Source organism: Halorubrum salinum (genome assembly GCF_024494575.1).
GTDB lineage: Archaea > Halobacteriota > Halobacteria > Halobacteriales > Haloferacaceae > Halorubrum > Halorubrum salinum.
The window spans coordinates 222,620-279,383 of the sequence record NZ_JANHDO010000001.1; the positions used below are offsets into that span (position 1 = coordinate 222,620).

55 protein-coding genes, 1 tRNA gene and 3 pseudogenes (1 of these 59 only partly in view) are annotated in these 56,764 nt (G+C 65.6%); 27 read left to right on the top strand and 32 right to left on the bottom strand.

Annotated features, from left to right (window positions below):
• Positions 1-138 precede the first annotated feature (138 nt).
• Positions 139-1,050, bottom strand: a complete 912-nt coding sequence (locus NO930_RS01130) for an acyltransferase (RefSeq protein WP_137782784.1) — start codon at positions 1,048-1,050, stop codon at positions 139-141.
• 245 nt (positions 1,051-1,295) lie between these two features.
• Between NO930_RS01130 and NO930_RS01135 the strand changes: the two genes are divergently transcribed.
• Both NO930_RS01135 and NO930_RS01140 read left to right on the top strand, forming a co-directional pair.
• On the top strand, positions 1,296-2,369 hold the full coding sequence (locus tag NO930_RS01135) for an aldo/keto reductase (protein ID WP_137782783.1): 1,074 nt from the start codon (positions 1,296-1,298) through the stop codon (positions 2,367-2,369).
• Between the two features lie 468 nt (positions 2,370-2,837).
• Positions 2,838-3,260, top strand: coding sequence for an arsenate-mycothiol transferase ArsC (locus NO930_RS01140; RefSeq protein ID WP_256402217.1), 423 nt, complete (start codon positions 2,838-2,840; stop codon positions 3,258-3,260).
• A 364-nt stretch (positions 3,261-3,624) separates the two neighbouring features.
• Here the strand turns inward: NO930_RS01140 and NO930_RS01145 are convergent, their stop codons facing one another.
• Positions 3,625-4,020 carry an ArsR/SmtB family transcription factor gene (locus NO930_RS01145; RefSeq protein ID WP_256402218.1) on the bottom strand — a complete coding sequence of 132 codons (396 nt, stop codon included), beginning with the start codon at positions 4,018-4,020 and terminating at the stop codon, positions 3,625-3,627.
• A 329-nt stretch (positions 4,021-4,349) separates the two neighbouring features.
• On the opposite strand from NO930_RS01145, the gene arsD reads away from it, so the two are divergent.
• From arsD to NO930_RS01175, 6 genes are all read left to right on the top strand, one after another.
• The gene (arsD, locus tag NO930_RS01150) at positions 4,350-4,679 is read left to right on the top strand and encodes an arsenite efflux transporter metallochaperone ArsD (RefSeq protein WP_256402219.1); all 330 of its coding nucleotides are present in this window, start codon (positions 4,350-4,352) and stop codon (positions 4,677-4,679) included.
• A 3-nt stretch (positions 4,680-4,682) separates the two neighbouring features.
• Entirely contained in the window at positions 4,683-6,623 is a 1,941-nt protein-coding gene (arsA, locus tag NO930_RS01155) for an arsenical pump-driving ATPase (RefSeq protein WP_256402220.1), read from the top strand.
• Entirely contained in the window at positions 6,620-7,036 is a 417-nt protein-coding gene (gene hcsL / locus NO930_RS01160; RefSeq protein WP_256402221.1) for a halo-CC-star protein HcsL, read from the top strand. The genes arsA and hcsL overlap by 4 nt, the downstream gene beginning before the upstream one ends.
• A complete protein-coding gene (hcsS, locus tag NO930_RS01165; RefSeq protein ID WP_256402222.1) occupies positions 7,027-7,251 on the top strand; it encodes a halo-CC-star protein HcsS in 225 nt (74 codons plus the stop codon). Before hcsL ends, hcsS begins: the two co-directional genes overlap by 10 nt.
• Positions 7,252-7,474: 223 nt before the next feature.
• Positions 7,475-7,999, top strand: a complete 525-nt coding sequence (locus tag NO930_RS01170) for a DUF7437 domain-containing protein (protein WP_256402223.1) — start codon at positions 7,475-7,477, stop codon at positions 7,997-7,999.
• Positions 7,996-8,481, top strand: a complete 486-nt coding sequence (locus tag NO930_RS01175; RefSeq protein ID WP_486607456.1) for a PIN domain-containing protein — start codon at positions 7,996-7,998, stop codon at positions 8,479-8,481. Before NO930_RS01170 ends, NO930_RS01175 begins: the two co-directional genes overlap by 4 nt.
• A 289-nt stretch (positions 8,482-8,770) precedes the next feature.
• Here the strand turns inward: NO930_RS01175 and NO930_RS14135 are convergent, their stop codons facing one another.
• From NO930_RS14135 to NO930_RS01190, 3 genes and pseudogenes are all read right to left on the bottom strand, one after another.
• Entirely contained in the window at positions 8,771-9,508 is a 738-nt protein-coding gene (locus tag NO930_RS14135; RefSeq protein WP_256402225.1) for an HU family DNA-binding protein, read from the bottom strand.
• A gap of 111 nt (positions 9,509-9,619) precedes the next feature.
• A pseudogene (locus NO930_RS01185) lies at positions 9,620-9,739 on the bottom strand (IS5/IS1182 family transposase); the annotation flags it as partial.
• Positions 9,740-10,010: 271 nt separating this feature from the next.
• Positions 10,011-11,138, bottom strand: coding sequence for an outer membrane protein assembly factor BamB family protein (locus NO930_RS01190; RefSeq protein ID WP_256402226.1), 1,128 nt, complete (start codon positions 11,136-11,138; stop codon positions 10,011-10,013).
• A 307-nt stretch (positions 11,139-11,445) separates the two neighbouring features.
• On the opposite strand from NO930_RS01190, the gene NO930_RS01195 reads away from it, so the two are divergent.
• Entirely contained in the window at positions 11,446-11,652 is a 207-nt protein-coding gene (locus NO930_RS01195; RefSeq protein WP_137783000.1) for a hypothetical protein, read from the top strand.
• Between the two features lie 12 nt (positions 11,653-11,664).
• On the opposite strand, the gene NO930_RS01200 is transcribed toward NO930_RS01195, so the two are convergent.
• From NO930_RS01200 to NO930_RS01210, 3 genes are all read right to left on the bottom strand, one after another.
• Positions 11,665-11,868, bottom strand: a complete 204-nt coding sequence (locus tag NO930_RS01200; RefSeq protein WP_394348264.1) for an ATP-binding protein — start codon at positions 11,866-11,868, stop codon at positions 11,665-11,667.
• A 76-nt stretch (positions 11,869-11,944) separates the two neighbouring features.
• Positions 11,945-12,760: a CPBP family intramembrane glutamic endopeptidase gene (locus NO930_RS01205; RefSeq protein WP_256402227.1), complete on the bottom strand. Its 816-nt coding sequence runs from the start codon at positions 12,758-12,760 to the stop codon at positions 11,945-11,947.
• Entirely contained in the window at positions 12,757-13,740 is a 984-nt protein-coding gene (locus NO930_RS01210; protein ID WP_137783003.1) for a DUF7544 domain-containing protein, read from the bottom strand. The genes NO930_RS01205 and NO930_RS01210 overlap by 4 nt, the downstream gene beginning before the upstream one ends.
• 97 nt (positions 13,741-13,837) lie before the next feature.
• Between NO930_RS01210 and NO930_RS01215 the strand changes: the two genes are divergently transcribed.
• Together NO930_RS01215 and NO930_RS01220 are read left to right on the top strand one after the other, a co-directional pair.
• A complete protein-coding gene (locus NO930_RS01215; protein WP_256402228.1) occupies positions 13,838-14,266 on the top strand; it encodes a universal stress protein in 429 nt (142 codons plus the stop codon).
• Between the two features lie 82 nt (positions 14,267-14,348).
• Positions 14,349-16,529: a heavy metal translocating P-type ATPase gene (locus tag NO930_RS01220; protein ID WP_256402229.1), complete on the top strand. Its 2,181-nt coding sequence runs from the start codon at positions 14,349-14,351 to the stop codon at positions 16,527-16,529.
• Between the two features lie 191 nt (positions 16,530-16,720).
• On the opposite strand, the gene NO930_RS01225 is transcribed toward NO930_RS01220, so the two are convergent.
• A complete protein-coding gene (locus tag NO930_RS01225) occupies positions 16,721-17,092 on the bottom strand; it encodes an SHOCT domain-containing protein (protein WP_256402230.1) in 372 nt (123 codons plus the stop codon).
• Positions 17,093-17,273: 181 nt separating this feature from the next.
• Here NO930_RS01225 and NO930_RS01230 point away from each other — a divergent pair.
• A pseudogene (locus tag NO930_RS01230) lies at positions 17,274-18,236 on the top strand (permease); the annotation flags it as partial.
• Positions 18,237-18,266: 30 nt separating this feature from the next.
• Here NO930_RS01230 and NO930_RS01235 read toward each other — a convergent pair.
• The 7 genes from NO930_RS01235 to NO930_RS01265 all read right to left on the bottom strand — a co-directional run bounded on the left by NO930_RS01235 (position 18,267) and on the right by NO930_RS01265 (position 23,082).
• A complete protein-coding gene (locus NO930_RS01235; RefSeq protein ID WP_137783019.1) occupies positions 18,267-18,779 on the bottom strand; it encodes a TspO/MBR family protein in 513 nt (170 codons plus the stop codon).
• Between the two features lie 284 nt (positions 18,780-19,063).
• The gene (locus tag NO930_RS01240) at positions 19,064-19,231 is read right to left on the bottom strand and encodes a DUF1059 domain-containing protein (RefSeq protein WP_137783018.1); all 168 of its coding nucleotides are present in this window, start codon (positions 19,229-19,231) and stop codon (positions 19,064-19,066) included.
• Positions 19,232-19,606: 375 nt separating this feature from the next.
• Positions 19,607-19,882: a hypothetical protein gene (locus tag NO930_RS01245; RefSeq protein ID WP_137783017.1), complete on the bottom strand. Its 276-nt coding sequence runs from the start codon at positions 19,880-19,882 to the stop codon at positions 19,607-19,609.
• Between the two features lie 510 nt (positions 19,883-20,392).
• Positions 20,393-21,343: a DUF7260 family protein gene (locus tag NO930_RS01250; RefSeq protein ID WP_256402231.1), complete on the bottom strand. Its 951-nt coding sequence runs from the start codon at positions 21,341-21,343 to the stop codon at positions 20,393-20,395.
• A gap of 85 nt (positions 21,344-21,428) precedes the next feature.
• Positions 21,429-22,271, bottom strand: coding sequence for an eIF2B alpha/beta/delta subunit family protein (locus NO930_RS01255; protein WP_137783015.1), 843 nt, complete (start codon positions 22,269-22,271; stop codon positions 21,429-21,431).
• 96 nt (positions 22,272-22,367) lie between these two features.
• Positions 22,368-22,913: a DUF1684 domain-containing protein gene (locus tag NO930_RS01260; RefSeq protein ID WP_137783014.1), complete on the bottom strand. Its 546-nt coding sequence runs from the start codon at positions 22,911-22,913 to the stop codon at positions 22,368-22,370.
• Positions 22,914-23,007: 94 nt separating this feature from the next.
• Positions 23,008-23,082 (bottom strand) — tRNA-Arg (locus tag NO930_RS01265).
• A gap of 106 nt (positions 23,083-23,188) precedes the next feature.
• Here NO930_RS01265 and NO930_RS01270 point away from each other — a divergent pair.
• Both NO930_RS01270 and NO930_RS01275 read left to right on the top strand, forming a co-directional pair.
• Entirely contained in the window at positions 23,189-23,809 is a 621-nt protein-coding gene (locus tag NO930_RS01270) for an AAA family ATPase (protein WP_137783013.1), read from the top strand.
• Positions 23,806-24,258 (top strand): RNA-binding domain-containing protein, encoded by a 453-nt coding sequence (locus tag NO930_RS01275; protein WP_137783012.1) that lies wholly within the window; start codon positions 23,806-23,808, stop codon positions 24,256-24,258. Before NO930_RS01270 ends, NO930_RS01275 begins: the two co-directional genes overlap by 4 nt.
• Positions 24,259-24,292: 34 nt before the next feature.
• Here the strand turns inward: NO930_RS01275 and NO930_RS01280 are convergent, their stop codons facing one another.
• The 3 genes from NO930_RS01280 to NO930_RS01290 form a co-directional block, all read right to left on the bottom strand.
• Entirely contained in the window at positions 24,293-24,883 is a 591-nt protein-coding gene (locus NO930_RS01280) for a DUF7978 family protein (protein WP_137783011.1), read from the bottom strand.
• A gap of 148 nt (positions 24,884-25,031) precedes the next feature.
• On the bottom strand, positions 25,032-25,952 hold the full coding sequence (locus NO930_RS01285) for a DMT family transporter (protein WP_137783010.1): 921 nt from the start codon (positions 25,950-25,952) through the stop codon (positions 25,032-25,034).
• Between the two features lie 59 nt (positions 25,953-26,011).
• The gene (locus NO930_RS01290; RefSeq protein ID WP_137783009.1) at positions 26,012-26,695 is read right to left on the bottom strand and encodes an ArsR/SmtB family transcription factor; all 684 of its coding nucleotides are present in this window, start codon (positions 26,693-26,695) and stop codon (positions 26,012-26,014) included.
• Positions 26,696-26,830: 135 nt separating this feature from the next.
• Between NO930_RS01290 and gpmI the strand changes: the two genes are divergently transcribed.
• The 8 genes from gpmI to NO930_RS01330 all read left to right on the top strand — a co-directional run bounded on the left by gpmI (position 26,831) and on the right by NO930_RS01330 (position 35,344).
• Complete coding sequence (gpmI, locus tag NO930_RS01295) at positions 26,831-28,444, top strand: 2,3-bisphosphoglycerate-independent phosphoglycerate mutase (RefSeq protein ID WP_256402232.1); 1,614 nt, start codon at positions 26,831-26,833, stop codon at positions 28,442-28,444.
• 50 nt (positions 28,445-28,494) lie between these two features.
• Positions 28,495-29,397: a YqcI/YcgG family protein gene (locus NO930_RS01300; protein WP_137784160.1), complete on the top strand. Its 903-nt coding sequence runs from the start codon at positions 28,495-28,497 to the stop codon at positions 29,395-29,397.
• On the top strand, positions 29,390-29,947 hold the full coding sequence (locus NO930_RS01305) for a cysteine hydrolase family protein (protein WP_256402233.1): 558 nt from the start codon (positions 29,390-29,392) through the stop codon (positions 29,945-29,947). Before NO930_RS01300 ends, NO930_RS01305 begins: the two co-directional genes overlap by 8 nt.
• A gap of 65 nt (positions 29,948-30,012) precedes the next feature.
• Positions 30,013-31,002, top strand: coding sequence for a lipoyl synthase (lipA, locus tag NO930_RS01310; protein ID WP_256402234.1), 990 nt, complete (start codon positions 30,013-30,015; stop codon positions 31,000-31,002).
• 140 nt (positions 31,003-31,142) lie between these two features.
• On the top strand, positions 31,143-32,264 hold the full coding sequence (locus tag NO930_RS01315; RefSeq protein WP_256402236.1) for a branched-chain amino acid ABC transporter permease: 1,122 nt from the start codon (positions 31,143-31,145) through the stop codon (positions 32,262-32,264).
• Complete coding sequence (locus tag NO930_RS01320) at positions 32,261-33,580, top strand: branched-chain amino acid ABC transporter permease (RefSeq protein ID WP_137783101.1); 1,320 nt, start codon at positions 32,261-32,263, stop codon at positions 33,578-33,580. The genes NO930_RS01315 and NO930_RS01320 overlap by 4 nt, the downstream gene beginning before the upstream one ends.
• Complete coding sequence (locus NO930_RS01325) at positions 33,573-34,499, top strand: ABC transporter ATP-binding protein (protein ID WP_137783100.1); 927 nt, start codon at positions 33,573-33,575, stop codon at positions 34,497-34,499. The genes NO930_RS01320 and NO930_RS01325 overlap by 8 nt, the downstream gene beginning before the upstream one ends.
• Positions 34,496-35,344, top strand: a complete 849-nt coding sequence (locus tag NO930_RS01330) for an ABC transporter ATP-binding protein (protein WP_241996848.1) — start codon at positions 34,496-34,498, stop codon at positions 35,342-35,344. The genes NO930_RS01325 and NO930_RS01330 overlap by 4 nt, the downstream gene beginning before the upstream one ends.
• An 82-nt stretch (positions 35,345-35,426) precedes the next feature.
• On the opposite strand, the gene NO930_RS01335 is transcribed toward NO930_RS01330, so the two are convergent.
• Together NO930_RS01335 and NO930_RS01340 are read right to left on the bottom strand one after the other, a co-directional pair.
• Positions 35,427-36,800 carry an ABC transporter substrate-binding protein gene (locus tag NO930_RS01335; RefSeq protein ID WP_256402237.1) on the bottom strand — a complete coding sequence of 458 codons (1,374 nt, stop codon included), beginning with the start codon at positions 36,798-36,800 and terminating at the stop codon, positions 35,427-35,429.
• Positions 36,801-36,945: 145 nt separating this feature from the next.
• Positions 36,946-38,574 carry a gamma-glutamyltransferase family protein gene (locus NO930_RS01340; protein WP_137783098.1) on the bottom strand — a complete coding sequence of 543 codons (1,629 nt, stop codon included), beginning with the start codon at positions 38,572-38,574 and terminating at the stop codon, positions 36,946-36,948.
• 109 nt (positions 38,575-38,683) lie between these two features.
• Here NO930_RS01340 and NO930_RS01345 point away from each other — a divergent pair, with 109 nt between their 5' ends.
• From NO930_RS01345 to pepF, 3 genes are all read left to right on the top strand, one after another.
• Complete coding sequence (locus NO930_RS01345; protein ID WP_425601434.1) at positions 38,684-39,910, top strand: mechanosensitive ion channel family protein; 1,227 nt, start codon at positions 38,684-38,686, stop codon at positions 39,908-39,910.
• Between the two features lie 177 nt (positions 39,911-40,087).
• A complete protein-coding gene (rimI, locus tag NO930_RS01350) occupies positions 40,088-40,561 on the top strand; it encodes a ribosomal protein S18-alanine N-acetyltransferase (RefSeq protein ID WP_256402238.1) in 474 nt (157 codons plus the stop codon).
• A gap of 72 nt (positions 40,562-40,633) precedes the next feature.
• Complete coding sequence (gene pepF / locus NO930_RS01355; protein WP_256402240.1) at positions 40,634-42,433, top strand: oligoendopeptidase F; 1,800 nt, start codon at positions 40,634-40,636, stop codon at positions 42,431-42,433.
• Positions 42,434-42,465: 32 nt separating this feature from the next.
• Here the strand turns inward: pepF and NO930_RS01360 are convergent, their stop codons facing one another.
• Positions 42,466-42,855 (bottom strand): DUF2237 family protein, encoded by a 390-nt coding sequence (locus NO930_RS01360; RefSeq protein ID WP_137783767.1) that lies wholly within the window; start codon positions 42,853-42,855, stop codon positions 42,466-42,468.
• Positions 42,856-42,985: 130 nt separating this feature from the next.
• On the opposite strand from NO930_RS01360, the gene NO930_RS01365 reads away from it, so the two are divergent.
• Positions 42,986-44,149, top strand: a complete 1,164-nt coding sequence (locus NO930_RS01365) for an aminopeptidase (RefSeq protein WP_256402241.1) — start codon at positions 42,986-42,988, stop codon at positions 44,147-44,149.
• Between the two features lie 13 nt (positions 44,150-44,162).
• Here the strand turns inward: NO930_RS01365 and pheT are convergent, their stop codons facing one another.
• The 10 genes and pseudogenes from pheT to NO930_RS01415 all read right to left on the bottom strand — a co-directional run bounded on the left by pheT (position 44,163) and on the right by NO930_RS01415 (position 56,050).
• Positions 44,163-45,899, bottom strand: coding sequence for a phenylalanine--tRNA ligase subunit beta (gene pheT, locus NO930_RS01370; protein ID WP_256402242.1), 1,737 nt, complete (start codon positions 45,897-45,899; stop codon positions 44,163-44,165).
• On the bottom strand, positions 45,899-47,407 hold the full coding sequence (pheS, locus tag NO930_RS01375) for a phenylalanine--tRNA ligase subunit alpha (RefSeq protein ID WP_256402243.1): 1,509 nt from the start codon (positions 47,405-47,407) through the stop codon (positions 45,899-45,901). Before pheS ends, pheT begins: the two co-directional genes overlap by 1 nt.
• 52 nt (positions 47,408-47,459) lie before the next feature.
• Positions 47,460-48,191, bottom strand: a complete 732-nt coding sequence (locus tag NO930_RS01380) for a peptidase (RefSeq protein ID WP_256402244.1) — start codon at positions 48,189-48,191, stop codon at positions 47,460-47,462.
• Positions 48,192-48,394: 203 nt separating this feature from the next.
• On the bottom strand, positions 48,395-49,045 hold the full coding sequence (locus tag NO930_RS01385) for a nucleotide-binding protein (protein WP_137784123.1): 651 nt from the start codon (positions 49,043-49,045) through the stop codon (positions 48,395-48,397).
• Complete coding sequence (locus NO930_RS01390; protein WP_137784124.1) at positions 49,042-49,797, bottom strand: DUF7857 domain-containing protein; 756 nt, start codon at positions 49,795-49,797, stop codon at positions 49,042-49,044. The genes NO930_RS01385 and NO930_RS01390 overlap by 4 nt, the downstream gene beginning before the upstream one ends.
• Positions 49,798-49,872: 75 nt before the next feature.
• Positions 49,873-50,682, bottom strand: a complete 810-nt coding sequence (locus NO930_RS01395) for a DUF7856 family protein (RefSeq protein WP_425601435.1) — start codon at positions 50,680-50,682, stop codon at positions 49,873-49,875.
• Positions 50,683-50,747: 65 nt separating this feature from the next.
• Positions 50,748-51,086 (bottom strand): DUF7855 family protein, encoded by a 339-nt coding sequence (locus NO930_RS01400; protein WP_137783809.1) that lies wholly within the window; start codon positions 51,084-51,086, stop codon positions 50,748-50,750.
• Between the two features lie 186 nt (positions 51,087-51,272).
• A pseudogene (locus NO930_RS01405) lies at positions 51,273-51,527 on the bottom strand (DUF7854 family protein); the annotation flags it as partial.
• The gene (locus NO930_RS01410) at positions 51,528-55,565 is read right to left on the bottom strand and encodes an LAGLIDADG family homing endonuclease (RefSeq protein WP_256402245.1); all 4,038 of its coding nucleotides are present in this window, start codon (positions 55,563-55,565) and stop codon (positions 51,528-51,530) included.
• Positions 55,566-55,687: 122 nt separating this feature from the next.
• Positions 55,688-56,050: a hypothetical protein gene (locus NO930_RS01415; RefSeq protein ID WP_137783518.1), complete on the bottom strand. Its 363-nt coding sequence runs from the start codon at positions 56,048-56,050 to the stop codon at positions 55,688-55,690.
• 203 nt (positions 56,051-56,253) lie between these two features.
• Here NO930_RS01415 and NO930_RS01420 point away from each other — a divergent pair, with 203 nt between their 5' ends.
• A protein-coding gene (locus NO930_RS01420) for a DEAD/DEAH box helicase (RefSeq protein WP_137783517.1) crosses the window boundary here: on the top strand, positions 56,254-56,764 show its beginning. It continues 1,829 nt past the right edge of the window; the window shows 511 of its 2,340 coding nt (coding positions 1-511); its start codon is at positions 56,254-56,256; its stop codon lies beyond the right edge, outside the window.

Sequence of the window (56,764 nt, forward strand, 5' to 3'; positions counted from 1 at the left end):
GTGTCTATCACCACGTTGCGGTACGCGCTACGAGCAGATAACGGTACTGGCGAGTGACACCACACACCACGGACAACGTCCTCACGGCGACGCCCGTGAGACGCGCACGGGTCCGGTTGAGACGCCGGCGTCTCCCACCTACTGTTTCGGCCCCGGCGGGCGCAACTCCCGCTGGAACTCGTCGAACACGTCGAGGTCGTCGGGCAGGTCGTACTCGATCTCGCGGTCGTCTTGGTTGTCGGGGAGCCGCCCGTCTTCCAGTTCCTCTGCGGTCTCTTCCCACCCCGGCTTCACCCGGACGCTGCGCGCCGGCGAGCCGACGACGACGTGGTGGTCGGGCACGTCGCCCTGCACCACAGAGCGCGCGCCGACGACGCTGTTCTCGCCGACCCGACAGCCCGCTCTGACCATCGCGTCGTAGGTGACGCGGGCGTCGTCCTCGACGATCGTGTGGAAGTTCCGAACCTCGGTCTGGTCGACGAGGTCGTGGTCGTGGCTGTAGAGGTGGACGCCGTCGGAGATCGACGCGCGGTCGCCGATCGTGAGCTTCCCGCGGTCGTCGAGGTGGACGTCGTCGTGGATCACGACGTTGTCGCCGACCTCGATGTTGTGGCCGTAGGTGACGGAGATCCCCTTGAAAAAGCGACAGCCGTCGCCGCACTCGGCGAACAGGTGGTTGCCGAGCATCTGCCGGAACCGGAGCGCGAACTCGACGTTGTCGGCCATCGGCGTCGCGTCGAACTGCCGCCAGAGCCACTGGAGGTACTTCGACTGCTGGAAGCGGCCCTCGTCTTTCTCGGCGTAGTACTCCGATTCGAGCGTCGCGTTACACGGATCGTACCCTTGCAGACGGACGCGTTCGGCCTTCGAGACCGACTCGCCGTCTCGCCACGCCTCCCACCGCTCGCGGTCGCCGTGGAGATCGATCAGCGTGTCTCGCACGACCTCGCAGGTGTCCTCGTCCGAGGAGAGCCGATCGTCCACCTCGTCGATGAACCCTCGGACCCCGGCCTCCGCACCGTCGGGCAGGGACACGTGTCGCTTTGTCATCGCCCGTCCTTCGTCGCCATCCCTCAAAGGGATTCGGTTGTGCGAAGGTGTGGTCGGGAGCGTCGTCGACGGCGTCTATCACCTCGTCACGGTCCGGCGTGACGCTCAGCGCCCCGGATGACGTCCAGCGCGCCGCCGACGAGGGAGCGCGACAAAAACAGACACCGCGATCGCGAGAGCAGTCGGCGTTACCGCCCCGTGGGAGCAACCGTACCCGCTAAGTGTCCCGATCCCGAAAGGCGGGTATGCAACACCGCGAACTCGGGAACTCCGGCGTCGAGGTCTCGGAGATCGGCTTCGGCGCGTGGGTCGTCGGCACCGACTGGTGGGGCGACCGCTCGGACGAGCAGGCGATCGGCATGGTCGAGGACGCGCTCGACGCCGGCGTCACCTACGTCGACACGGGCGACGTGTACGGTCACGGCGACAGCGAGGCGATCGTCGGCGAGGCGATCGACGGCCGCCGCGACGAGGTGACGCTCGCGACGAAGATCGGCTACGACTTCTATAACAACCCGCAGGCCGGTCACGGCGAACTCCCCAAGGAGCTCGACCGCGACTACCTCGAAACGGCGTTCGAGCGCTCGCTCGACCGACTCGACACGGATTACGTCGACCTGCTTCAGCTCCACAACGCGAACGTCGACGACGTCACTCCCGAGGTGCGCGACCTGCTGACCGAGTGGAAGGCCGACGGCCGCGTTCGCGCGCTCGGCTGGGCGCTCGGCCCCTCTATCGGCTGGCTCGCCGAAGGCGACGCCGCCGTCGAGTACGAGGAGTTCGACGCGGTCCAGACCGTGTTCAACCTCTTCGAGCAGCAGCCCGGTCGACACTTCGTCGAGGCGATCCGCGAGTCCGACTCGGACACCTCCGTCATCGCCCGCGTGCCGCACTCCTCGGGACTCCTCAACGAACAGGTCACGCCGGACACGGTCCTCGAAGACGGCGACCACCGCTCGCACCGCCCGAAGGAGTGGTACGAGACGGGCTGGGAGAAGGTGGAGGCGATCCGTTTCCTCGAAGACCCGGACCACGCCGAGGGGACCCGCACGATGGCGCAGGCGGCGATCCGCTGGCTGCTCGCACACGACGAGGTCGCCTCCGTCACCCCGACGTTCCGCGACGCCGACGACATCGCCGCGTGGAGCGCCGCGAGCGACGTCCCGACGCTCTCCGAGGCGGAGTACGACCGCGTCGACGACCTGTACGCGCGCAACTTCGACATCGACCGCGACGACGGGATGGACGTGCTCCGCACCTCCGTCGACGGTGAGGACATCGAGGCCGCCGGGCTCGACAAACGCGCCGCCTCGTACTGACTCGGTTCCACACTCGCTGTTTCACGCCCGTTCCGAACCCATCGGTTTCCCCTCGAAACCGCCTGACTGCATCGGTATGTCTCTGCTAGTGACCACTTTCACTTCGCTACCTGTGCAGACGGTGCGCGAGAAACCGATCTCAACACGAACTGCTCGGAAGTGGTGGCTCGGTCGAAACCCATCGTCACAAGGGGCTCAGTGGGGGTAACACGTCGTCATGGCCACCATGGACAAGTAACGGATTGACGGATATAAACTGCCCGTGATTCATTCCACTGCTTTGTTGAACAGGGGTGTTCCGACAGCTCGTTCAGGTGCTACCAATACTGTGCGCGAATCGGCTAACTCCCAGTCGGTTAGGCTGGGTTGGAGTGGCAGCTACAGCAGTAAACGAAGGCTATTGAGAATGCAGTATTGCTCCGTAGCGATCATAGAAACCACCATGTTTCAGCACCGTCTTCGAGAAGTATGAGTAATAATCAGGTGACGTTTGGATTCGTCTGTGTTCAGAACGCCGGGCGGAGTCAAATGTCTGCCGCCTTCGCAGAACGGGAGCGACAGCGTCGGAGATTAGAGGATGAGGTACAGATACTCACCGGCGGCACCCATCCCGCAGACGAAGTCCATCCGGAAGTCGTCGACGTGATGCAGGAACTCGACATCGACCTTTCGGATCACGTCCCGAAAGAGGTATCCACGGCTGCGTTAAACGAATGTGATGTCGTCCTGACGATGGGCTGTTCGACGTTAGAGCTGGACGCCGACGTCGAGGTTCGCGACTGGGCGCTCGATGACCCACACAATCAGGATATTGACCGCGTGCGAGAGATTCGCGACGAGATCGAGGGGCGCGTCATCGACCTTTTCGACGAGTTCGTTGGCGAGCAGTAACCTCGCCTAATTATCAGCGGTACCTGTAGACACGATCGTCTGCCGCTGGTAGAAGCACTCAGCACTTCTGGCCCCCTATAACTTCGACGTGAGATTCGTTCAGTCCCATCACAGGCCGGTTCGGGCTTCGCGTTGATGTCCGCTCGCACCGCTCAGTGAGTCATCGATATGCTGTTTTACAGCCCTCTCAATCGTCTCTAGCCGGCCGTAGCTTCGGGTTACAATTCAGTGGTACCTCGACCGTCAGAAAGCTGTTCGAATGCCGACTACTTAGGATCTACCCGATGACGGTCGTGACAATCGGAATCGCTGTCGGTGTACTGTTCAAAGCCGTCTTCCCCGGTCTATTCTGTACTGGGACTTTTCACAGCGATCGCGACCCGTCGAGCGCGACGAGTACGGCGCTTGCCCGCGGCGTGGCGCGATACATCCGCCACTTCCCCTCTTTCCGCCGCGTGACGAGGCCGGCGTCGGTAAGTTGTGAGAGGGCGTGACTGATTGCGCTGTCGCTCACGTCCAAGAGCGGCGAGAGTTCACAGACGCACAGCTCGTCGTCGTCGGCCGCGTGGAGCATCCGGACAATCTTGTACCGCGTCTCGTTGCCGAGCGCCGACAGCAGTTCGATATCGGTCTCCAGATCGGATCCGCCGATGCTCTCGTTCAGTTCTTCCAACTCCGCTAACCGGTCGGCGAGGTCTTCGTCTGTACAGGAGCCGCACTCGTCGGCGACGTACCGCTGTAAACGCTCGGTCGATGACATACAGACAATTGAATCGATGTGAGATTAAGCGTTGTGGACCTGCACGCATCCGTTATTAGCATGTGCTAGATGATTCATCATTTCTTCAAGTAGAATGTGTTTGGGTGAGGCGAATCTAAATAAACTGGGGAGTATCGTGGTCATATATCCACAGTAAATGCGATAAAACGCTATTTCGCATGTTTTCGATGAGATATCCGAGTAGGTGCGCTATCGATGGGTTTATAATTATCTGAATGTTTGTTCAACTGTATTGGTCGCGGGAGAAATAGATGGTAGTCTCTGTCGCGAACGATAGCTCAGACGATGGACGACGATTCGACCCAATCATGACCGAACTCATCCTGTACGAAGAAGCGATGTGTTGCTCAACCGGCGTCTGCGGTCCCGACCCCGACGACGAACTCGTCGAGGTCAGCGCGGCGCTCGACCAACTCGAAGACGCGTTCGATGATCTCGAGGTCAATCGGGCGAACATGCAGCACAACATCGAGCAGTTCCTCGAAACGCAGCGGATCTACGACCGCGTGCAGGAAGATGGCTCGTCGATTCTCCCGATCACGGTCGTCGACAACGAGATCGTCGCCGAGGGCGAGTACCTCTCGTACGACGAACTGACTGCGGCTATCGAGGAGAGCCCAACGCCACAGGAGGCCTAACGAATGGCACAATCACAGTCGACAGCGACAGGTGCGCGTGATGTCGTCGAACCGAGCGGCGACGAGACGGAATTCGTCTTCTTCAGCGGGAAGGGCGGCGTCGGAAAGAGCACCGTGAGCTGTGCGACCGCGACGTGGCTCGCTGACAACGACTACGAGACGTTGCTAGTGACCACCGACCCAGCGCCGAACCTCTCGGACATCTTCGGTCAAACCATCGGCCACGAGGTCACCGCGATCGACGGAGTCGAAAACCTCTCAGCGATCGAGATCGACCCGGACACCGCAGCCGAGGAGTACCGACAGGAAACGATCGAGCCCATGCGGGAACTACTCGGCGAGGAAGAGATCCAGACGGTCGAAGAGCAGCTCAATAGCCCTTGCGTCGAGGAGATCGCCGCCTTCGACAACTTCGTCGACTTCATGGACAGTCCTGAGTACGATGTCGTCGTCTTCGACACGGCACCGACAGGCCACACCATCCGGCTGATGGAGCTCCCCTCCGACTGGAACGCCGAACTCGAAAAGGGTGGGTCGACCTGTATCGGTCCGGCCGCCTCGATGGAAGACAAAAAGCAAGACTACGAGCGCGCCATCGACACCCTACAGGACAATGAGCGCACCTCGTTCGCGTTCGTCGGCAAGCCGGAGGACTCCTCGATCGACGAGATCGAACGTAGTGCGAGCGATCTCGGCGAACTCGGTATCGAGTCCCAGCTGTTGATCCTCAACGGCTACCTCCCCGAGTCGGTGTGCGACGATCCCTTCTTCGAGGGAAAACGCGCGGACGAACAGGCCGTCATCGAGCGGGCCCGCGAGGAGTTCGATGCGGACGCGACGGCGACGTATCCGCTTCAGCCCGGCGAGATAGCCGGGATCGACCTGCTCGCGGACGTGGGCGGTGTCCTCTACGACGGCGCGGAAGCGACCGTCGATGTCGGGGCCGCGACCGACGTGGACGCCGACGGCGCGGTCGACTTCGACTCGATGGCGGATGCCGACGCGGTCGTGGATCAACTGACGCCGGGTGACGAGACGCAGTACCTCTTTTTCACCGGCAAGGGTGGTGTCGGAAAGAGCACGCTCGCTTCGACGGCGGCGACGAAGTTGGCCGAGGCGGGCCACGAAACGCTCGTCGTCACGACCGACCCGGCCGCGCACTTAGAGGACATCTTCGGCGAGCCAGTGGGCCACGAGCCCACCCCGGTCGGTCAAGAGAACCTCGACGCGGCGCGTATCGACCAAGAGAAAGCGCTCGCGGAGTACCGCGAGCAGGTCCTCGACCACGTCACCGAAATGTACGAGGACAAAGAAGACACCCAGATCGACGTCGACGCTGCGATCGCAAACGTCGAAGAGGAACTGGAGTCTCCGTGTGCCGAAGAGATGGCCGCGCTCGAGAAGTTCGTGAGCTACTTCGACGAGGACGGCTATGATATCGTCGTCTTTGACACGGCTCCGACGGGCCACACCCTCCGACTGCTCGAACTACCTTCCGACTGGAAGGGGTTCATGGACCTCGGATCGCTGACGAAGGGCGCTGCCCCCGCGAAGGGCGACCAGTACGACGAGGTCATCGAGACTATGAAAGACCCCGAGCGGAGCACGTTCGCGTTCGTGATGTACCCCGAATACACGCCCATGATGGAGGCGTATCGGGCCGCCGCCGACCTCGAAGATCAGGTCGGCATCGAGACTTCGCTGGTCGTCGCTAACTACCTGCTTCCCGAAGAGTACGGCGACAACGCCTTCTTCGCGAACCGACGCGCCCAGCAGGCGCAGTATCTCGACGAGATCCGCGATCGGTTCGACGCGCCGCTGATGTTGGCACCGCTCCGGCGGGACGAACCGGTCGGGCTTGACGAACTCAGCGCCTTCGGCGAGGAGATTACCGGGCTCGCGGACGTTGCCGAGGCTGACGTACCGGAGGTGACTCCCTCGTGAGCGACGCACAGGATGTAGACGACGCGGCCGAGGGCAGCGTGGCCGTATCCGATGAGGAAGACGTAGAAGACAACGTCGAGGCGGCGCTCCGCGAGTTCCTCAACACGCTCGGTGAGTCTGAGACGTATCAGCGGTTCGTCGCGGCCGACGAGGCGCTACAGGACGATGACGACGCGATGGCACTGATCCGGGAGTACCAGCGAAAGCAACAACAGATGCAGCGCGGCGACTTCGACGGGTCGGTGATGGCCGAGCTGAAGCAGCTCCAGACGGAGATGTCGAACAACGAGACGATCCAGCGTCAGCAGGCCGCACAGACGGAGCTGGTCGAACTGCTCCAGCGGACGAACGACGCCATCAGCGACGAGATCGGCGAGGAGTTCGCGCGGTCCACCGGAGGTGGGTGCTGTTGAGCGCTTCCGGTCAGGACGCCAGCGAGTCCGAAGTGACGGACGACGAGGTCGTCGCGGCCGCCGAGGCGCTCGGTGAGGAGCTCGCGGCGGCGAAAGAGTCCTCCTCGGAGTTTGCATTCACCACGATGGTGATGCAGTGTAACGAGGCGATCGGAGACGAGACCAGAATCGACTACGGCAGCGTCTGCGGTGCCGACGACGACAGCTGCTGTTAGCGGAGATCGAGCAAGCAAGCCACCTCCGGCAGCCTCCCCGACTGGAGTTCGTCAAACAGCGTGATGGCATGATGCTGGTTATACTCTCTGTATCAGCATGGCTTCGAAAACCTCCCACCGTCTGAGAGTCTCAACAGGACCAGTGCTCATAGGTTGGTAAGAGTATGTGACAGTATCGTCTCAATAATCTTTATTGCGAGCTGCTCACAATCCGCTACTAACAATGGCAACCAGAGAAGCAAACTGGGACACTCCTCTCGGTACGGGTGGTGAAGTATTCGAACTCCTCGGAAACGCCCGCAAAGCATGGATCTATACGTATATCCACCATCATCCATCGACAACAATTCAAGATCTAGTTGAGGCCCTTGATCTTCCGCAGCGAACGGTCTACGATTATATCGACGATCTCGAAGGTGCGGACTTTATCCACCAGTCAAACGCCGGCCGCCCCGCAGAATACACGGCTCGTGACATCAAACTCCAGTTGACGGATGGTGACACCGAACGGCAGATCACACCTGAGTTAGTTGAAGCGGTTGCTCGACGAACGCGGGACGAAGATATCGATACGTACATCGATCGGCATGGCTTGGACGGGCTCGCCGTCGCGCTAGAATATACTCGTGAATACGTCGATGGATCCGTCACACATCAGATTATGGCGCGAGAGCAAGAGCTCTCACCGCTCGAAGCAGGCGTTATTCTGGACGCACTCCGGCCTGTCGTTGAGACTGACTCGGAATGATACATGAGGACACCGTCGTTTTCATCGACTCGTCCGTCCTCATCAGTTGTGGCCGGCGTGGGAGTACACGGTTTCAGGCGCTCGCTCGGGAAGCTCGCCAGCGTGATACCGTCTTTCGGATTTCGCCGCAGGTGTATGCAGAGGTGGCTGGAGATTCCTCTCTCGATGAGTACACAACTGGTGATTCTGCTGTTGAAAAAGCACTCCAAGAGGGATGGATGAAGGTCACAGAAAGCCCGTCCTATTCGGACTCGGATATCTCAACAGTGATGGATCAGGCACGGAGTTTCATCGCAAGTGCCAGCGATCGGTCGGAAGATATCGTCGAAAAAGCGGATACGGAACTTGTCGGGTTGGCGCTTGAACTGCTTCTTACTGATACTGCAGATCGAGTTATACGCGTAACGAACGACATTCCACTCGGCAAAGCAGCTGAATCGTTACTTCCACAGTATGGATTCGACAACGAACAAATCACGTGACTTCGTGGTGGCGAGTTCGCTGATGAACTCGGGGAAGATTTTGTCCCTGAATTTGACTAAATCGGTTGGCCCTGTTGAAACGCCATATATTAGATAAACCATCGTCTGAAACAACTGGTCACTGAAAACTGCGAATTGAGTATAAGTAACTTGCCAGTTCAGAGGAGCATCCCGATGCTCATGCGGAGCGAGTCTCAGAGACAGGAAATCAGTAGTTTCCCCGAGCCGTCGTTGTAGCTAAGTTGACGGCAGATAGATCGGTCTCAGGGGGTAACACGCCGCTGAATGTTCAGTTGACGGCCTTCGAGAGTTCGGCACCCGCCTTGAACTTGACCACCTTCTTCGCCGCGATCTGGATCTCCTTTCCGGTCTGAGGATTTCGCCCGGTCCGGGCAGACCGCTTCGAGATGCTGAACGTGCCGAACCCCTCATTTTCGTCCTCTTCCCCACCCACCGACAGCCGATCCCCCTTTTTCAGGGCCTTCGCCGTCGCGTTGATGAACGCCTCGAGCGCCCGCTTCGCGTCGTCCTTCGATATCCTCTCGTGCGAGCGTCCCGCTGCACTCGCGATGTACTCCGCGTCGATCACCACGTCAGCGTCCCGGCACTTGGCGCTGGCCTCGTCACCCTTGCCGGGGTTGAGATCGAGGGCGGCCGCGAACTCCGGGCAGGCGTCGAACGTCACCGGCGAGTCGTCTCCGGGCCCGTTCCGAGAGCTCGGATTTCGACCCGTCCGGGCGGAGCGCTTCGAGATACTGAACGACCCGAATCCGACCAGTACGGCGCTGTCGCCCTTCGCCAAGGCTCTCGTCGTCGCGTGAGTGAACCCGTCAAGCGCCCGCTTCGCGTCCGCCTTGCTCAGTCCGGATTCGCTCGCCATCGCCTCGATCAGTTCCGCTTTGTTCATCGCCGCGGTCTGACCAGTCATCGTTACCGCGCCCAGTCCGAGGAACGTCGAGAGGATTGCACCCCTCCGCAGTACGGTTCGCCGCGAGAGCTCTTTTTGAGACATGATACCTTTACTCACACCCTTCCGACGCTCTGTGACTATATAAGCATACTTAAAATTTCATATTAGTATTATCATACCGCCTCCTGTGTTTGGTTGAAACCAAACACGGACCGGGACGTTCGCAAAGATAACCCAGTCAGCGTAGCCACCATTTCCTTGCTGAAGTGCTGGCTGAGGCTTACCGACGATATATTTTTGACACCAATCGATGCATCCGTCGGTGAAGCGGGCGAGTTGGGTGGGCATACTCGACTCGTTCCCGCTTCAATCACTCATAATCCTCGGCAACAACGTCTTTCGCTAGCGTCTAAACACGGCCCGCGCCCTGTATTCAGCAAGACTGCTGAAACGGCTCTGTTGAAATCCTCAGCGAGTGATATGTTTTGATCCAGTCGCGGTCAATACATGGAGCTCACATATCTGGGAGGGTGCCAGTAAATTCACATCGTAACAGAAACCGAATGCGAGATACGGACGTTCAGCGGAGCAGTATCAGCGTTTCTTCTTAAACGGACCGTCACTCAGCGGTAAGTGCGTGGATAGCCCCGTCGGCAGTGCCAGCGTAGACGGTCCCGTCGATGACCACCACAGACGACACCAAACTACTCGCTGTCTCGAAGCGCCACCGTTCGGTGCCATCGCTCGGTGCAAGTGCGTAGACTGTACCGCCGTTCCCACCGAGGTACACGGCGTCAGTGGTCACAGCGGGTAGGGACCCGATGTCATCAGCCACTCCGAAAGACCACTGCTTGGTACCCTCGTCCGCAGTGAGCGCATACACGGTATCGTAACCCCTGATATAGACGGTCTCATTCAGTACCGCTGGCGGTCCCATGCCAACTGTCTCCATGGGATCTTCCGGCTCGAATGACCACTGTTCGGTCCCATCGGCGGCGTTCAGTGCCCAGTCTCGTTTACCGTGTTTGAGGTAGACGGTGCCGTCGGCCACCGCCGGCGTCGCGCTGTCCGCATAGTTGAGCTCGTGGGTCCACTGTTCAGTGCCGTCAACGGCGTCTATCGCATAGGCGCTGTTCCCACCGATGTACACGCTGCCGTCGACGACCGCCGGCGACGCGTACGCGTTGAACCCCATCTCGAAAGACCATCGCTCCGTGCCGTCGGTGGCGTCCAGCGCGTAGAGCTGCCCCTCGCCGTCCCCGACACCCCCGACGTAAACGGTGCCGTCGACGACCGCCGGAGCCGGAGCCACCTGTTTGCCGGTCTCGAAGCGCCAGCGTTCGGTCCCGTCGCTGGCAGCCAGCGCACAGAGCGTTCCGTCGCCACAGCCAACGTAGACGGTGTCGTCGACGACCGCCGGTGGCCAGCCGATCTGCCCGTCGACTTCGACGGACCACCGTTCAGTACCGTCGCTCGTAGCGAAAGCGGAGACCGACCTGTCGTTGCTCCCGACGTAAACGGAGTCCTCGACGACCGCAAGCGAATCCCCGATTCCACCCTGAGTCTGGACGGTCCACTGTTCGGTGACCGAGTCGGTCGGGCCGGTCGCGCCCAGTGGTCCCCCCGCCCGTGCCGGATTATACCGGAACATCGAGACACCGGTCGGAGCCGATCTCCCGGTTCCCGCCCCCTCATTACCGGTATCTGAACACCCAGTGAGGCTGGCTGCTCCAGCCACGCCGGTCATTCGGAGGTATCCGCGTCGCGATATGGGGATATTCACAAGTGTATATTATATATGATATAAATAAGCCCGGTGAAAAACGGCTCGATCGTCGACTCGTGGTCATATCCCGCACAGTCATCAGGAGATTTCGTTGAACTGGCAGAGCGCACAGTGGTCAACACGCACTCTTCATCGACCGGACGTTTCAGGCGAGAATCTATCTGAAAAATAGGGTTTCAACAGAGCCGTTTCAGAGTATCAGTGTGCGATGTATAGAGGCTGAGATCGGAATACAAATACCCTAATGGTTACAATTGGGTACATCTGAATGACTGAAAGTAGTAGTTCCAACCACATTCCCAGTCAACCGGTTATTGTTCAAGAGGATACCCATCAGAATGAGATTCCAGAGAATATCAACTCAGAGCTTTATTCGGCAGATAGCCCGGATAACTCATTTCACGAGTTCAAAATATCGCCCGGAGATGAACTTGTTGAGGCACTCCGTGACAACGGCTACACAGTAGAATTCTGAGACTGAGGTCTCTTAATCGCCGAGTTGGTCATCAGTGATCTCAAACCTGGCCCCGCCATTGGAGCCCTCGGTAGCGTGGATGTTCCAGTCGTGGGCCTCAACGACTTCGCTTACGATTGCTAGCCCCAATCCGGTCCCATCTGTCGTCGTTGAGTATCCGGATTCGAAGACATCTGTCTGCTCTTCGGCCGGAATACCACTGCCATCGTCTTCCACATAGGATGGTCCTGATCTACGCGTACATCGGGCTCGGCGACGATTCACGTGAGTTATCGCGTTCAACTACATCTGCCTAGAACAGTAGCATCGCGACCACGGACACTGCGACGAGAACGACGTGAAATGCGGCGTGCGCGACCATCGCGGTCTCCAACGACCGACGCCAGAACAGCCAGCCGAGCGCCACACCAACGATCGTGTTCAACAGGACGGTTCGGACGACCAGTGCGGGCGTGAGATCGAACGTCGACGCGAGCGCGGGTAGGTGACCGACGCCGAACGCGACCGCACTGGCAAAGATCGCGACCCACAGTACCGCCGTGGGTGGCTCTTCCGTCTGTTCACCGATCCGGTTTCGAACCCACCAGAGGACGAACGCGATCGGAGCCATGACGCCCCACCGGAGCAGAAGTTCTTCGGTGATCCCGCCGTAGAGAAGGCGCATCGGAACCGACGCGAGCAGATCCTCAAGCACCGTCGCATCCCCGATGGGTTCGACTGACTCGAGTCCCGTAAACGGGGCGAGCGCGACGTCGATGACGGTGACGAGAACGAACAGTGCTGCACCCAACCCGACCGCGAGCGGCAGGGATCGTCGATACGCGTCCCAGTCCGGACTGCCGCCGGACGCCCACGCAAAGACGTGTGAGTGTAGCCCCGTCCGGGGAGCCGTTGCCGCGCCGAGAGCCACAAACACGCCGAGGAGTACCGTCGAGTTCGCGGCCGCGACTAACACGAGCGTCGGATACGATAGGACCGCCAGTTCGGGGATTGCTCGGAGGGACGGTACGGAGTGGATCGCAAGCGCGGCGACGCCGACCATCCCGAGTACGTACAGCGCGACTGCGCCACGGGCGGCGGCACCCCACGTCGATGATCCGTCGTTCATACCCCCTCTCTTGATGGTTGATGGTCGGATAAGACGTCGAACGACCCCTCAATATCACCGAGCACAAGCAGCGCGTAGTACCGGAGATACGTCACGACGGGGACCTGCACGAGCGTCCCGACAGCGAGCATTGACAGCCCGAACAGGAGTGCGAGTGCGACGAGGACGACGAGCCCGATCGTCGACGATAACGAGACGGTCACGTGTATGATCGCGGCCACGATGAGAAGGGGGATGAGAAGCACAATCGCGATGATTCCGACCACGATCGAGGCGATGATTCCGGCCGCGACCGTCAACAAGAACGAGATCACGACGTATGCCAGATACTGTTTCCACGCGGTCTTGATCGATCCCCAGAGGCGACGCCACGCCGCGAGGACGCCCGAGTCTGCTTGAATCATGAGCGGCACGACGAATACGGTCGTGAGTCCCGACACTAACGCATACAGGACGCCGATGAGAAACACCACCGGGAGCCCGACGAGGAACGCCGTAGCAGGGATCGTGGGATCGCGTCCGGTCAGGATCGGGACAACGAGCAGTGCGAGCCAACCGACGAACAGCACGATCATCGGAAGCCCGATCGCGATCCGGAACCCGAACAGGCGGAGCCCCTGTCGCCAGCGCCTCCGCCAGTGGCGTCGGAGCGATACCTCGCCCGTGCGGAGCGATTCGATCAGCACGAACTCCATGACCGCGCCGATCAACGCAAATAGTCCTCCGAGAAGAAGTCCGGCAGCGACAAGTGCGACGACGAGCGTCACCACGTCGACCGGGAGGCTGACCGGCAGATCACCGGTAGAGATGTCTCCCGGCGGTGTCGACGTGTTGAACTGAGCCGTCGGAAAGCTCACGCCGCCCCCGACGAAGAACACGACAAGCGCGAGCTTCAGCCAGCGGTGTACGTCAATCGGTGTCAGAAACTCCCGGGTGACGCCGAACGCTTCCTCGACGTTTTCGACTGCGTGGAGGGCCATAGCTTGAGATACTCAAACTGAATAGTTAGCCCTTCTGGTGGTGGGCGAGATGTTCTGAGCGGTACACTCTTTTCAGTTCACCTCGAATTCTGTTCGAATGCCTGACAACGTTCTCATCGCCTTCGACGGTTCACCGCTTTCAGAGCGTGCACTTACGTACGCTATCGAGAATTTCGCGGAGGCAACCCTCACCACGATATACGTCATCAATCCGATTGACTCGATTATCGACGTGGAGGCCGGCGGCTTGCCAGTCGCTGAAGACTGGTACGATAATGCCCAAGATCGCGCAACCAGAATCCACACGACGGCCACGGATCTCGCCGCAGAACACAATCTCGACCTCAATACTGTCACAGAAGTTGGTAGACCCGCACGATCGATCCTCGAATATGCAGACGACCATGGGATAGATCAGATTGTTATGGGAAGCCACGGCCGCTCAGGCATCGATCGTACGTTCCTCGGCAGCGTTGCCGAGACTGTCACCCGCCGAGCACGGATCCCGGTGACGATTCTCGGATGATTCGATCAGGACGACAGGATTGCATCTCAGGCAGTCTGGGTGGCCGAGAAACACATCTCGGCACACTATTGGTATAGAAAACGTGGCTGTTTCTGAATCTCCCCCGCGTTCAACGTGTACCGTCCGCATCGAACGACGAGGTGGCCGTGGCGAAGCGGGTGCTCGGGCACTCGAACGGCACCTCAAGGGTCTCTCCGGCATCCACGACGTGGCTGTCTCCTTCCGAACGGGGAGCGCTACGATCACCTATGATGACGCAGTCACATCCGAGGAAGCGATTCGAGACGCAGTCCGCGCCCGGAACGTCTCGATCCGAGACGGCTCTGAGACGGACACGGACGACGTGAGCACGCGTTCGGACCTCAGACGAGAAGCGATGTTCGTCGGGCTAACGCTGCTCGGGACGGTGACCGGTATAGTGACGGGATGGCTCGCCGGCCCCTCACTCCTCAGGTGGACCGGCTACGGCGTCGCATACGTCTTCGGTGGTTGGTACGGGCTCAAAGGTGCGGTCGAGACGCTCCGCCACCGTGCGGTCGATATCGATCTCCTGATGATCGTCGCGGCGCTCGGTGCGCTCTCGATCGGTGCGCCGTTCGAGGGCGCGATGCTGCTGTTCCTGTTTTCGCTCTCGAATACGCTCCAGCACTATGCCATCGGCCGCTCACGCCGAGCGATCAAGTCACTTGTCGAAATGCGACCGGACGAGGCACAGGTCCTCCGCGATGGTGAGGAGGTCACTGTGGCAATTGACGAGGTCGCCGTGGGCGACGTATTCGTCGTCCGGCCCGGCGACCGGATACCGCTCGACGGCGTCGTCACGTCCGGCGAAGGGACGGTCGATCAGGCGTCGCTCACCGGCGAATCAGTGCCCGTGCCGAAAGCGCCCGGCAACGAAGTGTTCGGCGGGACGATCAACGAGAGTGGTAGCTTGGAGATTGAGGTCACACGGCAGGCCCACGAGTCGGCGATCAGCCGCCTCATCACCATGGTCGAAGAGGCCCAGAGCGAGAAGGCGCCGACACAACGGCTCATCGACCGCCTCGAACAGCCCTACGTGCTCGGCGTGTTCGGGCTCACAATCGCAGCGATCGCCATCCCGCTCGCGCTCGGAGGTGAGTTTACCAGTACGTTTTACCGCGCGATGACCCTGATGGTCGCTGCCTCACCGTGTGCGGTCATCATCTCCACGCCGGCGGCGGTGCTGTCAGCGATCGCTTCCGGTGGCAGACAGGGGGTCCTGTTCAAGGGTGGCGAACACGTCGAAACGGCTGCGAACATCGACGCAGTCGCGTTCGACAAGACGGGGACACTCACGCGGGGCGAGACGCAGCTGACGGATGTGTTCGTCCGAGCTGACCTCGCGGACGAGTCGGTGACTGCCGACGAGTTGCTCTCGCTTGCAGCCTCCGTCCAGGCCCGCTCGGAGCACCACCTCGCCCGTGCGACCGTCTCGGAAGCCGAAAACCGCACCCTCGACGTCCCCGACGCACGTCGGTTTCAGTCGGAGGCAGGGAAAGGAGTGCGCGCCGACGTCGCCGGCGGAACCATCCACATCGGGAATCGGAGTTACGTCGAGACGATTCTCGAAGAGGCTGCGATCGAGGGGCTCGAACCTGGTCTCGATCGGCTTCGGACCTTGGAGGCGGAGGGGAAGACTAGCGTCCTCGTCGCCCGCGAGCACGGCGACGATGTCATCGTGTTGGGATGGCTTGCGTTCACCGACACGGTTCGCCCCGGGGCTGCAGAAATGATCGAGGAGCTCCGGTCGCTCGGCGTGGAGCACATCGTCATGCTGACCGGCGACAACGAACGCGTCGCCCAGCAGATCGCCGACGAAGTCGGTATCGACGAGGTGCAGGCGGAACTACTGCCAGAAGAGAAAGTGGCAACCATCGAAGATCTGGTTGAGCGACATGAGAACGTGGCGATGGTGGGTGACGGCGTGAATGACGCACCGGCACTGGCGACGGCGACGCTCGGGATCGCCATGGGTGGCGCCGGGACTGACGTTGCTCTCGAAACGGCTGATGTCGTCCTGATGGGCGACGACATCGGGAAGATTCCCTACGTGCTCGGACTCGGTCGCCGGACGCGCCGGACGCTGACAGTCAATCTCGCAATCGCCTTCGGTGCCATTGCGCTGATGGTTGGGACGATTCTGTTGCGGGGGATCCCCTTGCCACTAGCCGTCGTCGGTCATGAGGGGTCCACCGTCCTCGTTTCACTGAACGGGCTTCGGTTACTCGGATTCCGTGAATAACGGTCGCTGAAGGCTTCGAACGGACCGATCAGCAACAACTGCTGTCGTCGGGAGTCCACTCACACGCATTGCCGGTAGTCCGTACAGTCCCAGCGTCGTGTATCAGTCGAGCCGCGGTGGAAGCTGCAGATGCGTTGACTCTTGACGGCGGTCGGAGATTCCGATCATGGTTCAAGTTTGCCGGATGGGAATCAGGTATCTCGTTCGAGTGCTTCGCGTCGCTGCTCGTATTCCTCGTCGGTCAGCTCTCCGCGGGCGTAGGCGAGCCGGAGCTCTTCGAGGGCTTGGTCTGAGTTACTTTCACTTCCCGTAATCGCACGGTAGATGAGGTAGCCACCGCCGAGGAGGGCGGCGAGGAACAGTAACTGCATCACGATACCGACGAGGAACATCCAGCCAGGCATCGTCCCGTCACCCCACATGTGACCGCCCCACATCCCGCCCATCATCGGACCGAACCCCATCATCCCGAAGCTCATGAAGAACAGCGGGACGATGAATACGGCGCCGATGATAACGATGAGGAGCGTAACAAGTCGCGTGTCGTCTGAATTTGTCGGCATATTGTGATCCCTCCGTGAGTTTGGGCCTCAAGTAATACTACGTCCTAACTATTCAATGCGGTTGTGCCTTCGACCTGCGTGCTCCACCCACCGCTAATCTTTTGAATTCACACTTACCATGGCTCTAATCTGAACTATCTGAAGGAAAACTGCAAAAGATGATCCGCACGATGATTCATCTATGCAGGTGACGATGGTCGAGGGTATCTTCGAAGCCCTCCGAATCGGTGTCGGGTTCCTCTGGACGGCGGCGTGGGCGATCATTATGGGCCTCACGATCACGAGTCTCGTCCAGGTCTACGTCTCCAAGGAGAATGGCACAGGTGCTGGGCGACGGTGATCTGAGTGGGCTCACCAAGGCGACCGCGTTCGGCGCGGCGAGCAGCGGCTGCAGTTTCGGCGCTGTCGCTATCGGGAAGGGGCTGTTCAAGAAGAGAGCACACGCGGTCAACTTTCTCGCGTTCATGTTCGCGTCGACGAATCTGATCGTCGAACTCGGGTTGATGATTCTGATTCTGTTGGGCTGGGAGTTCTTGGTCGCAGAGTTACTCGGTGGACTCATCCTCATCGCCGTGATGGCCGTCATCGTCCACTTCACGGTCCCGAAGAATCTCTCCGACGAGGTCCGGGAGACGCTCAAATTCTGCTCGGAGGGCTGTATGTAGACCTACCGCCAGGAGACGTCGAGTCGCGGCGGGTGGCGTGACGAGTTGCTGTCGTGGGGTGGCTGGTACAAAGTCGGGAATCAGTACCGCAAGGAGTGGTCGATGATCTGGAAGGACATCGTCGCTGGCTTCCTGATTTCTGGGTTCGTCATCGTCTTCGTCCCGCAGTGGGTGTGGAACACGCTGTTCATCCAGGGCGATGGCCTGCTCGTGACTGCCGAGAACGCGATTATGGGTGTCACCATCGCCGTCCTCAGTTTCGCTGGCATATGGGTAACGTCCCGTTCGCCGTCGCGCCGTGGGGCGGTGGCGTCAGCTTCGCCGGGATCATCGCGTTCGTCTACGCTGACCTCATCACGATTCCCGTGCTGAACGTCTACCGGAAGTACTACGGCTGGAAGATCATGCTGTACATCCTTGGCGTCTTTCTCGTGACGATGGCGTTCACCGGCTTCCTCATGGAGCTGCTGTTCGATGCTGGCGTGAAGGAAATCACCTCGAACCGCGATCTAATTTAGCACCCAGAAGCGATAGTTGAGATAGACGGCAAAGGAGACCCAGAGAAGATACGGTACGAGGAGGAGTGCTGCCCGGCGATCAACGCGATCGAAGGCCCACATCGCTGTGACGATAAGTAGCCAGAGGAGTCCGATCACGGCCAGTCCCCACCCGAGCTCTTGTAGTCCGAAGAAGACTGCTGACCATCCCAAATTGAAGACGAAATGTACCAGGAATACGCCAAGAGCGATCCAGGCCTCGCGGGGCGAAGTCTCGATCTGTCGCCAGACGAGCCAGAGTGCGACTCCCATGAGTGCGAACAGGGTGGCCCAGACTGGGCCAAAGACCCAGTTCGGTGGAGCGATCATCGGGCGCTGAAGCGTACCGTACCACGTGGTGAGACTTTGCGCCGTGAAGACTGACCCGGCCGCTCCGACGATCTCGACGGTCAGGATCGCGATGACGAGGGAGATGACGGGACGGTTACGTGGAAATTGGCGGAATCGAGCGACGAGTGATACCATGTGAACAGATCGGGTCTATTGCCCCAAGCGTTATACGGTGAATTCGAATGTCGATCAACCACTTCTTAGAGGAACTCTCCTCATCCTTTGGTGAGAGCCCGGTCGCCGATCTATTGCGCTGTATTCTCTGTCATCGGCCACGCTTATCATGATAGAGAACACTCAGGCAGACCACACTCATGCGCGATACATCGCGCGTATCCAGCATAGGTGTTCTTTGAAAGCCAGCTGGTTGGATCGGTCAATACAGGAGACCGATGCTTCGATCAGTACAGTCCCTGGCTTCAGACCTGTATAATACTCGATCTGATGTTTTCGACGGTCTCGTCGTCCAGTTCGAGTTCGGGGTGTGAACTGTTCGCGTGTTCTTCAGCTTGAGCCATGACCTCTTGTTCAGTCTCAGCTTCAATGGTCGCGCTGCATCCGTCTAATGGGCACTCGAGTCTCTGCATAATCCAATCGTAGGGTATGTGTTACGGCATTATTGGTATTTGGTCTCTAATGGAATATACGCACGTGCTACCGGGCCGACTCCGCAACCCCCAACGACAATGGGCGTACTCGCGATCGGTCGGCACCTTCAACGAACGGGAGGTTCATCCGATTCGGCGGGAAGTAAGCGAAGCCGTCGTGCTGGCTCCATCCTCTGTATCTCGCACGCCGATCCTATCAGTGCTTAAGGATTTCAACACCAGATACCCATGTTCTTCGATGCGGATAGACGTCATAGGCTCTGTTGAAATCCTCAGCAAGAGATACATTCTAACCTAGTCGCGGTCAGTACAGACTGCGTAAATAATTCTCTTGTTTAGCTGATGTACTTCGACTTAGCTGGCGCGTTCCTCGCGGTCTTGGTGACGTTCGTTTGCTTTTGCAACATCTTCTGCTTCGATCTTGTCACTGGCGCGGCGGCGTGCGAGGTCAGCAGCTTCTTCGGCGAGTTCAGCTGTTTCTTCGGCAGCAGCTTCCCGAAGCGCTTCGCCCGCTTTCGAATCAGGTTGCAGGTCCTCGTCAACTTCGTTGAGAACTTGTTCAGCGCGCTCCGTATCAACTGCTTTTTTCGCGATTTTACGTGTTTCAGGTCGTGGTTCTTTTCGTGCCATGCTGCAAAAACCACTTACAAGGGTGGGAGGTTAGTTATGAATCTGATTATTGAGTAGGGAAGTAATATGATGAGCTTACCCTCTCGGTACAGTGTCGCCGTTTTATTTATATCGCTATACCTTAAAAATCCAATATTTAATGAGGAGTAATACTAGTTCGTAGGTATTATCGGACAACACGCAGGAACGTTCTATCGGTCCCGTGCTGACTACACACTCTGTATCTCGCAAGGCGTTCCTAACAGAAGTGAGAAATGTATACCGAACCTGGTATGTAAGTCACTGTACTGAGCGGTTCGTGAGTCCTCTGTACTGACCGCCACCGAGTCGAAATATATCACTTGCTGAGGATCTCAGTAGAGCCGTCGCGATCTCTTCGTAGAAACCGATTTTCAGTGGGGTAACACGTCGTCACGGCCACCACCGGAAGCGTGGCCGTCCGCGATATACAACTCCCGTGACGACACTCCCCGCCGACGGACGCGCTCTGTCGCCGTGACTGTCGGCCCGCTACCGGCCCTGAGCGAGCCGATTCGCGACGCGGTCTTTATCCGATCGGATCCGATCGCCGAGATCCGCGATCTGCGATAACACCGGGTGATTCGGGCCCTCGATCGGTCCGTAGAGGTACTCGTAGAAGGCTCGATCCCCCTCCGCGCCGATGGCGGCGTCGGGTCGCAGCGGCGGGTCGTCGAGCGTCGCCTGTCGGTCGACGGCGAGCGTGTCGCACTCTCGTTCGAGGTCGTCGAGCCGCTGCCAGACGTCGATGGCGGCGTCCGTCGGATCGCGATCGATCCCGTCGAGGTGCTCGACGAGCCGCCGACGGCGACGGTCCACACCGGTAAGGTCGCTCTCGGCGACCCCGAGTTCGTCGAGTTCGGTCCCGATCGCGTCGGCGAGCGCCGACCGGGCGTCGGCCGCCTGTCGACTCCGCCTGACGAGCGCCGACTGCGCGCCGGTCGAGAGCGTTCGGTCCGACGCCAACGCGGTCGCCGTGTCGGGCCCCAGTTCGGCGGCGAGGCTCTCCGGGAGCGTCTCGTCGTACTCGCGCTCGTAGTGGGGCAGCGACATCACGGTATCCCTGTAGGCCGCGAGCACTCGCCTGAGTGTGACGTCGCCGCGCGCGCTGTCGACGGTGTGCATCCCCGCGACCGGGCCGTCGAAGGCAGTCGTCGTCGACTCGGCGGGGGCGGGTTCGAGCGAGGAGACGCGGTCGGCGAACGACTCGAACGCGTCCCGCTCGGCCAGCACGCGGGAGCGCTCGCTCCGACAGGCCTCCGTCGCGTCGCGAACGTACGCGAACGCGAGGAACGCCACGAGTCCGACGAGCACGACCGCGGTGATCGCCCCCGGCTCGGTCGCCACCGCACTCACCTCACACGAGAGAGTCGCACACTCCGCGACCGCTGGGTCGGCACTCGGGACCTGGAACACCCCGGCCGAACCCGGATTCACGCTCATTATGGGTGGTAACACGGTACACACACAAAGCGTTTGTGACCGGTTCACTCGCCGTGATACTCGGGCATCAGCTCAGATATCCCGTTCACTCCCTGACGCCGTCGTCGGTGATCACGGTGTCGATCATGCCGATCGGCGTCGCGTCGTAGCTCGGATTCTCGATCGTGACGCCCTCGACCGGTTCGCGCATCACTTCGACCGCGTCCCGGAACTCGTTTTCGAACCGGAACTCCTCTATGGTCTTCGCGCCGGAGCCGACCGCGGTGACCGGGACGCCGAGCTCGCGGGCGGTAACCACGAGCGGGAACGTCCCGATCCGGTTGTAGTAGGTACCGCCGGTGATACACGTGATTCCGAGCAGGACGCGGTCGCAGTCGCGGAGCGCGTACCCCATCGCGCTGTCGACGACCATCCGGGTGTCGACGCGCGATATCCCGGCGAGCGCGCGCGCCGTTTTCCGACCGAGCGTCCGCGGGCGCGCCTCCGTGACGTACACCGTCAGGTGCGCGCCGTCGCGCGCGGCGTTCTCGATCGATTCGAGGACGGTCGTCGAGTAGTCGTGGACGAGGAGGGTGTCGCCGTCCTCGATGTGTTCTGCGGCGTTGGCGGCCGCCTCGCCCTTCGCCGTCTCTATCTCTTCGGTGACGCGAGCGATCACGTCTTCGAGGCGCTGTTTCGCCGCCTCGACGGACGTGACCTCGCCGACGATGGAGCGTTCGACGTCGCGCATCGCGTTGTGGAGCGCGGCGTGCGAGGGGTTCGACCGACGTAACACGCCGGCGTTGTGTTCGAGGTCGCGCTCGAACTCGTCGACGGTCACGTACTCCCGGTCGAGCAGCTCCGCGAGCGACTGCGTCGCCTTCACGGCCACCGCGGACGTGCTGTGAGTTCGCATCGCCCGGATCTCGGCGACGGTCTCGTCGATCATACGTGACCGTCGTCGGCACCGGTGAAATGAATTCCGGGCCGCGCGGCGGGGTCGCGCTCGCGGCGCTGCGGTCGACGGTCTCTCACGGTGTCGCAGTCACTCGATGTCCGGGGTCCGCTCGCCGGCCGGTACCACGATTTCGAGCCAGTTCTCCTCGGGCGGGAGCGGACAGGAGAACGTCTCGCTGTACGCACAGAACGGGTTGTACGCGAGGTTGAAATCCAGCGTGACGCTCGCGCCGTCGACGAGGTCGGCGTCCGGTTCCAGTTCCATGTATCGGCCGTGATGGTAGGTCTGCTGGCCGGTCGTCTTGTCGCGGAAGGGGACGAAGATCGCTCCGTCGTCGCCCTCCTGTCTATAGCCCGCGAGGGTGTGCTCGTCGCCGCCGACCTCGAACGCGAACGTGACGATCCGGAGGTACCGGACCGGGTTGCTCGCGGTCGTCTCCATCTCGACGGGGTCGGGGTCGTCGTGGACGGTCAGCGTCGCCTCGACGCGGTAGTCGGGGTCCGGCGGGAAGTAGTCGAGCCCGTCGAACTCCTCGCGCTGCTCGGGCGGGATCGGCGACTGCGGATGCTCGGCGAAGAAGTCGTCCTTCTCGCGGCGGTTCGCGCGGAGACGCTCTGCGTACTCGTCGCTCATGTGCGGACGGACGGCCGGGAGGGGTTTGAGGGCCGCGGTCGAGAATTCGGGTGCGCGACGAACGGACACCGTCGGGTCCCGTGAACGACGCGTACGGGCACAGTGGGATTCGAACCCACGACCGTCGGATTAGAAGTCCGACGCTCTATCCTGGCTGAGCTACGTGCCCTCACTCTGAGTTCGCACGCCCGATATAAAAAACGCCGACGGTTCGCGTCGGCGCCCGGCGGGCCCCAACAGCAGACCTAAGTCCGCGAGCGGACTACCCGCGGCCAATGAACGTCATCGGAACCGTCGGCCTCCCCGGAAGCGGAAAGGGGGAGGCGGCGAACGTGGCCGAGGACGCGGGCATCCCCGTGGTCGTGATGGGCGACGTGATCCGCGCGGAGTGTCGTCGCCGCGGTCTCGACCCGGCTGAACACCACGGCCGGATCGCCGGCGCGCTCCGCGAGGAGGAGGGCGACGACGCCATCGCCGCCCGCACGCTCCCGCTGATCCGCGAGGCAGCGGCGGAGAGTGACGGCGACACCGTCCTCGTCGACGGGCTCCGCTCGACGGTCGAGTTGGAGCGCTTCCGCGACGCCTTCGGCGACGACTTCACGCTCGTGGCGATCCGCGCTCCCTTCGAACTCCGAGCGGAACGCCTCGACGACCGCGGCCGCGACGACTCCGACTCCGACCTGGAGGCCCTCCGCGAGCGCGACGCCCGCGAGATCGACCTCGGCCTCGGCGAGACGCTGGAGCGCGCCGACACCGAGATCGACAACACCGGGACGCTCGCCGCGTTCCGGTCCCGCGTGCGAGCGGTGCTCGGCGTCGACGCCGAGAATGTCGAGAGGGACGCCGGCGACGGCTCGCACCCGGCGACCGCCGACGCCGGAGGTGACGGCGCGTGATCTACAGCGTCGACGTCGAGATCAGGGCTCCGGTCCGCGACACCGAGGTGACGGACCGCGTGGCCGACGCGGTGTCACACGTGTTCCCGGACGCGGAACTGACCCACGAGAACGGCGCGCTCGTCGCCGAGACCCACACCCTCGACGCCTTCTCCGACGTGCTCCACGAACAGGAGATCCTCGACACGGCTCGGCGGGTGTTCTTGGACAACGCCACGGACGATGGGTTCTCGTTCTCGCTCAAGAAACAGGCCGCCTTCGAGGGCGTGGTCAACTTCGCCGTCGGCGAGCCCGACGAGCTCGGCGAGATCGACGCCGACGTTCGCGTCCGCGAGCCCGACGTCGAGGCGTTTATCGACTACGTCGCGCCCGAGACCGACGAGGGGCGACCGGTCGATCCGGTCCGCGAGTACGGCGACCGGTTCGATCCCGAGGACGCGGAGTACTGAGCCGCGGACCGCACCCTCCGCGACGACAGTCAGTTCAGTCGCGCAAAAGCGACGAGATCGCCCCACCGATCGAACCGAAGACGGCCGGGTACACCGCTCCCGCGAGCAGGACGGCGGTGACGAGCGTCGGGGCGACCGCGCCGTCCCCGACCGAGAACCGGAACAGGAACGCGCCGATCACGGCGAGCGGGAGGTAGCCGGCGGCGACGAGCGCGCCCGCTTTCGCTCCCGCGACCGCGTCGGTCGCACCCCCGAACCGTCCCGCGGCGACCCCGGCCGCGAAAAGCAGCAGCGGCGGGAGGACGAACAGCCACCCGAGCGAACCGCCGTCGGCCTGCGAGATGAAGTTCATCGACCGGGTACCGCCCACGAGCGCCGGAATCTCGGTGTCGACGAAGTGCGCGTTGTAAAACACCCATCCGACTCCCTGCCACGTCGGAATCGGGTCGCCGCCCAACAGGTCGGCGAAGAGGTTGAACCCGCGGAGCTGCTCTTCGATCCGATCGCTCTGGGTGAGGAAGGTGATCAGGTAACCGAGGGCGTAGGCGGCGGCACCGAGTCCCGCGCCAGCGGCGGCGCGGGCAGCGATTCCGCTCTGTCGGCTCGGCCTGTCGGGGACTGACATGTGTCCCGAGTCGAGCCGGCGGGGGTAAGTGCTTGGTGGCTCGTGGTGCAGCCGCGATCGGCGCTTTTCGGCCGCGTCGTCGCCGACTCGCCGGCTGACGGCTCGCCCGCCCGCACGTTGGCGACTCGCCTGCGCGCCGCCCGTGAGGTCACCCGCCGACGCCGTACTCGCGGAGTGTCTCCCGGAGCGCGGCGCGTTTCACCAGCGCGAAGCCGACGCAGATGATGGCGAAGCCGGCGACCGTGTTGGGGGTGACGCCCTCGCCGAGGAACGCCCACCCCGCGAGCGCGGCGAACACCGGCGCGACGTACGAGACGAGATTGATCTCGATCGGTCCGAGCCGGTCGAGAAGGCGGAAGTAGATGAGGAAGCCGAGCCCGCTCGCGGCGACGGCGAGATACGCGAGCGAGAGGACCGCCTCCGACGTCCACGCCACGTCGGCGGCCGACTCGCCGAGCGCGAAAGACAGCAGGTGCGTCAGGACGGCTCCGACGAGCATCGACCACGCCTCCATCGTCTCTATCGCCATCTCGGTGTCGGCGGCGCGGGTCAGAACCGACCCGAGCGCGAAGGCGGCCGCCGCGAGCAACACGAGGAACTTGGCGACGGTGCCGCTACCGGTCAGGTTCGCCGGGTCGGGCGCGGCGAGGACGACTGCGCCGGCGAGTCCGACGAGCAGGCCGACGACGCCGACGGCGGTCAGCCGCTCCGAGGGGAGAAACGCCCGTGCGAACGCCGTCGTCAGGACGGGCGAGAGGCTGACGATCACGGCCGCGACGGCGCTCGTCACGGCCGGGTCGCTCTCGCCGACGAACAGGAACGCGTGGTACGCGGCGATGATGAGCGTCGCGCCGACCGCGACGACGCTCCACTCGTCGCGGCCCCGGGGGAGCGGGTCGTCGACGGCGTAGGCCGCGTACGCGAGCATCACCACGCCGGCGACGTCGAAGCGGAAGGCGGCGAACAACACCGGCGGGAAGTACGCCAGCCCGGCGTTGATCGCCATGAACGCCGATCCCCAGACGGCGGCGAGGACGAGGAACAACGAGAGGGTCCGTAGTCGGCTCACGTCGGCTCTCTCCCGGGAGCGGGCCAAAAGGTTCCGGAAGCGGCTCGGTCTGCTGACGCCTACCGGATCCGGTAGCGGTCCGGACCGTCGTCGCCGCCGGCCTCGCGGGCGACCACGCCGACGTCGGCGAGACGGGCGAGCGCGTCGGCGACGGTGCGCTCGCGAGCGCCGACCTCCTCGGCGACGGCGGCGGGCGTGCCGTCCGTCTCGACCAGCGCCGCGAGCACCGCGGCGAAAAATCGGCTGTCGGCCTCGGTCCCGAGCCGGTCGTCGATCCGCGAGAGCGTGTCCTCGACGCGCCCCTGTACCCACCGCTGAGCCAGCGAAAGCTCCCGGTCGAGGTCTTGGAGGCGAGAGAACTCGTCCGCGAGGTCGGCCAGATCGGTCGTCGGTCCGACGCCCGAGCCGTCGGGGAGTTCGATCGAGAGATGCGGACACCGTCCGGACATGTCGAGGCTGCTCTTCGCGGGGTACGCGCTCTTCGCGCCGAAGCCGTAGGGGGAGACGCTCACCTCCAGCCTGAGGCTGCGCGTAATCCTGAAGTATTTGCGGCGTTGGTCGTCGGTCGTCGACTCGATCAGGCCGGCCTCCTCCAGCTTCCGCAGGTGGTCGATCACCGCCTTGGGGCTCACGTCGAGGTACTCCGAGATCTCCGTGACGTAGCAGGGCTTGGTGGCGAGTAGCCGGAGGATGCGCCGCCGGTTCTCGTTGCCGAGGAGATCGAGCAGTACCGCGGAGTCCATTAACGTATGGTTAGCGTCGAGTGCTGATAAGGCTGACTTCCCGGCGGCGTCGCGCCGGTCGCGGTCCTCGCCTCGCCTCCCGGCCGTCGCGGTCGGTAGCGAAGGGTAATTACCCCGTCGCGGGGTAACGCGTCCATGGAGACGGCGCTCATCATTCTCGACGGTTGGGGGCTCGGCGCGGGTGCTGACGGCGGTTCGGACGCGACCGACGGCGACCGGTCGACCGGCGGCGGCGCCACGGAGACGGACGACGCGGTGACCGCAGACCCCTCGGGACGCCCGCCGGGTCGGGACGCGGTCGCGGCCGCTGAGACGCCGACGTTCGACGCGGCGACCGAGCGCGGGGCCGACGGCCGCCTCGTCGTCCACGGCCGCCGGGTCGGCCTGCCGGAGGGCCAGATGGGGAACTCCGAGGTCGGCCACCTCAACATCGGCGCGGGACGGGTCGTCAAGCAGGCGTACACGCGGATCTCCGACGCGCTCTCCGAGGGGTCGCTCTCCGACAACGACGCGATCGCGGCGGCGTTCGACCACGCCGCCGGGACCGGCGGACGAGTCCACTTCATGGGGCTCGTCTCCGACGGCGGCGTCCACTCCGACGTGGAACACCTGCTCGCGCTCATCGACGCGGCGGCCGACGCCGGCGTCCCGGCGACCACGCACGCGTTCACCGACGGGCGCGACACCGCCCCGGAGATCGCAGACGGGTTCCTCGGCGACGTGACGAAAAGAGCCGACGAGCGCGGGACCGGCCACGTCGCGACCGTCACGGGTCGGTACCACGCGATGGACCGCGACGAGAACTGGGAGCGCACGAAGAAGGCGTACGACGCCATCGTCGAGCGCGAGGCGCCACATGAGGCCGACAGTGCGGTCGCGGCCGCCGAGGAGGCGCACGCCCGCGGCGAGACGGACGAGTTCGTCGAGCCGACGCTCGTCGCCGACGAGCCCGGCCTCGACGACGGCGACGCGGTCGTCTTCTTCAATTTTCGGGCCGACCGCGCCCGCCAGCTCGTCCGGATGCTCACCGACACGCGACCGGCGTGGGCGTTCGACCTCGACCAGCCCGAGGTCCGGCTGACGACGATGACCGAGTACGACGAGACGTTCGAGTTTCCGGTCGCCTTCCCGCCGCAACAGCCGGCGAACACGGTCGGCGAGGTCGTCTCCGAGGCCGGCTTGACCCAGCTTCGAACCGCCGAGTCGGAGAAGTACCCGCACGTGACGTACTTCCTCAACGGCGGCCGCGAGGTGGAGTTCGCGGGCGAGATGCGAACGATAGTCGAGAGCCCGGACGTGCCGACCTACGACGAGGAGCCGGCGATGTCGGCCGAGGAACTCACCGACGAGGCGGTCGCGACGATCGAGACCGACGACCCGGACTTGGTCGTCCTCAACTACGCCAACCCCGACATGGTGGGCCACACCGGCGACTTCGACGCCGCGGTCGAGGCGGTCGAGGCGGTCGACGAACAGCTCGGCCGGCTCCTCGACGCGATCGCCGACGCGGGCGGCCACGCGGTCGTCACGGCCGACCACGGCAACGCCGACGACATGGGGACGCCGGAGGACCCCCACACCGCCCACACGTTCAACCCCGTCCCGGTCGTCTACCTGACGCCCGACGGCGACGGCGGCGGGACCGAGATCCGCGACGACGGCTCGCTGTGTGATATCGCGCCCACTCTGCTCGACCTGATCGGTCTCGACCTGCCCCCCGAGATGACGGGGGAGAGCCTCTTGGACTAGCGAGCGGGAATCGCCGAAAGCCAAAAGCCCGCACGGCGCTCACTCGCGGTATGAACGAGCCCGGCACCGAGGGCGTGCTGTTGGACCAGGAGACGCTCCACGATCGGCTCGACGACGCGCCGGAGTGGCTCCAAGCCCACTACCGGACCTTCCGCGAGTCGATGCTCGGCGAGCGCGACGGCTCGCCGTTCCCCTGTTACTTCGGGATCGAAGTCGAGCGGAACGGCGAGATGCTCTACGCCGCCTGCGAGTCGACGACGGACCCGGCGGCGCTGCTCCGACTCCGCGACACGCTCGTCGAGTACCTCGACGCCTACCCCGACCACGCCGACCGCGCGCCGCTCGCGGTGTTCTTCCGTCCGCCGGCGGACGACGCGGGAGAGGCGCACTACCACGAGCGGCTCTGGCACGTCTTGGAGTTCCTCCACGTCCACGACCCCGAGCCGTGGCCGGAATCGATCCCGACAGACCCGGACGACCCCCACTGGGAGTTCTGCTTCGGCGGCGAGCCGCTCTTCCCCACGTCGCGAGCGCCGTTTTACGACGACCGGAAGAGCCGGTACTCGCCGGTCGGCCTCGAGATCACCTTCCAGCCTCGGGCCGTCTTCGAGGGAATCACCGCAGACACGGCGGCGGGTCAGCAGGCACGCGAGACGATCCGCGAGCGCATGAGCGAGTACGACGGCGTCTGCCCGCACGCCGATCTGGGCGACTGGGGCGTCGAGGGCGACCGCGAGTGGACGCAGTACCTGTTCCGCGAGGACGAGGACGCGAGCCCGGACGCCTGCCCGCTGGAGCCGACCCGCGAGCACCCAAAGGTACCGGACGACCTGCTCGAAGCCGGCGCGTGGCGCGCGTTCGCCGGGAGCGACGGCCGCGGTTCGGCGGCCGGTTCCGGGCGGTCCGATGCGGGCGGCGACGCGGCCGTCACGTCCGGACTCGGCGATGACTGAGCGGCTTCCGGACGAAGCGGTCCTCCTCCTCGTCGACTTCCAGACCGGCTTCGACGAGCCGGAGTGGGGCGAGCGTAACAACCCCGACGCGGAGGCGGTCGCCGCCGCGCTGCTCGGCCGGTGGCGCGCCGACGGTCGCCCGGTCGCCCACGTTCGGCACGCGTCGACGGAGCCGGACTCGCCGCTCCGCCCCGACGAGCCGGGGTTCGCGTGGAAGCCGGAGACGGCCCCGGTCGAGGGCGAGGCGACGTTCGAGAAGTCGGTCAACGGCGCGTTCCTCGGGACCGGCCTCGACGGCTGGCTGACCGAGCGGGGGTACGGCTCGCTCGTCGTCTGCGGGCTCACCACCGACCACTGCGTCTCGACGACGGTTCGGACGGCCGAAAACCGCGGCTACGACGTGACGGTCGTCGCCGACGCGACCGCGACGCACGCCCGCGAGAGACACGACGGCGGCCGGATCGACCCCGAGACCTCACACCGCGTCGCGCTCGCGCACCTGCGCGGCGAGTTCGCGACGGTCGCGGAGAGCGCGACGCTTCTGGACTGACTGAATGCGAAATCGACGCGCGCTCGACCCGCACGCTTTTGCCGTCTGCCCGCCGTGTCGTAGGTATGCAACGCGGCCGGCGGAAACCGGACTGGCTGAAGTCGCGTCCCCCCTCGGGGAGCCGGTTCACGGAGATCAAAGCCAGCCTCCGCGAGCGCGACCTCCACACCGTCTGTGAGGAGGCCAACTGCCCGAACATGGGCGAGTGTTGGTCGGGCGGCGCGAACGCGCCGCCGAACGACGAGGCGGCCGACGCCGCCGAGAGTGGCGCGAACGGCCCCGGAACCGCGACGTTCATGCTGATGGGCGACCGCTGCTCGCGCGGTTGTAACTTCTGTGACGTCGAGACCGGCGGGATGGAGCCGCTCGACCCCGACGAGCCCGAAAACGTCGCTGACGCGGTCGCGGAGATCGGCCTCGATTACGTCGTCTTGACGTCAGTCGACCGCGACGACCTCGCCGACGGCGGGTCGGCGCACTTCGCCGAGACGATCCGCGCCATCAAACGGCGCGACCCGGAGATCCTCGTAGAGACGCTGATCCCTGATTTCCAAGGCGACCCGGAGGCCGTCCGCCGGATCGTCGACGCCGGCCCCGACGTGATCGCCCACAACGTGGAGACGGTAGAGCGGCTTCAGTGGCCGGTCCGGGACCGGCGGGCCGACTACGAGCAGTCGCTCGCCGTGCTCGATCGTATCGACCGCGAGTCCGACGTCCACACGAAGACCAGCCTCATGCTCGGCGTCGGCGAGTACGACCACGAGGTGTACCGCACGCTCGGCGACCTCCGGGAGGTCGGCGTCGACATCGTCACCTTCGGGCAGTACCTCCAGCCGTCGCGCTCGCACCTCGACGTGTTCGAGTACGTCCACCCGGACGTCTTCGAGACGTGGCGCGCGGTCGCCGAGTCGGAGTTCGACTTCCTCTACTGCGCGTCCGGTCCCATGGTTCGCTCCTCGTACAAGGCCGGCGAGCTGTTCGTCGAGGCGCTGCTGCGAGACGGGCGCTCGGCGACGGACGCGCGGCGGCGAGCGCGGGCCGCCGGCGGCGACTGACGGCGGAACGCCGAAGCAGTCGGGAACCGGTCGCGGCGCACGACATCCCCCGGCTGGCTGACGATTTCGCCCCGCACGCTCCTCGAAACAGCGAATTATTTACCTCTCGGTGTCTGAGCCTGCGTCAGTGAGACGCACACATGGGAACAACTGAATCGTCACTGGTCGACACGGTGCGGGCCAGACCGGGGCTCCTCCTCGTCGCGGTCCTCGGCGGCCTGCTCCTCGTCGACCTCCTCGCGAAGCTCGCGGGGGTGTCGGTCGGACCGATCGGGGGCGCGCTCTCCGTCGATCGGTTCCGGTCGAACCTCTGGAGCGGGCTCGTGATCGGGCTCGTGATCGGGCTCGCCGGAATCGGCCTCTCGTTGACGTACAGCATCCTCTCGTTCGCGAACTTCTCGCACGGTGACCTCGTCTCCACCGGCGCGTTCACCGGCTGGGGCGTCGCCTTCCTGATCGCCGGCTTCGGCGACGTGCCGGTGCGAACGCTTCTCTCCGTCCGCGACGCCGGGAGCGCGTCGCCGGGCGACATCGGCGCGCACATCCTCACCACGCCGGGTGCGATACTCGTCGGCCTCGTCGCCGCGTTCGTCGTCACGGCCGCGGTCGCGCTGGCGCTCGACCGAGCGTTCTACAAACCCATGCGCGACCGCGACGGGATCTCGATTCTGATCGCCTCCATCGGCGCGGCGCTCATCGTCCGGTACCTGCTCCAGTTCGTTTACGGCTCCGACCGCCGGGGAATCACCGCGAGCGTGGACGCGTCGAACCTCGTCTTCGGGCCGCTCGGTATCTCGATCGACGCCCACGAACTCACGATCGTCGTGGCGGCGCTCGGGCTGATGCTCGCGATGCACTTCATGCTCCAGCGCACGAAGCTCGGCACCGCGATGCGCGCGATGGCCGACAACAAGGACCTCGCGCTCATCACCGGGATCCCCGCCGAGCGCGTCGTCACCGCGACGTGGATCATCGGTGGGGGACTCGCCGGTGCGTCTGGATACCTCTACGTACTGTTACGCGGGACGATCCAGTTCGACTTCGGGTGGCTCCTCCTCCTTCTCATCTTCGCCGCCGTGATCCTCGGCGGGATCGGCTCGGTGTACGGCGCGATCGCGGGCGGGCTCGTCATCGGTGTCGTGTTCACCACCTCGACCATCTGGATCCCCTCCGACTTCAACCAGGCCGCGGCGTTCGCCGTGATGATCCTCATGCTCCTGTTGCGTCCCGAGGGACTCTTCGGAGGTGTCTCGACCGCATGAGCGACTCGGACTCACGACCCGCTGCCGCCCCCGACAGCGCGCTCGGCGCGCTCACGGACGCCGCGCGCCGCAGCGACCTCGGATTAGTGCTCGGAACGCTCGCCGTCATCTACGCCGCCGCGACGCTTCTCACCGCCACGAGCGGGCTCAACAGCGTCGTCGGCCTGCTGGAGACGCTGACGTTCCTCGGACTGGTGTACGCGCTCTCCGCGCTCGCGTTGAACCTCCAGTGGGGCTACACCGGGCTGTTCAACATCGGCGTCGCGGGATTCATGGCCGTCGGCGTCTACACGATGGGGATGGTCGTCAGGTCCCCGGACCCCGCGTTCGGTCCGCCCGGACTCGGACTCCCGCTTCCCGTCGGCATCCTCGCCGGCACGGGGATGGCCGCGCTGATCGGCGCCGTCGCGGCGCTGCCGGCGCTGCGGCTCAAGGCCGACTACCTCGCCATCGTCACGCTCGGCCTCTCTGAGATCATCCGGCTCACGCTCCAGTCGAGCGCGTTCGACACTTTCCTGCGAGAGACGATCGGCGTCGGCACCGGCGGCGGTCGCGGGATGGGGATGCCGGACAACCCCGTTCGCGAGCTGTTCCTCGTCGACGGACAGGCGGGGACGCCGACCCCGTTCGGCGACCTCGTCTTCGGGATCTTCGGCGACGGGGGGCTCGGCATCGCCCACCCGATACTCATCGGCTGGGGGTACATCGGCGTCCTCGCCGTCGTCCTCGTCGGCTACTACCTCCTGCTCGAACGCCTCGGGCGTTCACCGTTCGGTCGGGTGCTCAAGGCCATCCGAGAAGACGAGGTCGTCGCCGACTCGCTCGGGAAGAACGTGAACCTCGTGAAGATCAAGGTGTTCGTCATCGGCTGTGCGCTGATGGGGCTCGCCGGCATCCTCTGGTTCGGCAGCCAGGGCAACGTCTCGCCGACGCCGCAGTTCATGCCGCTTCTCACCTTCTACGTCTTCATCGCCGTCATCATCGGCGGCTCCGGCTCGAACGCCGGGTCCGTGATCGGCGGGCTCGTCTTCGCGGCGGCGCTGTTCGAGGGACCGCGTCGCGTCGGCGGCACGGTTCGCGGGCTGATCGACGCGCAGACGCCGCCGTCGTTCGCCGACGCGCTCGTCTCGCTCGACCCGGTCACGCTGCTCGCGTACGCGACCGAAAACATCGCGCCGCTGCAGTTCGTCTTCTTGGGACTCGTGTTGGTGTTCATCATCCACCGGCGGCCCGACGGCGTCCTCGGCGACCGGATCGAGACGGCCGCCGCAGTCGACCTCTCGGAGCGACCGAACGGAGGTGAGGCCGATGAGTAGCGACTCCAACGGCCCAAGCGACGTGGCGGACGCGGACGTCGCGGAAGTCGCTGACGCTTCGGAGATTGCGGACGCCGCGTCCGGCGGGGAAACGGCAGACGCGGAGACGCAGGACAGCCCCGTCGAGGAGGCGGCGAAACACACGCCGACGGACGTTCCGCTGCGCGTCGAGGGACTCGTCAAGCAGTTCGGCGGCGTCACCGCCGTCGACGGCGCGACCTTCGAGGTCGAACGCGGGAGTCTGACCGGGCTCATCGGTCCGAACGGGGCGGGCAAGTCGACGACGTTCAACTGCATCACGGGCGTCCACGAGCCGACCGCGGGAACGATCCACTTCGAGGGCGAGGAGATCACGGGGCTCGAACCGTACCAGATCGCCCGGAAAGGTCTCGTTCGAACGTTCCAGATCGCCCGCGAACTGGAGGAGATGACCGTCTTGGAGAACCTGATGCTCGCGCCGAAAGGGCAGGTCGGTGAGTCGGCGATACGCGCCGTCACGCCGGGGCTCCGCGGCGAGGTCGTCGAGCAAGAGGAAGCTCTCCGAGAGCGGGCGTGGGAGACGCTCGACTTCTTCGAGATCGACCACCTCGCGACCGAACACGCCGGGAACCTCTCGGGAGGCCAGCGCAAGCTCCTGGAGATGGCCCGCGCGCTCATGACGGACCCGGAGATGGTGCTTCTCGACGAGCCGCTCGCGGGCGTCAACCCGACGCTCGAAGAGAAGCTCCTCGATCGGATCCACGACCTGCGGGCGGACGGCTACACCTTCCTCCTCGTCGAACACGACATGGACGTCATCATGGAGAACTGCGAACGCGTCATCGTCATGCACCAGGGCAGCGTTCTCGCCGAGGGGACCGGCGACGAGATACGGAACGACGAGCGCGTCATCGAGGCGTACCTGGGGGAAGACATATGAGCGACGACGAGACGGCGGCGACAGGTACGGACCCGACGGAACCGGACGACGCGGAGTCGGCGGAGCCGGACCCGACGGCGGCCCCGAGCGACGGGGAGCCGACGGCGACCTCCGCCGGCACCGCCCACACCGTCGACGACGACGCGATCCTCAGGCTCCGCGACGTGGACGCCGGCTACGGCGACCTCCAGATCCTCTCGGACGTCGACCTCGACGTGGCGAACGGCGAGTACGTCACGGTCGTCGGTCCGAACGGGGCCGGCAAGTCCACCGTGATGAAGACGGTGTTCGGGCTCACGACCCACATGGGTGGTACCGTCGAGTTCCAGGGCGAACAGATACAGGGACTCCCGCCGGAGCAGATCATCCGCGAGGGGATCGGGTTCGTCCCCCAGACCGACAACGTCTTTCCCGGGTTGAGCGTGCGCGAGAACCTGGAGATGGGCGCGTACATCCTCGACAGCGTACCCGAAGACCAGATCGAGGCGATCTACGACCGGTTCCCGATCCTCCGAGAGCGGAGCGACCAGAAGGCGGGCACGCTCTCCGGCGGCCAGCGGCAGATGGTCGCGATGGGCCGGGCGCTCATGCTCGACCCCGATCTGCTGTTGCTCGACGAGCCCTCCGCCGGCTTGGCTCCCGACCTCGTCTCCGACATGTTCGACCGGATCGACCGGATCAACGAGTCGGGGACGGCGATCCTGATGGTCGAGCAGAACGCCAAAGAAGCGCTGCGGCGCTGTGACCGCGGCTACGTCCTCGTCAACGGCGAGAACCGGTACACCGACGCCGGAGACGTCTTACTCGCCGACGACGACGTGCGACAGGACTTCCTCGGCGGGTAGTCGGCGGCGTCAGCTAGTGCGGTGTGTTGCGTCCGAAAAAACTCGCAGACCGTCTCTGCGCCGGGACTACCGACTCACCGACTCACTGGTTCAACACGTCCGACCACTGGCTGCTGTAGGTCGGCTGGTTGGGCTCGAAGGAGACGCGCTGGTCGACCGTCCCGTCGCGCTCTTGGAACGCGTTGACGTAGGCCTCTTCGAGCGACTGACCGTAGGCGTCGTTGAGGTACAGCGTGCCGGTCGAGGACGCGCCGACGTTGTCCCCCACTGCGAGGTCCGCCATCGCGGGCCCCTGCAGGAGGTCGGACGGCGCGGTCCGGAAGATGAACCCGTTGTCGTCGAGGTCGGTCACGTTCGGGTCGGTCGACGACGGCGAGATGCCGACGACGCCGTTGGGGATGAACACCTGATCGGCCACCTGGAGGTTGACGTTCGAGGACGCCGGGCCGACGACGGCACCGAACCCGTCGTTGACGAGCGCGTTCGCGCCCGAGATACCGGCCTGCGGGTCGGTCTGGGTGTCCTCGACGCGCGTCTCGACGGTGACGTTCAGGCCGGCGTCGTTGACCTGCGTGGCGGCCAGCAGCGCGCCGTCGCGGATCGGCCCGCCGAGCGGACCGAGGTCGCCCGTCTCCGGCATCAACACGCCGATCCGGGCCGTGAACTCGCCGTCGAGCCCGACGGGGTCTGCCGCCGTCGCGCCCCGGTCCTCTTCCGTGAGGTCGTTCCCGAACTCGACGGTGTCGAGCGTCTCTAACTCGCCGTCTTGGAAGTCGATGATGTCGTAGGCGGCGGTCGCGACGTCGCCGTTGACGTCGAAGTCGACGCTCGACGACGCGCCGACGTAGTTGATCGAATCGCCCGCTGCGACCGCCTCGACGGCGTCCGGGAGGTCGGCGGGACCGAACTCCTCGCCGTCCGGGTTGGCGACGGTGCGGACCCGATCGCGGATCGCGGCCCCGTCGTTCTCGCCGGCCGCGGTGGCCGCGAGGATCTCGACGGCCATCGCGTCGTACGCCTGCGCGGTGAACACGCCGGGCTCCTGATCGTACTCGTCCTGGTACGACTGCGTGAAGAACTCGGCACCGGGCCCGCCCGCGGAGGGCGCGGTCCCGATCACGTTGTTCATGTCGTTGTCGACCTCGCCGGGGAGGTCGGCGTCGATCAGTCCGTCGGGGACGATGATGTCGAGGTCGGACGTGCCCTCGGCGAACTCGGAGTAGTAGTCGCGGAACAGCTGGATACCGGACTGCGGGAACCCGACGATCATCACGGCGTCCGGGACCTCGCCGGAGCCGCCGTCGCCGCCGTCTCCGGAGCCGCCGTCACCACCGTCTCCGTCACCGTCGCCGGAGTCGCCGCCGTCGCCGCTCTCGGTCGAACAGCCGGCGAGCGCAGCGATGCCCACCGCTCCGGCTCCGCTCAGAACGTCGCGTCGTCGCACGTGTCGCGTCATGCTGGTACGTCGTACCATACGGGCGATTATAAAGACTGCGAGGCTGACGGCCGGACTCGCGAACGCCGAGACGTGTCGATCTCGCGGTCAGCGAGACGTGTCCGCCGCGCCGGACGACACGGTCTGTGACCGCCGGATCGGACGGTCAGTACCCCTGCGCGTTGCCGTCCTTTCGCGGCTCGGTGGCCGCGGAGAGGACGCCGTCTCGGTTCCGAGCGATCTGTGCGCCGCCGAACGCGCCGGGCGAGCAGACCCGCACGTCGTGGCCCCGCCTGACGAGCTTCGCCGCGACGTCGTCGTCGAAGTGCGGTTCGACCGCCAGCTCGCCGCTCTCCCGGTACCGCCAGCGCGGGACGTCGAGCGCGCGCTGCAACGGCAATTCGCAGTCGACGATGTTCGATATCACCTGCACGTGGCCCTGCGGCTGCATGTACCCGCCCATCACGCCGAAGGCGGCCCAGTCGTCCTCGCCGAGCCGGACGACACCTGGAATGAGCGTGTGAAACGGTCGCTTTCCGGGTTCGAGGCTGTTCGGATGTTCGGGGTCGAGCGAGAACGACGCGCCGCGGTTCTGCAGCGCGATCCCCGTCTCGCCCGCGACCACTCCCGAGCCGAAGCCGTCGAACCGCGAGTTGATGTACGAGACGACGTTCCCCTCGTCGTCGGCGACCGTGAGGAGGACCGTGTCGGCGTCCTCCGCGTCGGCGTCGGGCACGCCGACGGAGACGTCGTGATTCGCCTCGTCCCCGATTGTCGACGCGCGCTCGCGCACCCACTCCGGAGACGCGAGCGGCGGCACCTCGGCGTACTCCGGGTCGGTGATGTACCGGTGGCCGTCGTGAAACGCCACCTTCAGCGCCTCGACGAGGTAGTGGGCGCGCTCCGGCGCGTCGTGGGCGTACTCGCCCGCGCCGAGCTCGGCGGCGACGCCGAGCGCCTCCAGCGCGATGAGCCCCTGATTGTTCGGCGGAAGCTCGTACACCTCCGCGCCGTTGTACGTCGCGGACACCGGCTCGGGCCACTCGACCTCGAACCCGGCCAGATCCTCGACGGTCAGGAACCCGCCCTGCGACTGGACCGCCGTCGCGATGGCCTCGGCGATCTCGCCCTCGTACACCACGTCCGCCCCCTCGGCCGCGATCAGCTCAAGCGACCGACCGAGCCGCGGCAGCGTGACCCGCTGGCCGGCGGTCGGGGACGCGCCGTCGAAGAGGAACGCCTCGCGGGCGGCGGCCGTCTCGAACAGCGTCTCGGCCTGCGTCCAGTCGTCGGCTATCACCTCGCTGACCGGATACCCCTCCGTCGCGTAGCGGATCGCCGGCTGCAGGAGACGGTCGAGTCCGAACTCGCCGAACCGGTCCGCCGTCGCCTCCCACCCGCGGGCGGTCCCCGGGACCGTCACCGCGTGCGGGCCCGTCGTCGGCATCTCGACGGCCGCCGGATCGTCCGCGTCGATCGCGTCGTCGGCCGCGAGCGCCGCTCGGACGCGCTCGATCGTCGCGTCCGCGGGCGCGCCGCCGCAGGCGCGCATCGCGCCGACGTCACCGTCGGCGGTTCGGTACAGCGCGAAGACGTCGCCCCCGAGCCCGGTCGAGGTCGGTTCGACGACGTTGAGCGCGGCGGCGGTCGCGACGGCGGCGTCGAACGCGTTGCCGCCGTCGCGAAGCATCTCGATGCCCGCCTGACTCGCGAGCGGTTGGCTCGTGGCGACCACGCCCCGCTGGCCGTACACCGTGGACCGGCGCGACCCGAAGCGGTCTAGGTCTGGCTCCATACCGCACGTCCGACGCGGCGTGACATAAAAACCGCCCGCGGCGAGCCGTCGGTGCGGTCGACCGCGGCGTATCCGACGATTTATCCTTGCGACGACGAATGTGGCGGCAGTGACGCAACTGGGTGCCACGCTCGACGCGCTGTTGGGAAGCGTCGCGACGATCGAAGCGCGTCTGGCCGTGACGGCCGGGATACTGCTCGTGACCGCGGCGGTCGGCTGGCTTCTCCTCCCGCGGATCGTCCGCGCCGGCAAACGCGTCGTCGCCGGCTGGCTAGAGCGGTTCCTCGACGGCCGCGGCGAGCAGTCGATCGAGACGCTGCGGGAGGCGGTGCCGGTGTCGTTCGGCCTCCGCATCCTCGTCGGCCTCTTACAGCTAGCGCTTTTCGCGCTCGCCGCGGTCGCGATACTCGCGCTGTGGGGGCGGTTCTCGATCGTCGTGGCCGTGCTGCCGGTCGCGGAGAACGCCGTCGTCGTGGGAACGCGAGCGGCCCTCTCGGTGCTCCTCGTCGGCGGCGCGTACGTCGCGAGCGACGTGTTGGCCGAGTACGTCTCGGACCTGTCCGACGACAGCGACCGCATCACCGCCCACCAAGAGCAGCTTCTCACTCGGATCATGCAGGTCGGACTGCTCGTGATAGCCGGGATCACCATCCTCGGGATCTGGGGGATCAACCTCGGCGGGCTCCTCGTCGGCGCTGGATTCTTAGGGATCGTGCTCGGGATGGCGGCGCGACAGACCCTCGGGTCGCTCATCGCGGGCTTCGTGTTGATGTTCTCGCGGCCGTTCGAGATCGGCGACTGGGTCGAGATCGGCGACGAGGAAGGGTTCGTCACCGACATCACGATCATGAACACGCACATGCGCAATTTCGACGGCGAGTACGTCGTGGTGCCGAACGACCTCGTCAGCCAGCAGGCGATCACGAATCGGAGCCGCGAGGGTCGCCTCCGGATCCACATGGAGGTGGGGATCGGCTACGACGACGATCCCGAGGAGGCGAGCGAGATCGCAGAGGCGGTGTTAACGGAGATCGACACGATCGCCAACAACCCGTCCCCGTACGTGATCCCCTCCGGCTTCGGCGACTCCGCGATCTTACTCGACCTCCGATTCTGGATCGACCCGCCGACGCCGCAGGCGCGGTGGCGGTCGAAGGCGACCGCAGTCGAGGAGATCCAGCGCCGCTTCGCCGAGGCCGACATCTCTATCCCGTACCCGCAGCGGACGGTGTCGTTCCCGCCCGAGACCGCGGGCGGCGACGAGACCGTCGAGCGCGTCGAGCGGCTCGACGAGTCCGAGGACCGGTCCGCGGACGTGACCGAACGCGGGGAGTAGCGGCGCGGAAACGTCGCGTCTCTCTCGGCGTCCGGTGCCGACCCGACTCGCCGCCCCGGCGATGTAACCCCTCCACCGCCACCGCCAGCGACCACCTCACCGCCAGCGACCACCTCACCGCCGCGACCACCCCACCGTCAGCGACACATTCACTTCGGCGGCGGCTGAATTCAGCCCGTGATCCCCGTCGACGCCGTGGTCAGACAGGTCGAGCGCGCGGACCTGCTGGCCGTGGTGCGGATCGAGCGGACGTGTTTCTCCGATCCGTGGCCGTACGACGCCTTCGAACGGCTGATCGACGAGCCCGCGTTCCTCGTTGCCGATCGCGACGGCGAGGTGGTGGGATACGTCGTCGCGGACGTCACTCCGAACCACGGCCGCGACATCGCCCACGTCAAAGACCTCGCGGTCCGTCCGGACGCGCGGGGCGCGGGGATCGGCCGGACGCTCCTCCGGTCGGCGCTCGCCCGCGTGCACGCTGCCGGCGCGGCGGTCGTCCGACTGGAGGTGCGCGAGAGCAACGAGATCGCTCGCTCGCTGTACGCGGACGAGGGGTTCGAGCCGATACGGCGCGTGCAGGGGTACTACCGCGACGGCGAAGACGCCCTCGTTCTCGTCGTCGATCTCGCCGAGTGGGCGGCCGGCGGCTGACGGGCCGACCCAGTCGGGGGATCGCCCTCCGGTGTGACAAGGCTTAGTGCGCGGCGACCCCACCTCACGGACATGAGTTCGGTTCCCGAGCGGTCCGAGATCGACGAGTCGTACAAGTGGGACCTCGACGGCATCTACGCCGACGACGAGGCGTGGGAGACGGCCTACGAGGACGTCGCGGACCGCATCGACGAGCTTCGAGCGTACGAGGGCCGCGCCGCGCAGGACGCCGAGACGCTCCTCGAACTGCTCGAACTCCGCGAGGACGTGTTCCGCGACCTCCAGCAGGTCGTGACGTACGCCCGACTCCGCAGCGCCGAAGACACCCGCGATCAGGAGTATCAGGCGATGTCCGCGAAGGCCTCCTCGCTCAGCTCCGAGGCGTCGAGCGCGCTCTCGTATCTCGAACCCGAGCTGCAGTCGCTCACGGGCGAGGACGTCGAGGCGTTCTTCGAGACCGAGCCTGCGCTCGCCGACTACGAGCACTACCTCGACGACGTGTTGCGGATGAAACCGCACACGCGCTCGGCGGAGGTCGAGGAGGTCATCGCAGACCTGTCGGAGGTCACGAGCGCGCCGAGCGAGATCTACTCGATGCTGACGAACGCCGACATGAGCTACGGCGTCGTCGAGGACCCCGACGGCGAGGACGTGGAGATAACGCAGGCGAACTTCACCAAGCTCCAGACGAACCCCGACCGGGAGTTCCGGCGGCGGGTCCACGAGACGTTCTACGACGAGTGGGAGGGCGTCCGGAACACGGTCGGCACCTCGCTCGAAAAGGCGGTCCGAGAGCACGTGACGAGCGCCGAAATCCGCGACTACGACTCCGCCCGCGCCGCCGCGCTCGACGGCTCCAACGTCCCCGTCGAGGTATACGACACGCTCGTCGATACCGTCGACGACAACCTCGACGTGCTCCACCGGCACGCCGAGTTGAAGGCCGCGGCGCTCGGCGTCGACACCCTGGAGAGCCACGACTTCTACATGTCGCTGACGGGCGATCAGGGCCCCGACGTCGAGTACGAACAGGCCCGCGAGTGGGTGATCGAGGCGGTCGCGCCGCTCGGGGACGCGTACCAAGAGCGGATGGCGGAGGGGCTCGACTCGCGGTGGGTCGACGTGTACGAGAATCAGGGGAAACGCTCGGGCGCGTTCTCCTCCGGCACGTACGACACCCAGCCGTACATCATGATGAACTACCAGGACGACATCGCCTCGATGTACACGCTGGCACACGAGCTCGGCCACTCGATGCACTCGGAGCTGGCGGGCGACGCTCAGCCGTGGCACGACGCGAGCTACGACATCTTCGTCGCCGAGATCGCCTCGACCGTCAACGAGACGCTCCTCACTCACCACCTCCTCGACACGGTCGAAGACGACGAACTTCGCACCCACGTCCTCGACGAGTACCTCGAACGCTTCCGATCCACCCTGTTCCGTCAGACGATGTTCGCCGCCTTCGAACAGCGGATCCACGAGCGCGTCGAGGACGGCGAGGCGCTCACGCCCGACGCCTTCGATGAGATCTACGCCGACCTGAAGGGCGACTACTACGCGCCCGCCGACCTCTCCGGCGGCATCGAGCGCGAGTGGGAGCGCATACCTCATTTTTACTACAACTTCTACGTCTACCAGTACGCGACCGGCATCTCCGCCGCGGCCGCCATCGTCGAGCGCGTGCTAGAGGAGGGCGAGTCGGCCGCCGCCGACTACCGCGAGATGCTCGCCGCCGGCGGCTCCGACTATCCACTCGACGTCGTCGAGCGCGCCGGCATCGACATGGCCTCGCCCGACCCGATCGAGTCGGCCGTCGGGATCTACGACGACTACCTCGACGAGGTCGCGGCGCTGCTCGATCTGGAGTAGCCGCCCGTTCGGTCGCCCGTTCCTTCACCGCGTCAGGCGTCGTACGCGTGGGCCTCCAGCGTCTCCAACTCCACCGTGTCCAGCACGGCCTCGTTTGTCGCGTCGAGGACGACGGGGGGAACGGTCGTCTCCGGGAGCCGCTGGTCTCGCGTGGCCGCGAGCGCCTCGGTCCATCGCCCGAGACAGAGACACCAGCGGTCGCCCGGTTCGAGCCCGGGGAACGAAAACTCCGGACGCGGCGTCACGAGGTCGTTCCCCCGCTCTGCGCTGAACTCCAAGAACTCCGCGGTCATCACCGCACACAGTTCGTGTCTCCCTCGGTCGTCGGGGTGCGTCCCGCAACAGCCGTCGCGCTCGAAGCCGGTCGTCGGATCGGCGCTGCAGGTGGCTAGTTCCTCCCCGAGTACGTTCCGGTCGGTCATACCGTCGTATCGATGCGGGCAAGGAAAAACCCCCGCGGGCGGTGGCGTCGCCGGCCCGAACCATCTGCTGTGGGCGAGCGTGCACGTCCCGCGTCGGCACCGATTTACCTCCCGCCCGCGACGCCTCGATATGGACGAACGCGTACGCGAGCACGCCGGCGTGCTCGTCGACTGGAGCGCGCGGATCGAGGCCGGCGACGACGTCGTCGTGAGCGTCGCCGAGGACGCCCACGACCTCGGCGTCGCCGTCGTCGAGGCGCTCGGCGAGCGGGGGGCGAACGTCACGACCCTGTACGGCTCCGACGAGATCTCTCGCGCGTATCTGAAGGGTAGCGAGGCGAGAGCCGCCGACGCCGACGCGGGAGACGGCGACACCGCAGTCGAGGCCGACGACTTCGATTCCGATCCCGCCGTCGACCGCGCCCTATTCGAGGCCGCCGACGCCTACCTCCGGCTCGGCGGCGGGCGCAACACCACCGCGACCGCCGACGTGGACCGCGAGACCCGGCAGGCGTACGCCAAGGCTCGCAAGGGCGTCCGCGAGGCGCGCATGGACACCGACTGGGTGTCGACGGTCCATCCCACCCGCAGCCTCGCCCAACAGGCGGGGATGGCCTACGAGGAGTACCAAGAGTTCGTCTACGACGCTGTCCTCCGCGACTGGGAGGCGCTCGCCGACGAGATGGCGCGGATGAAGGCGATCCTCGACGACGGCGAGGTGGTCCGGATCGTCACCGAGCGCGAGGACGCGCCCGACACCGACGTCCGGATGTCGATCGCGGGTCGGACCGCGGTCAACTCCGCGGCCTCCGTGGCGTACGACTCCCATAACCTCCCCTCCGGCGAGGTGTTCACCGCCCCGTACGACACGGAGGGCGAGGCCTTCTTCGACGTGCCGATGACGATCGACGCGGCCCGCGTCCGGAACGTCCACCTCGTCTTCGAGGGCGGCGAGGTCGTCGACTTCGCGGCCGAAACGGGGGAATCGGCGCTCGCCAGCGTCCTCGACACCGACCCCGGCGCGCGGCGGCTCGGCGAGTTGGGGATCGGGATGAACCGCGGGATTGACCGGTTCACCGACTCGATCCTCTTCGACGAGAAGATGGGCGACACCGTCCACCTCGCGGTCGGCCGCGCGTACGACGCCTGTCTCCCCGACGGGGAATCGGGCAACGACAGCGCCGTCCACGTCGACATGATAAGCGACGTGAGCGCGGACTCGCGGCTGGAAGTCGACGGCGAGGTGGTCCAGCGAAACGGTCGGTTCCGGTGGGAGGACGGGTTCGAAGGCTGAGTCGAGAACGCGCCTACCGCAGCGCGTCCAGATCGAACTCGAAGGCCGCGACGGGCACCTCCAAGTCGTGTTCGACGAGCACGGCGGGATGGACCTCGCCGATGACGCCGACCGCGTCGCCGTCGATCACCACGGTGGCCGCCCGGCCGTCGATGAACGACGGGTGCTCGGCTCTCGGCGTCTCCAGTTCGACGCCGAAGTCGTCACACACCGCCTGCAGGCGACTCTTCGCCGCCTCGTAAGAGGCGTCACGCCGGGCGACCGCGCCGGCGACGTGGCGGGCCTCGGCGACGTTCGAGTTCTGCGAGTCGTCGCGCTCGGCGACGAACCCGACCTCTGCGACGTCCTGCGGGTAGGCGTTGTGCGTGTTTCGCTCCAACAGCATCACGAGCGACGGGAGCGCCCACGTCCGGAGTTGGGTGTACTCCTCGCTGTACGGCTCCGTGATCTCGACCGGGTCGCCGCCGCCGAAGGCGTCGCTTCCGGCCGCCACGTTCATTCGGTCGTAGTTCTCTGTCGCGCTCGTCATGTGGAAGTTCAGCAGATCCTCGAAGCCGAGTCCGACGAGGCTCGACCGGACCGCGTCCTCAAGTCGCGACCGCTCGTGGCGGCCGCCGACGGTCCCCACGTCGGGGTAGCGCGGCTCCAGTTCGTCGAAGCCGTAGGCGCGCCCCACGTCGTCGACCAGATCGAGCGGGTGGAGCACGTCGACGCGGTACGGCGGAATCGTCACCTCGTAGGCGATCTCCTCGCCGAGCGTGTAGCTCGCGTCGAGGCCGGCGCGCTCGAAGCAGTCGACGATCTCCTCTGGCTCGAAGTCGACGCCGAGCAGCGTCTCGATCCGGTCGTGCGTCACGGACTTCTCGGTCGTATCGAAGTCCGGCCGAATCAGTTCCGACCCGTACTCGTCCGGCTGGATCGCGCCGTCGGCGTACTCGACCTCGACCTCCTCGATCGTCGCGCCACGGGCGGAGAGCGCGTAACAGATGATCGCACACATCTTGTCGATAGTCCACTGGTCCGTCCCCGTCAGCTCGACGAGGAGCTCGCGCGAGCCCGTGGTCACCTCCGTTCGCTTGCCGTTGATCACCGGCGGGAACGAGAAGAGCCCGAGTTCGTCGTAGATCGCGGGGTACCGATCGAGGTCGGCGACGAGGTCGGCGTACGTCTGTCCCGTGTCGTGCTCGCCAAGCACCTCGTTCGGCGTCAGCTCGTCGTTCGAGTCGAGCGGAACGAACGAGACGCCGTCGGGGTCGACGCCGCGGTAGGTGACGGACGGCTCCGCGCCCTCTTGGAGCGCCGCGCCCTTCACCATCGCGAGGTCGTGGATCCCGATCGCGCCCTTCGCGCGGCCGCGGCCCATCGTCGCGTGGAGCTTCTCCTGCAGCTGGATCAGCGAGTCGAGTCCCGCCTCGTCGAGGTCGACGCCGCGGACGATCGCGCCGGTGACGTACGGCCGCTCCTCGGGGACGGATTCGTCGACCTCGATCGTCCACTCGGGGTCGTTCGTCTCGGGGACGTACACGCCGCGGTCGTCGCCGTAGTGGTATCGCAGCGAGCGCGCGACGCCCTCGACGGACAGCCGGTCGAGCCGGTCGGGCGCGAACTCGAACTGGAGGAGCCCGTCGTCGGTCTCGCCTTCGAACTCCAGCCCGAGCCCGAACAGGTCCGTCTTGAACTCCTCGTCCGTGGTGTCCGTCCGCCCCGTCAGCCCGCGAAGCTCGTCGGTGTCGATGTCGACGACGGGCATCAGTAGCTCACCTCCGCGTTCCGCAGGAAGTCGATGTCGGCCAAGGTCCCGTGGAGGTCGCGGATGTCCTCCGCGCCCGTGGTGAGCATCGCGAGCCGCTCTAAGGCGAGCCCCCACGCCATCACGTCGCAGTCGACGCCGAGCGGGCCGGTGACCTCCTCGCGGAAGACGCCGGAGTTCCCTATCTCGATCTCCTCGCCCGTCTCGGGGTGTTCGCCGAACAGCTCGAAGGAGGGCTCGGTGTAGGGGTTGTAATGCGGCTTGAACCGGATGTCGGTGATACCGAACTGCCGGTAGAACTCCTCGAAGGTGCCCATCAGATCGCGGACTGAGAGGTCCTCCGCCATCACCCACCCCTCGATCTGGAAGAACTCGAGCAGGTGCGTCGGGTCGAGCGTGTCGTTGCGGTACACCTTCTCGACGGAGAAGTAACGCTGGGGAGGTTCCAGTTCCGCGCCCGCGACCCCCGAAAGGTATCGCATCGATAGCGAGGTGGTGTGACCCCGCAGCGCGACCTCGCGGGCGAACTCCTCGGACCACGGCGAGTGGTAGCCGTCGCCGTCGTCGCCCCAGCCGTCGCGGTGCGCCCGCTCCACCCGGTCGATAAGCTCTTCCGGAATATCGTCCATCGGATCCACGTCGAGCGCGAACCGGTCCCAGTGGGTCCGCGCCGGGTGGTCCTGCGGCATGAACAGACAGTCGTTGATCCAGAAGTCGCTGTCGGCGTGAGGTCCCTCCATCTCCGAAAAGCCCATCCCGACGAGCACGTCCTTCACGCGGTCCGCGGTCCGGCGGAGGACGTGCGTGCGGCCGCCGCGGGCGGCGGGGGCGTCCGCTTCGACGTTGTACTCGGAGAACTCCACGTCTCGCCACTCGCCGCTCGCGAGCAGCTCCGGGGTGACCTCCGCGACCGTCTCCGTCGCCTCGACGCCGCCCATCAGCGCGTCGACGCCGGCGTCGGTGAGCCCGACCGACCGAGTCGTCGACTCCTCGACAGAGACGAGCCCGCGGGAGTCGAGCCGGTCGATCACCGCCTCATCGACGTCGGGGGTCTCGCCGGCCGCGAGCGCGGAGAGCGCGGCGGCTTCGGTGTCGGCGTCGGGGTCCGCGTCCGCGTCGACGGTCAGCTCTCCCGAGTCGATCCGCCCGAACCCCTTCCGCGCGAAGTTCGAGAGCGCGATGTCGACCGCGGGACCGTCGAGACCGGCCTCGCCGATGACCCGTCCCATCGAGACCGGCTCCTCGTCGGCGTCGAGCGCGAGCCCGGCCCGGTAGAGCCGGACCTCCGGGAGCCCGTCGTCGACGTACTCGCGCCCCTCGTCGGTGAGCGCGAGCGTCTCCGTCGCGGTCTCTGCCACCGTCAACAGTCCCTCGTCTCGGAGGTCGAAGGCCGCGCCGGTGACCGTCTCCGGCTTCAGACCCGTTTCGGTGGCAATTTCGGCTACGGTTCGTTCGTCCGTCGCGCTCGCGGCTTCGAGGACCGCGAGCTGTCGTTCCGGGAGTCGCATTCGAGTTATCCGTATAGGCGGTGGGCTGGTTGGTAACGGTTCCGGGACATGGTCACGACGCCCCCGCGCGAAGTCGCTCGATCCGGTCCCCGAGCGGCGGCTGGACCGCGAACCACGTCGACCAGTCACCGGTCTCCGGCTCGACACCCCGCATCGCGGCGGCGCGCTCGAACGCGTCAGCGACGCGGTCTCCCCCGACCGCGTCGGCCGCGCGGGCGTCGGCCGCGTACTGCACCCGACGGCCCACCCAGAACGCGGTAAGCCCGATCGCGACGAGCGACGCGAACCCGGCGTCGAACGGGACGGCCGCGGTGACGATCGCGGCCAGCACGGCCAGCACCGACGCGACGGCGGCGGCCCGGAACTCCGTGTACCACGTCTCGACGCGGCCGGCCTCCGCGGCGAGGAGACCGATCGCCACGTCCTCGTTCGCCTCGTCCAGCAGGCTCTCCGTGACGAACAGCACCCGGCGGCGCGGCGGCCCGCGCACCGCCACGTCGACGGGTCCCGGATCGCCGCCGCTCCGTCCTTCGGCGTCGACCCGTCCCTCGGCGTCGGATTCTCCCGCCGCCGCGTCGGCCTCGGTACCGGCGTCAGATCCTCGCTCGATAGCCACGCGATCGACGTCGAGACCGGCCTCTCCGCGGAGGTACGCGAGGCGCCCGCGCTCAGCGTCGGTCAGATCGCGCAGGCCGCGGAAGCGGTCGGCGGCAACGAGCGGTCCGACCTCGACGGCGAGGAACGCGGCGACGGCGGTGGCGGAGACGAACGCGGCGGTGAGCATGCGGATCAGTTTCTCGCCGGCCGAATAAAACGTCTCGACCGATGGCGACCCGGCCTGCAACCGGCGGTAACCCGGCTGGTAACCGACGGTAATCCGGCCGGCAACCGACGACCGTCGGACGACTCCGATCCCCGAACGCACCGTCGAATCTCTGACCGCTTCGCTGCCGCAGCCGTCGCGGTGTCCGTCCGCCGTGCCTCGCTTTATGATGGCACTCGGCGGGCGACGTCACGGACCGCGACCGCCGCGTCGCTGTCGGGCGCGGCGTCGACCACGGGACTCTCGTCTTCGACCGACCGGCCGACGCGCGGGTCAGCCGGAACGACGGCGACGGGCGCACCGAGGGCGTCGGCGATCGTCTCAGTCGGCGGCTCCTCGACGACGCGGTTGACCACGCAGCCGACGAGTCCGGCGTCGAGTTCGCGGGCGAGTTCGCGCGTCCTGACCGCGTCGGCCAGTGCGAACGCCCGCGGCGACGCGACGAGCACCGAGGCGTCCGCGACCGCCAGCGGAACGCCGGCGTCCGATCGACGTCCGGCAGGACAGTCGAGGACGACGGTGCCGCGCTCGCGTTCGAGCCGTCCGATCGCGGATTCGAGCCGCGTAAGGTCACAGGCCCGAGCACCGGCGAGCGTCCGCCCGCAGGGGACGACCTCGACCGGGCCCGCCCGCAGCGTTTCGATCGGGTCGGCACGGCCGGCGAGCACGTCGTGGAGGTCCGGTCCCCGTCCGCCCGGTAGGTCCGCCATCCCGAGGTCTGCGTCGACGACGACGGCGCCGAGTGCGGCAGCAACGTTGTACGCGAGCGTCGTCTTCCCGACGCCGCCCTTGCCGCCGGCGACGGCGAGGATCACGCCAGCCGCTCCAGCGCCTCGATCGGCACGTCTGTCGACTCGGCGCGCGCGGCCAGCGCGGCGGTCCGATCGCTCACCGCGCGGAGGCGCTCCGCGTCCGTCTCGATCCGGCGGCGGAGATCGGACACGCCATCCAGCCCGTCCGCTTCTTCGACGACTTCGGTCGCCGTGCCGAGATCGGCACCCGTGAGTCGCTCTGCCCGATCCACTCGGTCGGCCACCGCGTCCAGCCACTCGTCGACCACCGTCGGTGCCACGCCGCCGTCGCCCGCTTCTCCGTCGGAGATCGGATCGACGCCCGCGCCGTCGTCACGTTCGGTCTCCCCCTTCTCGCCGTCTTCCCGTCTGTTGCCTACGGTCGTGACGGCATCTCTCGGCGGCCTGTGATCCCCGAGCGTTCGGACCGCGTCGAGCACCGGCGTCTCGGAGCGAGCGCCCGAGAACGGGTCCCCCTCGTCCGACCCCTGCACACTCTCCCGATCTGACGTGACCGAACCGACCTCTACCGGCGGCTCGGTCGGCTCGGCGGGAACGGCGAAACCCACGGCCCTGGACGCGCCCGGTCCGAGCCGCACGACGACACCGCCCGCGTCCCAGCCCGCCTCCGGAACGCCAGCGCGCCGCGGCGGTAACACCGGACCGTCGAGCCGGCTGTCGAGCCGAATCCGACGCGGAACCGCTTCGTCGTTGTGCACGCGACACCGTACCAGCGACACGCCGCCGTCCTGCTCGACGGTCCACGCGAGATCCATACCGGCAGTGCCGCGGATTTGCATTTAACGTGTCACGGATGAAACCCGCATCGAGACGAAGAGACACAGCCGGGTCTAGGGGCCGAGTTCTCCGGAGATATCGCCGTGCTGATCGACGGTTTCAGCGTCGATCACGGCTCTGACTGCTATTCCGTCTCCATGCTCGGCGATCCAAGCGGCTGCCGACTCATCGACCGTGACGGGACCGTCAAGCTCGGCGATCCGAACCGCCGCCAGCGACGCGGCGAGGCGCGGACCGTCGTACGTCGACGGGCGCGTGCCGGCGTCGTCCGGAACGACGCCCGGAACCACCGACAGCGCACCGCGAAACGCCGGATACACCGCACGGGCGAGTTCTCGGCGTGCGTCCCGACGTCGGTTCTCCACCCGATCGCGGAGTTCGAGCCGACACTCGCGGACGTCTCTGGCGCGGTCGGCCCGTGCCCGCGCGCCGTCGAGCGCCTGTTCCGCGGCGATCCGGTCCGTCTGGGCACGCGCCAGCGCCGCGGCCGTCGATTCGAGTTCGGCGAGCGTCTCGGTAGCGTCGGCGTCGACGCTCCTGCGCGCCCGCACGTCGCCGCGGAGTGCCGCGATCTGTTCTTTGAGCCGTTCCTCCTCGCCGCCGGCGTCCGCGACGCGTCGCCGGGCCGAATCGAGGTCGACCGCCGGGACCGCCGTCGACGCCAATCGCTCGTGAAGACCGGTCAGTTCCGCTCTGACAGACGCCGTTCGTCCGCGCGACCGGGCCGCCGCGGCGAGTTCGCGGTGGAGCGTCGTCTCGGTCGGAATCCGCCCGAGGACCACCTCGGGTGACGGAACGACATCACGGCCCGCCGCGGTCGCTTCCGGGCCGTCGGGCTCCGGGCCGTCGGGTCCGTCTCTCACACCGGCGCGACCGTAACCGCCGCGGCCGCTTTCCGTCCGCAGCTCCCGTCGTTCCCGCGGATCGCTCACAGCTGTTCGCCTCGCATCGCGTCCGGATCGGGATGTGACGTCCCCGCAGCGAACGCGGTGTACGGCGTCGATTTCGACTCCCGATCCGCGTACGCGACCGCGGCCTCACGGACCGGCGCATCGAGCGCGACGTACTCGTTGAACGGTTCGGTGCGCTCGATCTGCACGTCGCCTCGGTGCGACTCGCGGAGTCGGAGCGCCAGAAAAGCGGCGTACACCGTCGAGTCGACGAGCGCAGCGCGGCCGAACCGTCTGACCACGACCTCGTCGTGACGACGACACAGGTTCCGGAGCGCGGTTCGAGCCGCAGCCGAATACGTCACGACCAACAACACGACCGCCAGTGGTCGGCTCCAGACCTTAGCGGTTCCGAACCGCTCCGGCTATCGGACTCGTTCGATCTCGAACTCGGGGACTGAGTCGTTTTCTCTCCCTGTCAGTTCACCCGAGTTGTTTCGATCTTTCGACCGGTCGTCGCGAGACTCCCCGGAGCACTTGGCAGTGGAATCCGCGTCGAGCGTGTCAGCACCGACGGACAGTCCGGTTCTCGCGAGCACTCGCTCGCGCGCGGCCGGCTTCGAGGGAGCGACGACGATCGTTCCGTCCACCGGTGGTTCGCCCACCGCACGGAACACGTCGTCTTCGCCCTCGAACTCGCTGGCGTACGTCCGCAACACGGCCGCGACTCGTCGCTCCGTCGCGGCGAGATCCGCCTCCCCGTCCTCGAACGCACGGAGGGCGTCCTCGACGTTCCGCATCGCTGAGATTCGGTCCATCTACGTCGTTCGCAGGTGCCCCTGCTTCGGCTCGTACACTTCGCCTTTGGTGCGGAGCTTCTCTATCTCTTTTTCGGCTTTCCCGGGATCCATGCCGATCTCGCCGGCGCGGTCGAGCACCTCGTCGACCGGCGCGCCCTCCTCGTACTCCTCTTCGATGTCGGCGATCAGGCCCTTGATGTTCTTGATGCGGTCGCGCTGGCTCTTCGAGGTGCCGGTCTCCACGACGTCGGCGTCGAACTGGCCCGTCTCCGGATCGACGCCGATGTCCTTGAGACACGACTCGACGATGTCGGTCGCGCGGTCGGCGTCCTCGCGTTCGACCGTGTCCGACAGGCGGAGCCGCGCGCTCGCCTCCGCGAGACGCACCATCGCCTCCAGCTTCCGGGCGGTGACGGGGACTGGGGCGTCCTCGTCGGCCCCCTTCGAGCGGAGGTCGACGTAGAACTCCTCGATGAGTTCTTTCGCCTCCTCCGTCATCGTCGGGAAACAGGAGCGTTTGGCGTGAGCGATGTACTTCCGGAGGAGGTCGGCGTCGATCTCCGGGGCGACCTCCTCCGTCACCTCCGCGACCTGCGCCGAGGTGAACTCCGAACTCGCCAGCTCCTCGCGCTGCGTGTTGAGTTCGCCGGCGTAGTTCGTCTTGATGATGTGTTTCGCCAGCCGCGAGTCGTGCTCCGGGTCCGGGCTGTCCGTCACCGTGAAGATGAGGTCGAACCGCGAGATGAGCGCGGGCTCTAAGTCGATCTGCTCGCCGATCGGCTCGTACTGGTCGAACCGGCCGTACTTCGGGTTCGCCGCGCCGAGCAGGGAACACCGCGCTTTCAGCGTCGCGTTGATCCCCGCCTTCGAGACGGAGATCTTCTGCTGTTCGAGCCCCTCGTGCATCGCGGAGCGGTCGGAAGAGTTGTGAACGACCACGCCGTTCGCGACGAAGTTGTGTGTCTCCTCGACCGTCAGGTCGTACACCTTCGGGGTTCGTCCGTCCTCGATCCTGGCCAAGATCGACCGGAGCTCCGCCTTGACGGCGTCCACTTCGCTCGCGATCGCGTCTCGTAGCTCCTCAAGTCGCTCCGTCTCAACGGCACCGGAAAGCCACCGCGAGACGGTCGCCTGATCCACGTTGAGCGACGACGCGACATCCCCTTGACTGACGCCGTATGCCTCCAGCGCCGACGCCAACTCTCTTCTCGTGTCTTCGACCGGACCGCGTTTGAGCAGACTCCGTGCGCGCTGTTCAACGTTCTCGACGGGGCCGCCGAGAACGTCAGCGAGCCGCTGCCGGAGCACCTCGCTGCGGTGTTCGGCCGACTCCGGCGGGACAGTTTCGACCGCCTCTACCCGGCGCCACTTCACGTCTCCCCGGACGAACTCCCGTAGGCTACCGAGATCGGTCTCCTCGACCGCAACGAGCGTCTCTCGGAGTCGGTCCGTCACTGTCTGGCGAACCTCGTCGCTCTCTCCCCACCCGCGGGAGATCTGTTGCTGTGACAGCGCCGTTCCCTCCGCGAGTTCGGACTGCGACACGTGGTACCGGCCGCGCATCTCTGCGAGGGTCCCCCACGACGGATCGTCGTCGAGCATCGATCGGTCCGCGGTCGCCGCCTCCACTCTCTCCTCGAACGCGTCGAGTACCCGGCTGGCGCGGTGGAGCGACACGTTCGCTGTTCCGCTCTCGAAGTCGTGATACGTGACCGCGTTGAGTCCGCATTCGCTCTGGTGAAGCCGGAGCGACTCGCGACACTCCGCCAGTACGCCGTCGATCTCCGGAATCACGTCCAGAATTGTGCGGTCGCCGTCGGCGGAGTCGACAACGCGGTCGAGCGCTTCCGCCTTTCGAGAGGCGGTGAACCCGATAGCGCGGCGGAACGCCGCGAGCGAGCCGGCGTCGGTCACCGTGAGGTAGTACACGTCTCGACTCTCGTCTCGCCCGCGATGCTGGATCTGGCTCGACACGCCGAACTGTAAGAGGAGGGTTTGCGTGCCCTCCAGCAGGTCCCGGCTCGCGGAAGCGATCCGAACGTTCCCGGCCGACTCGTCGACGTGTCCTTCGCTGTCGGCCAGCGCGCGGACGAACGCCGACTTCGCCGCTCGGCTCCCCGTCGAAATCGCCGTCGGAAAACACTTCTCGTCATATCGGCCGAGGTTCATCCCGGCGTCGAGGACGGCGTCGGCGTGCTCTTTTCCCGTGATGCGGACCGTCTCGACGCCGCCCTCACGCTTTTCGCTCGGAGGACGCGTTGGTTCCGAGCCGAACGTCGCCCGCGCCGCTCGCTCGAAGTCGTCCAAGAGCTCGTCGTCCGTGTTGGTGAACCGGACGCCGTAGACGCCCTCGCCGCGGTCGTAGTAGACGTTTCCGTCGCCGGAGAGATACCCGAGAACGCGCGCGGTCGCGGGGTCGACCGCTCCGTTCTCGTCGGGGACTTCGACGCCGGCGCTCGCCGCCGGGATCGCCCCGGCGCCGTCCGTCGATTTGGTTGGGATTTCTCGGGGAACGTATACCCAGTCGCCCGCGTCGAGCGCGGCCGCCTCGCGCTCGACGCGCTCGCCGTCGTCGAGGACGAAGAACGGGTGGTCAGCCGTCGCCGTCAGCGACTCACCCGTCTCCATCGTCACGCGAGTCAGCTCCGAGGGCGCGTCGTACTCGTGGACCGAGAACACGGGACGCTCGACCAGCTCTCCCTCCTCGTCCATCGACCAGACGTCGAGGTCGACGTTGCGGATTCGGCGACCGTTCGAGAGCTCCTCGATCTCGCCGTCTTCGGCGGCCTCTCTCGCCAGTTCGCCGATCCGTTCCACGCGGCCGTCGGCGAGCGTGACGAGGGTGTCGCCCGTGACGCAGTCCATCTTATCGAGTTCGTCGACCGCGGCGATCCCCTTGTCGGCGAGCACGAGCGCGCCGGCTTCGAGCGACCACTGCTGGCCGTCGCCGAAGTCGTCGCGTACCGCGGCCGCGGTGAGCCCCGCCGCTGAGGAACCCTTCCCGGAGGTGTAGACCGATCGGGGCGCGATGTTTTCTACGTACGAGATCATCTGAGATTTACCCGTACCGGGGTCGCCGATCAGGAGCATGTGCAGGTCCCCGCGGATTCGCGACCCGTCGGGGAGGTGTTTGGTGACGCCCGAAAAGAGCTGGAGGATCATCGCGAGCTTCTCCTCCTCGTAGCCGTAGATCGCGGGTGCGATGGAGCCGACCATCGCCTCGTAGATGTCGTCGCGGTTGGAGAGTTCGATGATCTCGCGTTTGTCCGCCTCGGTGATGTCCATGTCCTCGAACTCCTCGTCCTCGATGGCGATGGAGACGCCGTCCATGTACAGGTCGAAGATGGCGGACTTCTCGTTGCCCTGCTCGACCTGTTCGATGTGGAGGACACCGACACAGGTGACGTGGTCGCCGGGGCTCACTTCGCCGGTGATGTCGTCGATGATGTCGATGTCGATCGACTGCGGCGTCTCCCCGCCGCGGAGTCCCTCGGGGGACTCCTGAATCCGGAGCTTCTGTGAGTCGACGAACTCGGACTGGTCGAAGTTGACGCGGAACGGGCCCTGCCGTTCACACCCCTGACACTCGTGTGGCTCCTGGAAGCCGCCGTCGCCCTGCGGAATATACGTCATCGTGCCGCAGCGCTGGCACTCGAAGGCGGCCTCGGTCACCTTCGGCCGCACGTCGGTCGCCTTGCGGACGATGCCTCTGACCGAGACGAGACTCCCGATGTGGTCGTCGTGGACGCGGATGCCGCGGATGTCGATGCTCTCCGGGAGGTTCTCTATCCGGACGTGTGCCCGACCGAGGCTGACGTCCGCGGGGAGGTCGTAGAGTCGGAGCGCTTCCTCCGCGTACTCACGCATCTGGTCCGGCTTCGTGCGGAAGTCCTCCGCGAGGTCGCGGTCGAACTGAAACAGGTCGTCGTAGTCGACGTACAGCGAGCGCTGTTCGTTGGGGTAGTTCTGTGCGAGGGTGCCGATCTCCTCGCGGTAGTAGTTGCGGTAGAACTGAATGAACCGCTCCGTGAGGTCCTGATTCCCGGCCTGAGCCATTACGAAGCCCCTTCGTCGCCATCACGTATGAACCTCATGTTCGGTGGAGATGCGTTCCGGCTGGAGCGCGGTCGCGAGCGCCGAGGGCGGCCACGGGGGCCCCGATCCGGGCCGTGCGGGCGCTACGCCCGATCCACGAACGTCGCGTCCGCCGAGGTTCGCCCGTCGTTGAACGAGAGCACCTTCGCGCGGATAACGTCGCCCGTTCCGACGCTTCCGGGAACGTCCTCGGTGAAGATCACGAACCCCTCCACCTTGCCGACGGCCACCTCCTCGCCGGAGTGATGTTCGGTGAGTTCCGTGACGCCGAACTCGTACGTCTCGCCGATGTCGACCGGCGGCTCGCGCTCTTTTGCCGCCTCGTGGGCGCGCTTCGACTCGCGCGCCTCTGCCGAGGGGCCGCGGAGGCGGCGAACGACTCCGAGGAGTACGACGAGCGCCAGCAGCGCGGCGGCGGCCACGACGACCGGTGACGACGGGATCATACCCGTCCGTCGGTCCGCGGTCACCTAAACGGTAGGGTCTCTCACGTCGGGGCGGGCCCCGCGGGTCAGACTCGCGGGCGCGGACGCCGAGTCGCGGCTCGCGGGCGGCCGCATGAGAAACGCCTTTGCTCTCGAAGCCCCCGACTCGATCCAATGCGACACAGCTCCGGTCGCCGTCGACTCGTCCACGGGTGTGGTGTGCCGTGAAGGTCGCGGACGCGGTCCCGGAGTTCGCCGACGCCTTCGGGTTCGAGGAGTTCAACCGGATGCAACGAGAGGCGCTCCCCGGGATACTGGATACCGATCACAACGTCGTCGCGTCCGCGCCGACGGCGTCCGGTAAGACCGCGCTCGCCGAGCTCGCGATCTGCAAGACGCTCGACGCCGGGGGGACCGCGCTCTTCGTCGCGCCGCTCCGCGCGCTCACGAACGAGAAGGAGAGCGAGTGGGACCGGTTCGAGGAACTCGGCTACTCCGTCTACGTCGTCTCCGGCGAGCGCGACCTCAACCCCCGCCGCGCCGAGCGCGCGGACGTGCTCGTGACGACGCCGGAGAAGGCCGACAGCGCCACCCGCAAACACGACTCCGCGCGCTACTCGTTTATCACCGACGTCGACTGCGTCGTCATCGACGAGGTTCACCTCCTCGATTCGGAGAAGCGCGGCGCGGTGCTCGAAGTGACGGTCTCGCGGCTCCGGCGGCTGCAGGACCCCC

Excerpts from the sequence above, each read along its gene's own strand:
- NO930_RS01210 (WP_137783003.1), bottom strand. The coding sequence starts at position 13,740 with ATGGCCCTCCACGCAGTCGAAAACGTCGAGGAAGCGTTCGGCGTCACC.
- NO930_RS01135 (WP_137782783.1), top strand. The coding sequence starts at position 1,296 with ATGCAACACCGCGAACTCGGGAACTCCGGCGTCGAGGTCTCGGAGATC.
- NO930_RS01315 (WP_256402236.1), top strand. The coding sequence starts at position 31,143 with ATGGGAACAACTGAATCGTCACTGGTCGACACGGTGCGGGCCAGACCG.
- NO930_RS01410 (WP_256402245.1), bottom strand. The coding sequence starts at position 55,565 with ATGGCTCAGGCCGGGAATCAGGACCTCACGGAGCGGTTCATTCAGTTC.
- NO930_RS01205 (WP_256402227.1), bottom strand. The coding sequence starts at position 12,760 with ATGAACGACGGATCATCGACGTGGGGTGCCGCCGCCCGTGGCGCAGTC.
- NO930_RS01280 (WP_137783011.1), bottom strand. The coding sequence starts at position 24,883 with ATGTCAGTCCCCGACAGGCCGAGCCGACAGAGCGGAATCGCTGCCCGC.
- NO930_RS01250 (WP_256402231.1), bottom strand. The coding sequence starts at position 21,343 with ATGAGCGTGAATCCGGGTTCGGCCGGGGTGTTCCAGGTCCCGAGTGCC.
- NO930_RS01190 (WP_256402226.1), bottom strand. The coding sequence starts at position 11,138 with ATGACCGGCGTGGCTGGAGCAGCCAGCCTCACTGGGTGTTCAGATACC.
- pheS (WP_256402243.1), bottom strand. The coding sequence starts at position 47,407 with ATGCGACTCCCGGAACGACAGCTCGCGGTCCTCGAAGCCGCGAGCGCG.
- NO930_RS01320 (WP_137783101.1), top strand. The coding sequence starts at position 32,261 with ATGAGCGACTCGGACTCACGACCCGCTGCCGCCCCCGACAGCGCGCTC.
- pheT (WP_256402242.1), bottom strand. The coding sequence starts at position 45,899 with ATGCCCGTCGTCGACATCGACACCGACGAGCTTCGCGGGCTGACGGGG.
- NO930_RS01130 (WP_137782784.1), bottom strand. The coding sequence starts at position 1,050 with ATGACAAAGCGACACGTGTCCCTGCCCGACGGTGCGGAGGCCGGGGTC.
- NO930_RS01330 (WP_241996848.1), top strand. The coding sequence starts at position 34,496 with ATGAGCGACGACGAGACGGCGGCGACAGGTACGGACCCGACGGAACCG.
- NO930_RS01270 (WP_137783013.1), top strand. The coding sequence starts at position 23,189 with ATGAACGTCATCGGAACCGTCGGCCTCCCCGGAAGCGGAAAGGGGGAG.
- NO930_RS01225 (WP_256402230.1), bottom strand. The coding sequence starts at position 17,092 with ATGCCGACAAATTCAGACGACACGCGACTTGTTACGCTCCTCATCGTT.
- NO930_RS01260 (WP_137783014.1), bottom strand. The coding sequence starts at position 22,913 with ATGAGCGACGAGTACGCAGAGCGTCTCCGCGCGAACCGCCGCGAGAAG.
- NO930_RS01325 (WP_137783100.1), top strand. The coding sequence starts at position 33,573 with ATGAGTAGCGACTCCAACGGCCCAAGCGACGTGGCGGACGCGGACGTC.
- pepF (WP_256402240.1), top strand. The coding sequence starts at position 40,634 with ATGAGTTCGGTTCCCGAGCGGTCCGAGATCGACGAGTCGTACAAGTGG.
- NO930_RS01300 (WP_137784160.1), top strand. The coding sequence starts at position 28,495 with ATGAACGAGCCCGGCACCGAGGGCGTGCTGTTGGACCAGGAGACGCTC.
- lipA (WP_256402234.1), top strand. The coding sequence starts at position 30,013 with ATGCAACGCGGCCGGCGGAAACCGGACTGGCTGAAGTCGCGTCCCCCC.
- NO930_RS01335 (WP_256402237.1), bottom strand. The coding sequence starts at position 36,800 with ATGACGCGACACGTGCGACGACGCGACGTTCTGAGCGGAGCCGGAGCG.
- NO930_RS01365 (WP_256402241.1), top strand. The coding sequence starts at position 42,986 with ATGGACGAACGCGTACGCGAGCACGCCGGCGTGCTCGTCGACTGGAGC.
- NO930_RS01380 (WP_256402244.1), bottom strand. The coding sequence starts at position 48,191 with ATGCTCACCGCCGCGTTCGTCTCCGCCACCGCCGTCGCCGCGTTCCTC.
- NO930_RS01340 (WP_137783098.1), bottom strand. The coding sequence starts at position 38,574 with ATGGAGCCAGACCTAGACCGCTTCGGGTCGCGCCGGTCCACGGTGTAC.
- NO930_RS01195 (WP_137783000.1), top strand. The coding sequence starts at position 11,446 with ATGACTGAAAGTAGTAGTTCCAACCACATTCCCAGTCAACCGGTTATT.
- NO930_RS01255 (WP_137783015.1), bottom strand. The coding sequence starts at position 22,271 with ATGATCGACGAGACCGTCGCCGAGATCCGGGCGATGCGAACTCACAGC.
- NO930_RS01360 (WP_137783767.1), bottom strand. The coding sequence starts at position 42,855 with ATGACCGACCGGAACGTACTCGGGGAGGAACTAGCCACCTGCAGCGCC.
- NO930_RS01140 (WP_256402217.1), top strand. The coding sequence starts at position 2,838 with ATGAGTAATAATCAGGTGACGTTTGGATTCGTCTGTGTTCAGAACGCC.
- NO930_RS01215 (WP_256402228.1), top strand. The coding sequence starts at position 13,838 with ATGCCTGACAACGTTCTCATCGCCTTCGACGGTTCACCGCTTTCAGAG.
- NO930_RS01175 (WP_486607456.1), top strand. The coding sequence starts at position 7,996 with ATGATACATGAGGACACCGTCGTTTTCATCGACTCGTCCGTCCTCATC.
- arsD (WP_256402219.1), top strand. The coding sequence starts at position 4,350 with ATGACCGAACTCATCCTGTACGAAGAAGCGATGTGTTGCTCAACCGGC.
- NO930_RS01240 (WP_137783018.1), bottom strand. The coding sequence starts at position 19,231 with ATGCAGAGACTCGAGTGCCCATTAGACGGATGCAGCGCGACCATTGAA.
- NO930_RS01245 (WP_137783017.1), bottom strand. The coding sequence starts at position 19,882 with ATGGCACGAAAAGAACCACGACCTGAAACACGTAAAATCGCGAAAAAA.
- NO930_RS01145 (WP_256402218.1), bottom strand. The coding sequence starts at position 4,020 with ATGTCATCGACCGAGCGTTTACAGCGGTACGTCGCCGACGAGTGCGGC.
- NO930_RS01415 (WP_137783518.1), bottom strand. The coding sequence starts at position 56,050 with ATGATCCCGTCGTCACCGGTCGTCGTGGCCGCCGCCGCGCTGCTGGCG.
- NO930_RS01170 (WP_256402223.1), top strand. The coding sequence starts at position 7,475 with ATGGCAACCAGAGAAGCAAACTGGGACACTCCTCTCGGTACGGGTGGT.
- NO930_RS01235 (WP_137783019.1), bottom strand. The coding sequence starts at position 18,779 with ATGGTATCACTCGTCGCTCGATTCCGCCAATTTCCACGTAACCGTCCC.
- arsA (WP_256402220.1), top strand. The coding sequence starts at position 4,683 with ATGGCACAATCACAGTCGACAGCGACAGGTGCGCGTGATGTCGTCGAA.
- NO930_RS01390 (WP_137784124.1), bottom strand. The coding sequence starts at position 49,797 with ATGGATCTCGCGTGGACCGTCGAGCAGGACGGCGGCGTGTCGCTGGTA.
- NO930_RS01305 (WP_256402233.1), top strand. The coding sequence starts at position 29,390 with ATGACTGAGCGGCTTCCGGACGAAGCGGTCCTCCTCCTCGTCGACTTC.
- NO930_RS01290 (WP_137783009.1), bottom strand. The coding sequence starts at position 26,695 with ATGGACTCCGCGGTACTGCTCGATCTCCTCGGCAACGAGAACCGGCGG.
- gpmI (WP_256402232.1), top strand. The coding sequence starts at position 26,831 with ATGGAGACGGCGCTCATCATTCTCGACGGTTGGGGGCTCGGCGCGGGT.